This window comes from Bradyrhizobium sp. Kon58 (assembly GCF_055807455.1).
The window spans coordinates 111,509-167,623 of record NZ_JBVVOT010000016.1 but is presented as its reverse complement, the minus strand read 5'-3'; the positions used below and the strand labels follow the sequence as shown (position 1 = coordinate 167,623).

At 64.8% G+C, this 56,115-nt stretch carries 53 protein-coding genes, 1 tRNA gene, 1 other RNA gene and 1 pseudogene (2 of these 56 only partly in view); 36 read left to right on the top strand and 20 right to left on the bottom strand.

Annotated features, from left to right (window positions below):
* Positions 1 to 804, top strand: the 3' portion of a protein-coding gene (locus tag AC0L20_RS24830; RefSeq protein ID WP_473293259.1) for an LLM class flavin-dependent oxidoreductase. 219 nt of this gene lie to the left of the window's left edge; the window shows 804 of its 1,023 coding nt (coding positions 220–1,023); its start codon lies off the left edge, out of view; it ends in the stop codon at positions 802 to 804.
* 30 nt (positions 805 to 834) lie between these two features.
* Here AC0L20_RS24830 and AC0L20_RS24825 read toward each other — a convergent pair whose 3' ends face one another.
* The gene (locus tag AC0L20_RS24825; RefSeq protein WP_473293257.1) at positions 835 to 993 is read right to left on the bottom strand and encodes a hypothetical protein; all 159 of its coding nucleotides are present in this window, start codon (positions 991 to 993) and stop codon (positions 835 to 837) included.
* A 446-nt stretch (positions 994 to 1,439) separates the two neighbouring features.
* On the opposite strand from AC0L20_RS24825, the pseudogene AC0L20_RS24820 reads away from it, so the two are divergent.
* A pseudogene (locus AC0L20_RS24820) lies at positions 1,440 to 3,732 on the top strand (MHYT domain-containing protein).
* A 49-nt stretch (positions 3,733 to 3,781) separates the two neighbouring features.
* On the opposite strand, the gene AC0L20_RS24815 reads toward AC0L20_RS24820, so the two are convergent.
* Positions 3,782 to 4,267, bottom strand: coding sequence for a hypothetical protein (locus AC0L20_RS24815; RefSeq protein ID WP_007597670.1), 486 nt, complete (start codon positions 4,265 to 4,267; stop codon positions 3,782 to 3,784).
* A 21-nt stretch (positions 4,268 to 4,288) separates the two neighbouring features.
* Here AC0L20_RS24815 and AC0L20_RS24810 point away from each other — a divergent pair, with 21 nt between their 5' ends.
* Positions 4,289 to 4,720, top strand: a complete 432-nt coding sequence (locus AC0L20_RS24810; RefSeq protein WP_473293255.1) for a hypothetical protein — start codon at positions 4,289 to 4,291, stop codon at positions 4,718 to 4,720.
* Between the two features lie 134 nt (positions 4,721 to 4,854).
* Here the strand turns inward: AC0L20_RS24810 and AC0L20_RS24805 are convergent.
* Positions 4,855 to 4,931 (bottom strand) — tRNA-Arg (locus tag AC0L20_RS24805).
* A 162-nt stretch (positions 4,932 to 5,093) separates the two neighbouring features.
* On the bottom strand, positions 5,094 to 6,593 hold the full coding sequence (locus AC0L20_RS24800; protein WP_473293251.1) for an ATP-binding protein: 1,500 nt from the start codon (positions 6,591 to 6,593) through the stop codon (positions 5,094 to 5,096).
* A gap of 384 nt (positions 6,594 to 6,977) precedes the next feature.
* Here AC0L20_RS24800 and rpmH point away from each other — a divergent pair, with 384 nt between their 5' ends.
* The 14 genes from rpmH to dapE all read left to right on the top strand — a co-directional run bounded on the left by rpmH (position 6,978) and on the right by dapE (position 18,574).
* Positions 6,978 to 7,112 (top strand): 50S ribosomal protein L34, encoded by a 135-nt coding sequence (rpmH, locus tag AC0L20_RS24795; protein WP_008542748.1) that lies wholly within the window; start codon positions 6,978 to 6,980, stop codon positions 7,110 to 7,112.
* A 27-nt stretch (positions 7,113 to 7,139) separates the two neighbouring features.
* The gene (rnpA, locus tag AC0L20_RS24790) at positions 7,140 to 7,568 is read left to right on the top strand and encodes a ribonuclease P protein component (RefSeq protein ID WP_473293247.1); all 429 of its coding nucleotides are present in this window, start codon (positions 7,140 to 7,142) and stop codon (positions 7,566 to 7,568) included.
* Between the two features lie 13 nt (positions 7,569 to 7,581).
* Positions 7,582 to 9,456 (top strand): membrane protein insertase YidC, encoded by a 1,875-nt coding sequence (yidC, locus tag AC0L20_RS24785; RefSeq protein ID WP_456769789.1) that lies wholly within the window; start codon positions 7,582 to 7,584, stop codon positions 9,454 to 9,456.
* A gap of 113 nt (positions 9,457 to 9,569) precedes the next feature.
* The gene (gene yihA / locus AC0L20_RS24780) at positions 9,570 to 10,223 is read left to right on the top strand and encodes a ribosome biogenesis GTP-binding protein YihA/YsxC (RefSeq protein WP_027514321.1); all 654 of its coding nucleotides are present in this window, start codon (positions 9,570 to 9,572) and stop codon (positions 10,221 to 10,223) included.
* Positions 10,223 to 10,594: a DUF423 domain-containing protein gene (locus AC0L20_RS24775; protein WP_473293237.1), complete on the top strand. Its 372-nt coding sequence runs from the start codon at positions 10,223 to 10,225 to the stop codon at positions 10,592 to 10,594. Before yihA ends, AC0L20_RS24775 begins: the two co-directional genes overlap by 1 nt.
* Positions 10,595 to 10,755: 161 nt before the next feature.
* Entirely contained in the window at positions 10,756 to 11,643 is an 888-nt protein-coding gene (argB, locus tag AC0L20_RS24770) for an acetylglutamate kinase (protein WP_007597683.1), read from the top strand.
* Positions 11,644 to 11,798: 155 nt separating this feature from the next.
* Positions 11,799 to 12,785 carry a DUF1036 domain-containing protein gene (locus AC0L20_RS24765; RefSeq protein WP_027565789.1) on the top strand — a complete coding sequence of 329 codons (987 nt, stop codon included), beginning with the start codon at positions 11,799 to 11,801 and terminating at the stop codon, positions 12,783 to 12,785.
* Positions 12,786 to 12,985: 200 nt separating this feature from the next.
* Positions 12,986 to 13,678: a pyrimidine 5'-nucleotidase gene (locus AC0L20_RS24760; protein ID WP_473293231.1), complete on the top strand. Its 693-nt coding sequence runs from the start codon at positions 12,986 to 12,988 to the stop codon at positions 13,676 to 13,678.
* A gap of 25 nt (positions 13,679 to 13,703) precedes the next feature.
* Entirely contained in the window at positions 13,704 to 14,609 is a 906-nt protein-coding gene (locus AC0L20_RS24755; RefSeq protein WP_473293227.1) for a LysR family transcriptional regulator, read from the top strand.
* A gap of 108 nt (positions 14,610 to 14,717) precedes the next feature.
* On the top strand, positions 14,718 to 15,077 hold the full coding sequence (locus AC0L20_RS24750) for a carboxymuconolactone decarboxylase family protein (RefSeq protein WP_156948528.1): 360 nt from the start codon (positions 14,718 to 14,720) through the stop codon (positions 15,075 to 15,077).
* 4 nt (positions 15,078 to 15,081) lie between these two features.
* Positions 15,082 to 15,537: a DUF302 domain-containing protein gene (locus AC0L20_RS24745; protein ID WP_027514328.1), complete on the top strand. Its 456-nt coding sequence runs from the start codon at positions 15,082 to 15,084 to the stop codon at positions 15,535 to 15,537.
* A 125-nt stretch (positions 15,538 to 15,662) separates the two neighbouring features.
* Positions 15,663 to 16,508, top strand: coding sequence for a 2,3,4,5-tetrahydropyridine-2,6-dicarboxylate N-succinyltransferase (gene dapD / locus AC0L20_RS24740; protein WP_473293219.1), 846 nt, complete (start codon positions 15,663 to 15,665; stop codon positions 16,506 to 16,508).
* A 249-nt stretch (positions 16,509 to 16,757) separates the two neighbouring features.
* Entirely contained in the window at positions 16,758 to 17,411 is a 654-nt protein-coding gene (locus tag AC0L20_RS24735) for a DUF805 domain-containing protein (protein ID WP_473293216.1), read from the top strand.
* Positions 17,408 to 18,574, top strand: coding sequence for a succinyl-diaminopimelate desuccinylase (gene dapE / locus AC0L20_RS24730; RefSeq protein ID WP_473293212.1), 1,167 nt, complete (start codon positions 17,408 to 17,410; stop codon positions 18,572 to 18,574). Before AC0L20_RS24735 ends, dapE begins: the two co-directional genes overlap by 4 nt.
* A gap of 163 nt (positions 18,575 to 18,737) precedes the next feature.
* Here dapE and truA read toward each other — a convergent pair whose 3' ends face one another.
* The 3 genes from truA to def form a co-directional block, all read right to left on the bottom strand.
* The gene (gene truA / locus AC0L20_RS24725) at positions 18,738 to 19,475 is read right to left on the bottom strand and encodes a tRNA pseudouridine(38-40) synthase TruA (RefSeq protein ID WP_473293210.1); all 738 of its coding nucleotides are present in this window, start codon (positions 19,473 to 19,475) and stop codon (positions 18,738 to 18,740) included.
* Positions 19,475 to 20,398, bottom strand: a complete 924-nt coding sequence (fmt, locus tag AC0L20_RS24720) for a methionyl-tRNA formyltransferase (RefSeq protein ID WP_473293207.1) — start codon at positions 20,396 to 20,398, stop codon at positions 19,475 to 19,477. Before fmt ends, truA begins: the two co-directional genes overlap by 1 nt.
* 134 nt (positions 20,399 to 20,532) lie before the next feature.
* Entirely contained in the window at positions 20,533 to 21,057 is a 525-nt protein-coding gene (gene def / locus AC0L20_RS24715; protein WP_456767314.1) for a peptide deformylase, read from the bottom strand.
* Between the two features lie 171 nt (positions 21,058 to 21,228).
* Here def and AC0L20_RS24710 point away from each other — a divergent pair, with 171 nt between their 5' ends.
* Complete coding sequence (locus AC0L20_RS24710) at positions 21,229 to 22,428, top strand: DNA recombination protein RmuC (RefSeq protein WP_473293201.1); 1,200 nt, start codon at positions 21,229 to 21,231, stop codon at positions 22,426 to 22,428.
* 180 nt (positions 22,429 to 22,608) lie between these two features.
* Positions 22,609 to 23,973, top strand: coding sequence for an AmpG family muropeptide MFS transporter (locus tag AC0L20_RS24705; protein WP_473293196.1), 1,365 nt, complete (start codon positions 22,609 to 22,611; stop codon positions 23,971 to 23,973).
* A 120-nt stretch (positions 23,974 to 24,093) separates the two neighbouring features.
* On the opposite strand, the gene AC0L20_RS24700 is transcribed toward AC0L20_RS24705, so the two are convergent.
* From AC0L20_RS24700 to ffs, 5 genes are all read right to left on the bottom strand, one after another.
* Positions 24,094 to 24,531 (bottom strand): hypothetical protein, encoded by a 438-nt coding sequence (locus AC0L20_RS24700; RefSeq protein WP_106941196.1) that lies wholly within the window; start codon positions 24,529 to 24,531, stop codon positions 24,094 to 24,096.
* Positions 24,532 to 24,557: 26 nt separating this feature from the next.
* Positions 24,558 to 25,160, bottom strand: coding sequence for a recombination mediator RecR (recR, locus tag AC0L20_RS24695; RefSeq protein WP_473293192.1), 603 nt, complete (start codon positions 25,158 to 25,160; stop codon positions 24,558 to 24,560).
* Between the two features lies 1 nt (position 25,161).
* Positions 25,162 to 25,491 (bottom strand): YbaB/EbfC family nucleoid-associated protein, encoded by a 330-nt coding sequence (locus tag AC0L20_RS24690; protein WP_007597704.1) that lies wholly within the window; start codon positions 25,489 to 25,491, stop codon positions 25,162 to 25,164.
* 105 nt (positions 25,492 to 25,596) lie between these two features.
* Positions 25,597 to 27,414: a DNA polymerase III subunit gamma/tau gene (locus tag AC0L20_RS24685; RefSeq protein ID WP_473293190.1), complete on the bottom strand. Its 1,818-nt coding sequence runs from the start codon at positions 27,412 to 27,414 to the stop codon at positions 25,597 to 25,599.
* Positions 27,415 to 27,508: 94 nt separating this feature from the next.
* Positions 27,509 to 27,605: signal recognition particle sRNA small type (ffs, locus tag AC0L20_RS24680), an RNA gene on the bottom strand.
* 193 nt (positions 27,606 to 27,798) lie between these two features.
* On the opposite strand from ffs, the gene AC0L20_RS24675 reads away from it, so the two are divergent.
* From AC0L20_RS24675 to AC0L20_RS24635, 9 genes are all read left to right on the top strand, one after another.
* The gene (locus tag AC0L20_RS24675; protein ID WP_473293186.1) at positions 27,799 to 28,644 is read left to right on the top strand and encodes a transporter substrate-binding domain-containing protein; all 846 of its coding nucleotides are present in this window, start codon (positions 27,799 to 27,801) and stop codon (positions 28,642 to 28,644) included.
* Between the two features lie 140 nt (positions 28,645 to 28,784).
* Positions 28,785 to 29,447 (top strand): amino acid ABC transporter permease, encoded by a 663-nt coding sequence (locus AC0L20_RS24670; protein ID WP_018453014.1) that lies wholly within the window; start codon positions 28,785 to 28,787, stop codon positions 29,445 to 29,447.
* A complete protein-coding gene (locus tag AC0L20_RS24665; protein ID WP_473293182.1) occupies positions 29,444 to 30,241 on the top strand; it encodes an amino acid ABC transporter ATP-binding protein in 798 nt (265 codons plus the stop codon). The genes AC0L20_RS24670 and AC0L20_RS24665 overlap by 4 nt, the downstream gene beginning before the upstream one ends.
* A complete protein-coding gene (locus tag AC0L20_RS24660) occupies positions 30,241 to 30,996 on the top strand; it encodes an SDR family NAD(P)-dependent oxidoreductase (protein ID WP_473293179.1) in 756 nt (251 codons plus the stop codon). The genes AC0L20_RS24665 and AC0L20_RS24660 overlap by 1 nt, the downstream gene beginning before the upstream one ends.
* A complete protein-coding gene (locus AC0L20_RS24655; RefSeq protein WP_473293177.1) occupies positions 30,993 to 32,120 on the top strand; it encodes a muconate cycloisomerase family protein in 1,128 nt (375 codons plus the stop codon). Before AC0L20_RS24660 ends, AC0L20_RS24655 begins: the two co-directional genes overlap by 4 nt.
* Before the next feature lie 271 nt (positions 32,121 to 32,391).
* Entirely contained in the window at positions 32,392 to 32,811 is a 420-nt protein-coding gene (locus tag AC0L20_RS24650) for an HIT domain-containing protein (RefSeq protein ID WP_473293174.1), read from the top strand.
* Positions 32,812 to 32,822: 11 nt separating this feature from the next.
* Positions 32,823 to 33,761 carry an NAD(+) diphosphatase gene (nudC, locus tag AC0L20_RS24645; protein WP_473293170.1) on the top strand — a complete coding sequence of 313 codons (939 nt, stop codon included), beginning with the start codon at positions 32,823 to 32,825 and terminating at the stop codon, positions 33,759 to 33,761.
* Positions 33,762 to 33,769: 8 nt separating this feature from the next.
* The gene (locus AC0L20_RS24640) at positions 33,770 to 34,723 is read left to right on the top strand and encodes a sugar kinase (RefSeq protein ID WP_473293167.1); all 954 of its coding nucleotides are present in this window, start codon (positions 33,770 to 33,772) and stop codon (positions 34,721 to 34,723) included.
* Positions 34,724 to 34,790: 67 nt separating this feature from the next.
* Positions 34,791 to 35,300: an Lrp/AsnC family transcriptional regulator gene (locus AC0L20_RS24635; protein ID WP_473293163.1), complete on the top strand. Its 510-nt coding sequence runs from the start codon at positions 34,791 to 34,793 to the stop codon at positions 35,298 to 35,300.
* 133 nt (positions 35,301 to 35,433) lie between these two features.
* Here AC0L20_RS24635 and AC0L20_RS24630 read toward each other — a convergent pair whose 3' ends face one another.
* The 4 genes from AC0L20_RS24630 to AC0L20_RS24615 all read right to left on the bottom strand — a co-directional run bounded on the left by AC0L20_RS24630 (position 35,434) and on the right by AC0L20_RS24615 (position 41,695).
* Positions 35,434 to 36,933 (bottom strand): phosphomannomutase/phosphoglucomutase, encoded by a 1,500-nt coding sequence (locus AC0L20_RS24630; protein WP_473293160.1) that lies wholly within the window; start codon positions 36,931 to 36,933, stop codon positions 35,434 to 35,436.
* A 189-nt stretch (positions 36,934 to 37,122) separates the two neighbouring features.
* On the bottom strand, positions 37,123 to 37,632 hold the full coding sequence (locus tag AC0L20_RS24625; RefSeq protein WP_473293158.1) for a TIGR02281 family clan AA aspartic protease: 510 nt from the start codon (positions 37,630 to 37,632) through the stop codon (positions 37,123 to 37,125).
* A 125-nt stretch (positions 37,633 to 37,757) separates the two neighbouring features.
* Complete coding sequence (hrpB, locus tag AC0L20_RS24620) at positions 37,758 to 40,235, bottom strand: ATP-dependent helicase HrpB (RefSeq protein WP_473293289.1); 2,478 nt, start codon at positions 40,233 to 40,235, stop codon at positions 37,758 to 37,760.
* A gap of 143 nt (positions 40,236 to 40,378) precedes the next feature.
* Positions 40,379 to 41,695, bottom strand: a complete 1,317-nt coding sequence (locus tag AC0L20_RS24615; RefSeq protein ID WP_473293155.1) for a UDP-glucose dehydrogenase family protein — start codon at positions 41,693 to 41,695, stop codon at positions 40,379 to 40,381.
* Between the two features lie 193 nt (positions 41,696 to 41,888).
* Here AC0L20_RS24615 and AC0L20_RS24610 point away from each other — a divergent pair, with 193 nt between their 5' ends.
* From AC0L20_RS24610 to AC0L20_RS24600, 3 genes are all read left to right on the top strand, one after another.
* Positions 41,889 to 42,956, top strand: a complete 1,068-nt coding sequence (locus AC0L20_RS24610) for an acyltransferase family protein (RefSeq protein ID WP_473293153.1) — start codon at positions 41,889 to 41,891, stop codon at positions 42,954 to 42,956.
* 251 nt (positions 42,957 to 43,207) lie between these two features.
* A complete protein-coding gene (gene polA, locus AC0L20_RS24605; RefSeq protein ID WP_473293150.1) occupies positions 43,208 to 46,288 on the top strand; it encodes a DNA polymerase I in 3,081 nt (1,026 codons plus the stop codon).
* 255 nt (positions 46,289 to 46,543) lie between these two features.
* Positions 46,544 to 47,179, top strand: coding sequence for a LysE family translocator (locus AC0L20_RS24600; RefSeq protein ID WP_473293147.1), 636 nt, complete (start codon positions 46,544 to 46,546; stop codon positions 47,177 to 47,179).
* Positions 47,180 to 47,352: 173 nt separating this feature from the next.
* Here the strand turns inward: AC0L20_RS24600 and AC0L20_RS24595 are convergent, their stop codons facing one another.
* Positions 47,353 to 47,979: a glutathione S-transferase family protein gene (locus AC0L20_RS24595; protein WP_473293144.1), complete on the bottom strand. Its 627-nt coding sequence runs from the start codon at positions 47,977 to 47,979 to the stop codon at positions 47,353 to 47,355.
* 174 nt (positions 47,980 to 48,153) lie between these two features.
* On the opposite strand from AC0L20_RS24595, the gene pyrE reads away from it, so the two are divergent.
* Complete coding sequence (gene pyrE / locus AC0L20_RS24590; protein WP_018460046.1) at positions 48,154 to 48,717, top strand: orotate phosphoribosyltransferase; 564 nt, start codon at positions 48,154 to 48,156, stop codon at positions 48,715 to 48,717.
* Between the two features lie 265 nt (positions 48,718 to 48,982).
* The gene (locus tag AC0L20_RS24585) at positions 48,983 to 49,759 is read left to right on the top strand and encodes a DUF2865 domain-containing protein (RefSeq protein WP_473293141.1); all 777 of its coding nucleotides are present in this window, start codon (positions 48,983 to 48,985) and stop codon (positions 49,757 to 49,759) included.
* A 120-nt stretch (positions 49,760 to 49,879) separates the two neighbouring features.
* On the opposite strand, the gene AC0L20_RS24580 is transcribed toward AC0L20_RS24585, so the two are convergent.
* Positions 49,880 to 50,311 (bottom strand): hypothetical protein, encoded by a 432-nt coding sequence (locus AC0L20_RS24580; RefSeq protein ID WP_027514353.1) that lies wholly within the window; start codon positions 50,309 to 50,311, stop codon positions 49,880 to 49,882.
* 189 nt (positions 50,312 to 50,500) lie between these two features.
* Here AC0L20_RS24580 and AC0L20_RS24575 point away from each other — a divergent pair, with 189 nt between their 5' ends.
* On the top strand, positions 50,501 to 50,791 hold the full coding sequence (locus AC0L20_RS24575; protein WP_473293138.1) for a GIY-YIG nuclease family protein: 291 nt from the start codon (positions 50,501 to 50,503) through the stop codon (positions 50,789 to 50,791).
* Positions 50,792 to 50,854: 63 nt separating this feature from the next.
* Here AC0L20_RS24575 and AC0L20_RS24570 read toward each other — a convergent pair whose 3' ends face one another.
* Entirely contained in the window at positions 50,855 to 51,112 is a 258-nt protein-coding gene (locus tag AC0L20_RS24570; protein ID WP_473293287.1) for a hypothetical protein, read from the bottom strand.
* A gap of 217 nt (positions 51,113 to 51,329) precedes the next feature.
* Between AC0L20_RS24570 and AC0L20_RS24565 the strand changes: the two genes are divergently transcribed.
* Positions 51,330 to 53,846: a glycogen/starch/alpha-glucan phosphorylase gene (locus AC0L20_RS24565; protein WP_473293283.1), complete on the top strand. Its 2,517-nt coding sequence runs from the start codon at positions 51,330 to 51,332 to the stop codon at positions 53,844 to 53,846.
* A gap of 94 nt (positions 53,847 to 53,940) precedes the next feature.
* The gene (locus tag AC0L20_RS24560; RefSeq protein ID WP_473293136.1) at positions 53,941 to 54,756 is read left to right on the top strand and encodes an acyl-CoA thioesterase; all 816 of its coding nucleotides are present in this window, start codon (positions 53,941 to 53,943) and stop codon (positions 54,754 to 54,756) included.
* A gap of 165 nt (positions 54,757 to 54,921) precedes the next feature.
* On the opposite strand, the gene AC0L20_RS24555 is transcribed toward AC0L20_RS24560, so the two are convergent.
* On the bottom strand, positions 54,922 to 56,115 hold the 3' portion of the coding sequence (locus AC0L20_RS24555; RefSeq protein WP_473293132.1) for a phosphoenolpyruvate carboxykinase. The gene runs 423 nt beyond the window's last position; only the last 1,194 of its 1,617 coding nucleotides appear in the window; its start codon lies off the right edge, out of view — the gene reads right to left on this strand; its stop codon occupies positions 54,922 to 54,924.

Below are 56,115 nucleotides of genomic sequence, written 5' to 3'. Positions count from 1 at the left end.
GAGATCGGCACGGCCGTGATCGACATGCGCTACGAGAATCCGCTGTACATGGCGGAGGACGCGGGCTCTGCCGATCTCATCGCCGGCGGACGCCTCCAGCTCGGCATCAGCCGCGGCTCGCCCGAGCAGGTAATCGACGGCTGGCGCTATTTCGGTTTCCGGCCGGCCGACGGCGAGAGCGACGCCGACATGGGCCGGCGTCATGCCGAGGTCTTTCTCGACATCTTGCGCGGCGAAGGTTTTGCAAAACCCAACCCGCAGCCGATGTTCCCAAATCCACCGGGTCTTCTGCGGCTCGAGCCCCATGCGGAAGGCCTGCGCGAACGGATCTGGTGGGGCGCCGGCTCGAACGCGACGGCGGTCTGGGCCGCCAAGCACGGCATGAATCTGCAGAGCTCGACGCTCAAGAACGACGAGACCGGCGAAGCCTTCCATGTGCAGCAGGCCGCGCAGATCCGTACCTATCGCGCAGCCTGGAAAGAGGCCGGCCACCCGCGCGAGCCTCGCGTGTCCGTCAGCCGCAGCATCTTCGCGCTGATCGACGATCGCGACCGGGCCTATTTCCGCGGCGAGCGCGGCAGCGAGGACCAGGTCGGCTTCATCGACCCGCGCACCCGCGCGATCTTCGGCCGCTCCTATGCGGCGGAGCCGGATGTGCTGATCGAGCACCTCCGGGCGGACGAGGCGATCGCCGAGGCCGACACGTTGCTGTTGACGATCCCGAACCAGCTCGGTGTCGACTATTGCGCGCACGCCATCGAGGCGATCCTCACGCATGTGGCGCCGGCGCTTGGGTGGCGCTGAGGTGAACCGTCGGCTTGGCGAAGCGCGCTTTCAAAACAAAGCGGCGCTGGCAGCCTGTCCGTAGATCATTGCGGCCACGAGAGAGAGCAGCAAGCCCGCGCCCGAGAAGATCACGAGAACTTTCAGAGTTTCGACATCAACGTTGGTTCTCGTCGCGCGGGATATCGCCCTTGCCAGTGCAGCCATCATCGCCAGCTCCGAACAGGCCGCGCGGAGGCGCGACCTTTTCCATCTAGCGTGATTGAGCGCGTTTGCGTGTGAAGCAGATTACAGGTGATCTCGCGTGCTGCACCTCACACCGCCGGCCGAGCGTGCCTGGATCTTACCATTGATAGGGCACCACGCCCGTGCCGGCGTAGCAGCGCGTGAAATTGCCCTCGCGTATGACGGGCGTCTGATCGTCATGCACTTTGCGCGGGAGCCAGCCGACTTGCTGCCAGCTTTGCGATGCAGGCTCGCGGCGGTACCATTCTCAACTGATTCTCGTCTGACGAGGTACGGATGCCGCGGCCGGTCATCGGCGCGGTCCTGTCAGGCGGAAACGATCTTGGTGCCGAGGATGATTCGGCGTCGTCGGGGGAGGACAATTTGCGGGAACGCGAACGCGAACGTAAGTTCGGCTAGCGTCGGCCGAAATGCATCATCATGCGGCTTTTCACGATCCCGTTCTGGTCGCGTTGTCGATTCTGATCGCGGCACTCGCCTCCTATACGGCATTGGACCTGGCGACCCGAATGCGAGCTGCTTCGGGAAGGGCCCGCCGATCCTAGCTGATAGCCGCTGCAATCGCCATGGGCGGCGGTATCTGGTCCATGCATTTCGTCGGCATGCTGGCCTTCAGCCTGCCCGGAATCGAGATCTCGTACGATCCATTCCTGACTCTCCTCTCGCTTGTCATTCCGATCGTCGTCGCCGCTGCCGCCTTTGCCGTCGTCGGACGACGCCCACGGGCGCTGCTCGCCTCCGGCTTCGCGATGGGACTTGGTATCTCCGGCATGCACTATACCGGCATGGCCGCGATGCGAATGGCGGCCCTCATGGAGTACGATCCCCGATGGGTTGTGCTCTCGATCCTGATCGCGATCAGCGCCTCGGTCGTGGCACTCTGGCTCGCCTTTCGCAACACCAACGCGGTCCAGCGGCTGTTCGCAGGCCTGGTGATGGGCCTTGCGGTCTCCGGCATGCACTACGCCGCGATGGAAGGCGCCATGTTCCTGCCGACGAACACCATGGCCCGGCAGGCAGGACATCTCGGCGTCGGTCAGGCGCCGCTCGCGTTCCTGCTCGCCGGCATCACCATTGTGATCCTGAGCATCGGGGTCGCGGCTGCCGTCGACCGGGCTTCCGCGGAGCGCGCTCAACGCGAGGCCGACGCACTGAGGCGCAGCGAAGAACGCTTTCGGCTCCTTGTCGAAGGTATCGTCGACCACGCGATCTTCATCGCTCGATCCGGACGGGCGCGTGGGCAATTGGAATCTCGGCGCGCACCGGCTGATGGGCTATGGCGATGACATCGTAGGGTCGAGCTACACGATCTTTCATACCGAGGAAGATTGCGCGGCCGGGACCCCCGCGCACGCCCTTGTCGAAGCCGAGCGCGAGGGGAAGTCGGCAATCGAAGGCTGGCGTGTCCGCAAGGACGGCAGCCGCTTCTGGGCGGAAGCAACGATCGTTGCGGTACGGAACGAGAGCGGCGCGATCGCCGGCTTTGCGAAGATCGTGCGCGACGTCAGCGAAAGGCGACGGGCCCAGGATGCGCTGGATCGGGCGCGCGAAGCACTGATGATGTCGCAGAAGATGGAAACCATCGGCCAGCTTACCGGCGGCGTGGCCCACGACTTCAACAACCTGCTCGCAGCCGTTATCGGCAGCCTCGAACTTCTGAAGAGGCGCCTGCCGCCGGGCGATGCGAAGGTCCAGCGCCTGGTGGACAACGCGATGCTGGGCGCGCAGCGGGGCGCGTCCCTGACCCAGCGTATGCTCGCTTTTGCGCGTAAACAGGATCTCAGGCCGGCGGTCGTCGATATCCGCGAATTGGTGCACGGCATGGCCTCATTGCTGAAATTCGAGGCCGGAATTCGTGTCGAGACGCTGTTTCCGATGGACCTGCCGAAGGTGAGGGTCGACGCGAACCAGCTCGAACTGGCTGTCCTCAACCTGGCGGTCAACGCCCGTGATGCGATGCCGGGCGGCGGCCTGATTACCATTGCCGCTCGCGAAGAGCGGGGCGATGGCGGCCTTCGGACGAGCGACTACGTTGCGCTCTCGGTGAGCGACACCGGCTGCGGCATGGATGACGAGACCCTCAGGCACGCCCAGGAGCCGTTCTTTACGACCAAGGGCGTCGGCAAAGGCACCGGGCTCGGCCTGTCAATGGTCCACGGACTTGCCGAGCAGTCCGGCGGCAAGCTCGCCTTGAGGAGCCTTCCCGGAGAGGGCACGACCGCCGAAATCTGGCTGCCGATGGCCGGGGAGACCGCGGTGCCTGACCCGCGCGCGGAAGCTCCGGCGCCCGTACCGCGGGCCAGCCGACAGCTTTCCGTGCTTGTCGTCGACGACGACCTCCTGGTGCTCGAGAACACGGCAGCGATGTTGGACGATCTTGGACACATCGTGGTCGAGGCGCGCTCGGGCGACGAGGCACTGGCTTTGCTCCGCCGCACCCGTACCGTCGACCTGGTCGTGACCGACTATGCCATGCCTGGGATGACTGGACTGCAGCTGGCCAGCGCTGTCGCCGCGGAGCGCCCCGGGACAGTCATCCTCCTGAGCACGGGATACGCAGAGATTCCCAGCGACGAACGATCCAGCCTGCCGCGTTTATCAAAGCCATTCGACCAGGCTGCGTTGGCGAAGGCCGTCGAGGCGGCAATGCGCGAAGACGAGCCAACCGGATCCATCGTCGCCTTTCGGCCGAAGAGCGCATAAATGCCGCGCTCGGTCCGGTCCCGGTTCGGAGGCTCAAGGCAATGGTCCGTCAAATCCCGCCGGGAAGCTCAACGCCCGCTTCCGTCAGGTCACGGAGGAATTTCCGCACCAGGAGCATGTTGGTTCTCTGCAGCTCGTGATTATTGCCGAACTTGAACTGGTTGGCTTCGGTTACGATCAGTCCCTGGTCGGTCTCGCGGAAGATGCCTTGCTTCTTCAAGCGATCGGCGCGCCGCCGCACGGTTTCGATCGGCAGACCGAAAAAGCGGGACAGGGCGGCACGGGAAACGCCCTGCTTGATCTTATCCGGCTCAACCGCCTGGATACTGCCAAATTGCCGGTCCAATTCGGGGTTCTTCATGATCTTGAGAACGTTGGCGTTCAAGACCGCATGAATGATCATCAAGTCCAGCGGATCGAAATCGTAGTGGCGGAACATTTCGCTGGCTGCGCACAGCATGTAGGCCAACGAGTGGCGAGAGACGGTTCGGATCAAATCCGCCGCGATGTCCTCGCCTTCAGTCGTACCAACCATGGCCAGTGCCCGCTTCTACGGATGTCCGGTTCGACGCCCACAAGCCGGTTCTATGTATCCGTGGCGCACCGCGCGCGAGGCAGGACCGGTCTGCTGTTTCCCCCAATATGGGTATGGTCGCGGTTTCATCGGGTCAATAGCTGGCTTGTCGGCAACATCATTTTCACCGATACGGGGTTGAGTTGCCGGGCGCGCAATTGGCGCGTGCCAATTGTGGTCATGGGCCAAATGACATTTATCATCGAAGCTATTAAAGACGACTGCCGTACCGTGGATTTCCGTGACAGTGCGATCGTTGCGGTGATCGTGGCCCGCAAGCACGCGGTGAATGGTTTTGTGGTTTCGATCACGGCTCCGGACGGGCAGCTTTTTTCAGCCGATCAGTTCAACCGTTTGCTGACGAGCAAGGGGCTCGGTTCGGATCCGACGGCGCGTGATGTTGCGCGGCGCTAGATCGGCTTTGTCACGGCACGCGGAATCCCGAACAGCGCAATTGATTGTCATCGCGAGCGCGCCGGAAACGGCGTGCGCCGCCTGCGGACGAAACGACCGGATGGGGAAGATCGGTTTTGATCGCGTATTCGAAATGGCGCGCCCGGAACGATTCGAACGTCCGACCCTCAGATTCGTAGTCTGATGCTCTATCCAGCTGAGCTACGGGCGCGTTTTTCGCTGACAGTGCGGGCGTGGCCCGCAGGCAGCCCCCGGCGACGCCGGAGGGGTGCGAAAGAGCGCTCTGACTAACCGCTCTTGCCCCGATTGGCAAGGTCCGGATTGGGGAGATTTTGCTAGGAAATGAGAGTTTCCGCACTCAACCGCGAGCCGACTATGCCCGCGCCCGCTCGTTGCGGACGGAGAGCAGTTCCACGGGGCGGTCGGGGATGACGATCCGGAAGGTGGCACCGATGGTGCCTTCGACCAGATGGATGTCGCCGCCATGGGCGCGGACCAGCTCGGCGGCGATGGCAAGGCCGAGACCGCTGCCGCCGGGGCGGCCGGAGGTCTGGAACGCCTCGAACAGGTGATCGCGGGTCCTCTGGGGCACGCCGGGGCCGGTGTCGGAGACCTCGAGGATGGCGACCGCGCCCTCGCGTTTTCCCGTGATCCGGATCTGCTGCGCGCCGCCCTCGGCCGACGCATGGCTTTCCAGCGCCTGGGCGGCATTGCGGACGAGGTTGAGCAGCACGCGAAACAGCTGGTCGGGATCGGCATCGACCGCGAGCCCGCGCTCGATTGCGGCGACCCAGGAGATCGAGGCGTCGGAGGCAAGGCCGGCGGTCTCGCGCACCTCCAGCACCACCGGCTCGATCATGATCATGCGCCGGTCGGGCGCGGCTTCCTGGGCGCGGCCGTAGGACAATGTCGACTGGCAGAAGGCGATGGCGCGCTCGAGCGAGCGGACGAGCTTTGGCGCAAAGCGCTGCACCCGCGGATCCGGCACGCTGGCGAGCTGGTCCGACAGGAGTTGCGCCGAGGCCAGCAGATTGCGCAGATCGTGATTGATCTTGGACACCGCGAGGCCGAGGGCGGCGAGCCGGCTCTTCTGATGCAGCATCGACATCAGGTCGCGCTGCATGTCCGACAATTCGCGCTCGGCGACCCCGATCTCGTCGCTGCGCTGGCTCGGCACGATGATCCCCGCCGAACTCTCGGGATTTTCGTGGAAGCCGACCAGGCTCGCGGTCAGCCGCCGCATCGGGCGCACGAACAGATAATGCATGGCGAGATAGACGAGGCCCGCGGTCAGCACCGCGATGATCAGCGCGACCACCACGACGTTGCGCGAGAAGCGGTACATCGACTGCCGCAGCGGCAGCTCGTCGGTGACGATCTCCATGAACTGGGCGGTGCCGACGCCCGGCCCGACGATCCGGATGGCCTGATTGCCGGTCTCCAGCATCATCCGGAACGAGCCGGTGATCGCCTCCCACGCCGTCATGTCGCGCAGGTCGATGTCGTGCTCGATGGCGGCGGGCAGATTGTCGCTGGCGAGCAGACGGCGCTGCTGGCCCATCTTGATGGCGACGGCGCGGGCATTGATGCTCTTCAGGATCTCGCGCGACAGCGAATCGGGGACCATGCCGAGCGGCGCGGCATCGAGCACCAGCGCCGCCGTGTTGGCCGCGGCGACGCGGTCGTTGAGCCGGTTGACCCAGAAATTGGCGATGGCAGGCACGTAGAGCAGGATGGCCGCGATCATCACCAGGGGAACGGTGAGCAGCAGCAGCTTGCCGGACAGCCCAAGCCCGCGCGTCCCCCGCGGCAGCGCCGTCGGCGGGTCCCGCTGATCCCCATCCTGGATCGGCTGGAGGTCTGTCGCTGCCACGAAATTCGCCCTCGCTGCCTTTACCGGATGAAAGATGTCGCCGGGTGAAGGGTCTTGGCGCGTATCAAGATGCGGCCCGCCCCCAGCGCGGTCAAATTACAGATCGTCAATCTGCCAAGGTCGGATGTAAGCGCAGATTTGGCGAGTCGCTACCTCAAGGGTTAAAAACCCCGCACGAACAGCGATATTCGCCGGAATTGAGCGCTTGTGCGGCGTTGACGAAAAGAAGGCGCTCGCTTATAAGCCGGCCAATTGTCCGCGATGACCCGGTGTGACCGCCGGGAGCGGCTCTCTTGGGGCCGAAAAAGGCCCGTTTTGGGCAGCATCTTCCGGACTTTATCATCAATTCTACAGGCAAATTGCCCGGTCAGCGGAGAAAAACCCGTGAAGCGGACTTATCAACCCAGCAAACTGGTGCGCAAGCGCCGTCACGGCTTCCGTGCCCGTCTCGCCACGGCCGGCGGCCGCAAGGTGCTCGCCGCCCGCCGCGCCCGCGGCCGCAAGCGTCTGAGCGCCTGAGCCGGACCCCCTTTTTGGGATTTCATCATGGATCGGCTGAGGCAGCGGGCGGATTTCCTCGCCGTTGCCAATGGCGCGCGGGTGAATAGTCCCGCGTTCGTCCTGCAAAGCCTTGACCGCCGAAGCCTTGACCGTGAGGACAGCGGCCCGATCCGGATCGGCTTCACCGTCACCAAAAAGAACGGCAACGCCCCCCAGCGCAATCGCATCCGGCGCCGGCTTCGCGAACTGGTGAAGCGGCTCGATCCGATGTCGATGCAGCCCCATCATGATTATGTGCTGGTCGGCCGAAGGGACGCGCTCTCGCGCGACTTCGCCACCATGCTCGACGATCTGCGCATAGCGTTCGCGAAGCCCGCGCGGCATACGCACAAGGGACGCGGCCCAAAAACCGACTCAAGAACCGACGGCTCAAAGCCCGGCCCCGCTCCTGCGACCAGCCGCAAACCGGATTGATGACGAGAGAATGATGACCGACAACCGCAATACCATCCTCGCCGTCATCCTGTCGGGCTTCGTGCTGATCGCCTGGCAATATTTCTACAACATGCCGGCGATGGAGAAGCAACGCGCCCTGCAACAGACGCAGGCCGAGCTGCATAAGACCACGCCGCAGCCGACGGCTTCCGGGACGCCGAGCGCCACGCCGCAGCCCGGCAGCGCAGGCGCGCCCTCCGCTCCCCAGATCGCCAATCAACCGGCCCAGCCGACCGTCAGCCGTGAGGCGGCGATTGCCGCCTCTCCGCGCGTCAAGATCGATACGCCCCGCTTGACCGGCAGCATTGCCTTGAAGGGCGCGCGCATCGACGATCTTGCGCTGGTGCAGTTTCGCGAAACGGTCGACCCGAAGTCACCGCCGATCATTCTCTATTCGCCGTCGGGCACCGCAGAGCCCTATTACGCCGAATTTGGCTGGGTGGCCGGAACAGCTGGCGCAAAGGTGCCCGACCGGACCACCGATTGGCAGCAGGAGGGCACCAACAGCCTGACGCCGTCCACGCCGGTCATGCTGAAATACGACAATGGCGAAGGCCTCACCTTCCGCCGCACCGTCACGATCGACGACCACTACCTCTTCAGCATCAAGGACGAGGTGACCAATGTCGGCAACGCGCCGGTCAAACTCTTTCCCTTCGCACTGATCTCGCGCCACGGCACGCCGCAGGTCTCGGGCTACTACATCCTGCATGAAGGCCTGATCGGTTACCTGGGCGAGCAGGGCTTGCAGGAGAAGGCCTATAAGGCTGTCGGCGAAGCGCCCGCGATCGGCAACGGCGGACACGGGTTCGAATTCAACAACGTCACCAATGCCTGGCTCGGTATTACCGACAAATATTGGGCGTCTGCGCTCCTTCCCGACACGTCGGCAACGCTCAAGGCCCGTTTCGTCGCCGAACCCGGCACCCAGATCCGATACCAGACCGACTATCTGCAAAGCGAGCAGACGGTTCCGATCGGTGGCACGACGACAACGAACGCGCGGCTGTTCGCGGGCGCCAAGGAAGCCGGCGTGGTCGGCATCAACTTCCCGCTCGCCGGCCATGGCGGCTACAACAAGGAGCTCGGCCTCAACCATTTCGACCTGTTGATCGATTGGGGCTGGTTCTACTTCATCACCAAGCCGATGTTCCTCGGCCTCGACTTCTTCTACCGCTTCTTCGGCAATTTCGGCATCTCGATCCTGCTCGTGACCGTGATCGTGAAGCTGTTGTTCTTCCCCTTGGCGAACAAGTCCTACGCCTCGATGGCGAAGATGAAGTCGGTCCAGCCGCAGCTTCAGGCTCTGAAGGAGCGTTTCCCCGACGACAAGGTGAAGCAGCAGCAGGAGATGATGGAGATCTACCGCAAGGAGAAGATCAATCCGGTCGCCGGCTGTCTTCCGGTGGTGATCCAGATCCCGGTGTTCTTCTCGCTCTACAAGGTGCTGTTCGTCACCATCGAGATGCGGCACGCGCCGTTCTTCGGCTGGATCAAGGATCTGTCCGCACCGGACCCGACCAATCTGTTCACCTTGTTCGGGCTGATCCCGTTCGATCCGACCACGCTGCCGCTGTTCGGCCATTACCTCGCGCTCGGCATCTGGCCGATCATCATGGGCATCACGATGTGGTTCCAGATGAAGCTGAATCCGACGCCGCCGGATCCGACGCAGCAGATGATCTTCAACTGGATGCCGCTGATCTTCACCTTCATGCTGGCGGGCTTCCCGGCGGGCCTCGTGATCTACTGGGCCTGGAACAACACGCTCTCGGTGCTGCAGCAGAGCTTCATCATGCGCCGCAACGGCGTGAAGGTGGAGCTGTTCGACAATCTCAAGGCGACGTTCGCGAAGAAGGCGACGTAGCGGTCGTCATTGCGAGGAGCGACGCGACGAAGCAATCCAGAGTCCCTCCGCGGATGCATTTCTGGATCGCTTCGCTTCGCTCGCAATGACGCGGACAGACAGAAAGCTTTCGCATGACCGACGACAAAGATGCGAAGCTGATCGAGGTCGGGCGGAAGCTGTTCACGCGCGACTGGCAGTTCATCTGGGCTTCGCCCTCGACTGAAACGCTGCCGCCGATGGCGGGGCTGGAGATCGCCTTTGCCGGCCGCTCCAATGTCGGCAAGTCCAGCCTGATCAACGCGCTGACCGGCCGCAACGCGCTCGCGCGCACCTCGCATACGCCGGGCCGCACCCAGGAGCTGATCTTCTTCGAGGTCCCCGGGAAAGGCGAGCTGCGCCTCGTCGACATGCCCGGCTACGGCTATGCCAAGGCGCCGAAGAGTCAGGTCGCGTCCTGGACCGAGCTGATCCACAAATTCCTGCTCGGACGCGCCAGTCTCGCGCGCGTCTACGTGCTGGTCGACGCGCGGCATGGCCTCAAGGACGTCGATCTCGAAGTCCTGAAGACTCTCGATCGCTCCGCGGTCAGCTACCAGCTCGTGCTGACCAAGGCCGACCAGATCAAGGCCGCCGAGCTCCAATCGCGCATCGTCGAGACCGAGGCCGCGCTCGCCAAGCGTCCGGCCGCGTTCCCGAACGTGCTCGCGACCTCGTCGCGCAGCGCAACCGGCATGGCCGAGCTGCGCGCCGCGATCGCAAAGCTGCTGGAAGAGCGGACCTCGTAATGGCGGCATTCCGCCTGCTGATCGGGCTTGCCGGTGTGATGGGCGCCGCCGGCGTCGCGCTGGCCGCGGCTTCCGCGCATGGCGGTGATGCGAGCCGGCTCGCCGCCGCAAGCGCCATGCTGCTGTTTCATGCAACTGCCATACTTGCGGCCGTCGCCCTGCTCGGCCGCGGCCTTCTGCACGGCGGAATTGGCATCATCGCCGCGTCCGGCTTCGCAGCCGGCGCCGCGCTGTTCGCGGGCGATCTGACCTTGCGGCAATATGCCGGCCATTCGCTGTTTCCCTACGCGGCGCCGACCGGTGGATCGGTGATGATCTTGAGCTGGCTGGCGGTGACGCTCGCGGCGGTGGTGGTGAAGCGCAGTCCGTAGCCCGGATGGAGCGAAGCGCAATCCGGGACCGCGCTCGCCGCACCAACCCGGATTACGCTGCGCTCCATCCGGGCTACGCGGCGGCATGCCAGCCACACTTTGCGCCCCGCCCGCCAATCGGATAGAACGCGGCCGAGTATCCCGCCAGCGAGATCCGCCTCATGACCGAAATCTCCCCGCTCGACCAGGCCCGCATCCTGTCCGAAGCGCTGCCGCACATGCAGCAGTATGACGAGGAAACCATCGTCATCAAGTATGGCGGCCATGCCATGGGCGACGAGGAGACCGCGAAGAATTTTGCCCGCGATATCGTGCTGCTCGAGCAGACCGCGATCAATCCGGTGGTGGTGCATGGCGGTGGCCCGCAGATCGCGACCATGCTCAAGCGCCTCGGCATCGTCTCGGAATTCGCCGCCGGCCTGCGCATCACGGACGCCGCCACCATCGAGATCGTCGAGATGGTGCTCGCCGGCTCCGTCAACAAGCAGATCGTCGGCTACATCAACGAGGCCGGCGGCAAGGCGGTGGGGCTGTCGGGCAAGGACGCCAATATGGTGAAGGCGTCGAAGACGACGCGCACCATCATGGATCCGGACTCGCACATCGAGAAGGCGGTCGATCTCGGCTTCGTCGGCGATCCCGAGAAGGTCGACCTCACGCTGCTCAACCAGCTGATCGGCTACGAGCTGATCCCGGTGCTGGCACCGCTCGCGACCTCGAAAGAGGGCCAGACGCTGAACGTCAACGCCGACACTTTCGCGGGCGCCGTGGCCGGCGCGCTGAAGGCGAAGCGGCTGCTGCTGCTCACCGACGTGCCGGGCGTGCTCGACAAGTCCAAGAAACTGATCCCGCAGCTCTCGGTCAAGGACGCACGAAAGCTGATCGCCGACGGCACCATCTCCGGCGGCATGATCCCGAAGGTCGAGACCTGCATCTACGCGCTCGAACAGGGCGTGGAGGGCGTCGTCATCATCGACGGCAAGATGCAGCACGCGGTGCTGCTCGAGCTCTTCACCAACACCGGCACGGGCACGCTGATCCACAAGTGATGAAGAGCGGGCCAAAGAAAGCCGTCATGGCCGGGCTTGTCCCGGCCATCCACGATCTTTTATCCCGCGCCAAGAACGTGGATGCCCGGGACAAGCCCGGGCATGACGAGTTGAGGACTCGGCGACACCGTCGCTCAGGCTTCACACGTTTCCTGATGACGCTCCCTGCCGCGGCCGTCTCGTTTGTGTTCTCCTCCGCACCGGCCTTCGCCGACCTGAAAATCTGCAACCGCATGTCCTACGTCGTCGAGGCCGCGATCGGCATCGACGACAAGGCGGCGACCGCGACGCGCGGCTGGTTCAGGATCGACCCCGCTACCTGCCGCGTGGTGGTGCAGGGCACGCTCTCCGCCGACCGCATCCTGCTCAACGCCCGCGCGCTCGGCGTCTACGGCGCATCCCCGATCCCGCAGAACGGCAGCGACACGCTGTGCGTGGCGCAGGACAATTTCGTCATCGCGGCCGCGCGACAGTGCCGCAGCGGCCAGACCCAGGCCGCCTTCACCCAGATCACGCCGACGCAAGGCGCGGACGGCAATTTCGTCGCCTATCTCGCCGAGGACTCCGAATATGACGACGAGCAGGCCCGCCTCGCCGGCATCCAGCGGCTCTTGGTGATCGCAGGTTACGACGCCGCGCCGATCGACGGTGTCGACGGGCCGAAGACGCAAGGCGCGCTGGCCGCTTTCCTGAAGAGCCGCGGATTGTCGTCCGACATCCTGTCGTCGCCGAACTTCTTCAAGACCATGGTCGATGCCGTGCAGACGCCGTCCGCGACCGGCCTCACCTGGTGCAACGACACCACGCACAAGGTGATGGCGGCGGTCGCCACCGACGACGGCAAGGCGGTGACGAGCCGCGGCTGGTATCGCATCGACCCCAAGACCTGCCTGCACCCCGATGTGAGCGGCCAGCCGAAGCAGATCTTCAGCTTCGCGGAAGCCATCGACGCCGACAACCGCATCGTCAAGCTGAAGGACAAGCCGCTGAACTGGGGCGGCGACAAGCAGCTTTGCACGCGCGAGACCAAGTTCGAGACCAACGAGCAGACCGACTGCGGCGCGCGCGGGTTCGCGGCGACGGGATTTGGCGCGGTGGACATGTCGAGCGGCGGCAAGACGCTGCGCTTTGCGATGCCGTGACGGGTTTTGTGATCGTACCGGTGCCATGCACTCCGCTGTCGTCCTGGCGAAAGCCAGGACCTATTACCCCAGGATTGGGTTTGGCGAAGAACGAGGACCAGCGTGCCCCAATGGTCGGTCACGGCGTATGGGTCCTGGCCTTCGCCAGGACGACGATTGAGGGTGGGGCTGCCACCGCGGTCAACGGATAGAGAGTGAAAATGACCTCACCCCGCGCCTTTGCCCATATCGACACCTGGGTGTTCGACCTCGACAACACGCTCTATCCGCACCACGTCAATCTGTGGCAGCAGGTCGATGCGCGGATTACCGAGTTCGTTTGCAACTGGCTGAATCTGACACCGGTGGAAGCGCGCAAGATCCAGAAGGATTATTACCAGCGCTTCGGCACCACCATGCGCGGCATGATGACCCTGCATGGCGTCCGCGCCGACGACTATCTCGCCTACGTCCACAAGATCGATCACTCGCCGCTGGAGCCGAACCCGGCGCTGGGCGAGGCCATTGCAAAACTGCCGGGGCGAAAGCTGATCCTGACCAACGGCTCGGTCGATCATGTCGATGCGGTGCTGGCGCGGCTCGGCTTTGCTGGGCATTTCGACGGTGTGTTCGACATCATCGCCGCCGACTTCGAGCCGAAGCCGGCGCCGCAGACCTACCGGAAGTTTCTCGCCGACCATTCGGTCGATCCGACCCGCGCCGCGATGTTCGAGGACCTCGCCCGCAACCTCACCGTTCCGCACGAGCTCGGCATGACCACCGTGCTGGTGATACCGGACGGGACGAAAGAGGTCGTGCGCGAGGACTGGGAGCTGGCGGGCCGTGACGCCGCCCATGTTGACCACGCCACGGATGATCTGGCGGGGTTTTTGCAGTCGCTCGCGATCGGCTGAGCCCCGCAGCAACGCAGGAGCGACCGTGCCCCAGAAGCCGACAGATTTGGCTGCGATCGAATGGGAAGATCTGCGCTACTTCCTGTACCTGGCTCGCGAAAAAAGCCTCTCGGGTGCCGCACGAAAGCTGGGCACCACGCAGCCGACAATGAGCCGGCGCCTCGAGCTGTTCGAAAGCAAGCTCGGTGCAATCCTGTTCGACCGCCTTCCGTCCGGACTTCGACTCTCCGACACCGGACGACAAATCCTTGATTATGCCGAGAGGATGGAGGACGCAGCGCTGGCGGCGCAGCGGATCGCAGTCGGCAGCAGCGCTGGACTGACCGGAACGGTGCGCGTGACCTCGCCCGAATGGCTCGGGGCACGGATCCTCTCGCCTTTGCTGGCGAAGTTCTGCGCGGCGCATCCGACCGTCACCGTCGAGCTGGTTACTGACGCCGAGGCCCTGAGCCTCACGCGGCGGGAGATAGATGTCGCCCTGCGCTTCGGGCGCTTCCAGCAGGACGGACTGATGCAGCGGAAGATCGGCAGCATTCCGTTCGAGCTTTATGCTGCTGCTGCGTATCTCAAGGTGAAGGGACCGCCCGATTTCTCGGGCGGTGGCGCCGACGCTGCGCTCATCACGATGAACGCGGCGCTCGCCGAAAGCGTTGCGGAGACGAAATGGCTGCGTCGCTATCTGCCGCTCGCACATGTTGGATTCTGCAGCAACAGCCGCGATGGTCAGGCCGCGGCAGCCGCCGCCGGCGCGGGGCTGGTTTGCTTGCCAACTCGCCTGGCCTCAGCCTATCCCGCGCTTCGTTCCATCAAGACGCCGGCGCCCGTCCCGAGCCGCGAGCTGTGGCTGGGATTTCATCGCGACACCGGCAAGGTCCGGCGGGTTCGCGCCGTGGTGGACTTCATCGCTGGAGAATTCCATCAATTCGCCTGACGCTTCGGCAAGCTGTATGGCGGCCATACGCCCATAGCTGATGGCTTCGGCGAGACCGCACGTCTACCTCTCGAGCTCGGCAACCCCTGCCGTTCGAGGAGAGAGACAATGATGATGGATTGGAGTGCCTATCGCAGCGACTTGCTGGCGCGGATCGGCGACATTGGCGCCCTAAGCCCGGCGACGCTGAAGGGTTATCGCGAACTAGGGGCGGCTGGCGCCCAGACAGGAAAGCTGGACGACAAGACGCGCGAGTTGATCGCACTGGCGGCGGCCGTGACCGCCCGCTGCGACGGGTGTATTGCGGTTCACGCCGACGCCGCCGCACGTTACGGCGCAAGCCGAGAGGAGCTCGCGGAGGCCCTCGGCGTTGCAATTGCGATCGGTGCGGGTGCTTCGTTGGTCTACTCTGCACGGACGCTCGAAGCGTTCGATGCGAGCAGGGCCCCAAGGCCGGACGAAGGCTGATCCGATGTCGCAAACACTGCAATCCGTGGCGTTCTCCGGATGCGGTTCGGCCGCAAGCTCGTTTCAACGGTCGGTCTCATCTTCGCTGACCGTCGAAGAGGTGGTCGCCCGCTTGAAGCAGGGAATCATTGCGGCAGACCTCTGGATCCTGCACGAGATCGACCCGCAAATGCTGCTCAGTCGTGGCGGCTTCGCCATCGGCCCCGCGCGTCAGGTCCTGTTTTTCCACCCACGGCTGATGTCGCGGCTGCTGGCGGCCGATAGTGCGGCGCTGCTCGAGGCCCCCCTGAAGTTCGCCGTAATCGGCTTTCCCGACGGTCAAGCCGAACTGCGATGGCTTGATCCGGCTATCGCCTTCGCGCGCTACCGCTCGCCGGCCTTGACTGAACTCGGAAATGAGCTCGCCGGCCTCTGCGAGGGTATCGTGAACGGCATCGATCTCGCGGGCACATCAAAATAGCGGCCGGCCATGTCCCGGGCGCATCCGAACGCGCCGGGACATGGCCGACTGCGTTCTTGACTCTCTCGCTCCAAGTCCCGAAAAAGCGATCCAAATTCCCGCAAATACCGCTCAAGGATCGCCAAATGTCCCTGTCCGCCCTCGAATCCACCATCAACGGCGCCTTCGAGGCGCGCGACGGCGTCTCGACCTCGACCAGGGGCGAGGTCCGCGACGCCGTGGATCACGCGCTGGAGATTCTGGACAAGGGCGAGGCCCGCGTTGCCGAGCGCGGGACCGACGGCAAGTGGAAGGTCAATCAATGGCTGAAGAAGGCGGTGCTGCTCTCGTTCCGCCTCAACGACATGGGCGCCATTCCCGGCGGCCCCGGCAAGGCGGCCTGGTGGGACAAGGTGCCCTCGAAGTTCGACGGCTGGGGCGAGAACCGCTTTCGCGACGCCGGTTTCCGCGCCGTCCCCGGCTCCATCGTGCGCCGCTCAGCCTTCATTGCCCGCAACGTCGTGCTGATGCCGTCCTTCGTCAATCTCGGCGCCTATGTCGATGAATCCACCATGATCGACACCTGGTCGACCGTCGGCTCCTGCGCGCAGATCGGCAAGCGTGTGCACATCTCTGGCGGCGTCGGCATCGGCGGCGTGCTGGAGCCGCTGCAGGCCGAGCCTGTCATCGTCGAGGACGATTGCTTCATCGGCGCGCGTTCAGAGGTCGCCGAAGGCGTGATCGTGCGCAAGGGCGCGGTGCTGTCGATGGGCGTGTTCCTGGGTGCGTCGACCAAGATCGTCGACCGCGACACCGGCGAGATCTTCATCGGCGAGGTGCCGGAATATTCGGTCGTCGTTCCCGGCGCGCTGCCCGGCAAGCCCATGAAGAACGGCCAGATCGGCCCGAGCACCGCCTGCGCCGTCATCGTCAAGCGTGTCGACGAGCGCACGCGCTCCAAGACCAGCATCAACGAGCTGCTGCGGGATTGATCCGCGCGTACGTCTACCTCTCCGACGTCGTCCCGGCGAAGGCCGGGACCCATAACCACAGGCCGTGGTTTGACGAAGACTTGCAGTTGGGTACGCCGACCATCCACGACCGATAGATTCCGCGGTATGGGTCCCGGCCCCCGTGCGCAATTGCGCACTAGGCCGGGACGACACCGAGGGTCCATCGAACCCACCCTCCCTCAACCGCGACCAACATCCGGGCGACCTCTCCCGCCCGGAGCCTTTGGCATGGACTGGGCCTGGTATCTGTTCCGCTTCGACGGCCGCATCAACCGCGCCCTGCTGTGGCAGGCGCTGCTGATCGTCATGGTGCTGGCCTGCATCGTCGGGATGATCGACCAGGCCATCAAGGTGCTGAACGGGGCCGCAACTTTCGCCTTCAACTTCAAGCTCGACTTCGATTTCGGTGTCGACGACATCTTCAACGTGGTCGATCCCAGGGCCTACCGGCTGCTGGCAACAACCGATCGCGCGACCCTGATCCTCAAGGTGCTCGGCAGCTCGCTATTCCTGTGGATCTACCTCGCAACCGCGACCAAGCGGCTGCACGATCGCGACCGGAGCGGGTGGTGGCTGGTTCCGTTCTTCCTCGTGCCCGCGTTGTTCGACCAGTTCTCGGACCTGCTACCCACCAATTCAAACTGGGCTGTTGCCCTCGCCTGGGCCGTGCACATTCCGTGGTTTTGGGGCCTCGTGGAAATGTTCATTGTCCCCGGCACCTCGGGGGACAACCGGTTCGGCCCCGATCCGCTGGCCGACGTTGAAGCTGACTCCGCGCCCGCCCCGCCTGCGGCGAAAAGCTGGGACCAGCAAAGCGAGATTGAATTTGTCCCGCCCAGTGCTAGCCCACCCGGCGGCATGCATGTTAAGCGGAGCGCATGACCGATGCTCTCTCGATTGCCCGCGATCTCATCCGCTGCCCCTCGGTAACCCCTGAAGATGCCGGTGCGCTGGGCGTGCTCGAACAAGCCCTCAATGCGGCAGGCTTCACATGCCACCGCGTCACCTTCAGCGAGCCCGGCACCGCCGACGTCGACAATCTCTATGCGCGGATCGGCACTGACGGGCCGCACATCACCTTTGCCGGCCACACCGACGTGGTGCCGCCTGGCGACGAGAGCGCCTGGAGCGTCGGCGCGTTCTCCGGCGAGGTGAAAGACGGCTTTCTGCACGGCCGCGGCGCGGTCGACATGAAGGGCGGCATCGCCTGCTCGGTCGCCGCGGTGCTGGAGCATCTCGCCGCGAACGACGGCAAGCCGCGCGCGGACGGACAGGGCTCGATCTCCTTTCTGATCACCGGTGACGAGGAAGACGTCTCCATCAACGGCACCATCAAGCTGTTGAAATGGGCGGCCGAGCGCGGCGAGAAATTCGACCATTGCGTGCTGGGCGAGCCCTCGAATGTCGAGACGCTCGGCGACACCATCAAGGTCGGCCGCCGCGGCTCGCAATCGGGCACGCTGTATGTCGACGGCGTGCAGGGCCACGTCGCCTATCCGCACCGCGCCGCCAATCCGGTGCCTGATATCTCGCGGCTGATCGTGGCCATCTCCGACGAACCGCTCGACCATGGCAGCGCGGCGTTCCAGGCCTCCAATCTCGAATTCACCTCGGTCGACGTCGGCAACACCGCCAACAACGTCATCCCGGGACAAGCCCGCGCAAAATTCAACATCCGCTACAACGACAACCACACCCAGGCGAGCCTGCGCGAGCTGGTCGAGACGCGGCTGACCAAAGCCTGCGGCAACCGCATCCGCGCCCGCATCGTCTGGGAGCCCTCGAACTCGAACGTGTTCGTGACCAAGCCCGGACCGTTCACCGAACTCGCGGTGTCCGCGATCGAGGAAGTGACGGGCCGCAAGCCGGAGCTGTCGACCTCAGGCGGCACCTCGGATGCGCGCTTCATCTCGAGCTATTGTCCGGTGATCGAGTTCGGCCTGGTCGGCCAGACCATGCACCAGGTCGACGAACGCGTGCCGGTCAGGGACCTGGAGCAGCTGACGCAGGTGTATCGCGGGATTTTGGCGAGGTATTTCGGGTAGGCTCCATTGCCGCCAAACCCTCCGCTGTCATCGCCCGGCTAGACCGGGCGATCCAGTAATCCGAGACAGCAGTCATTGATCCGAGAGGCCGCGGCGTACTGGATTCCCCGCCTTCGCGGGGAATGACAACGGTGGGCGTGGCGAGAGTTTCCAGCCTCGCGCTCTAATAATCCACCTGCATCAGATACAGCCCGTCCGGCGGGGCGACGATGCCGCAGGCGGCGCGGTTGCGCGCGGCGAGCGCTGCGGAGAGATCGTCGGCGGTCCAGCGGCCTTCGCCGACCCACATCAGCGACCCCACCATCGAGCGCACCTGGCTGTGCAGGAACGAGCGCGCCGAGGTGAGAATATTGATCTCGCGCCCGTCGCGCACGACATCGAGCTGATCGAGCGTCTTCTCCGGCGACTTGGCCTGGCACTCGGTATCGCGGAAGGTGGTGAAATCGTGCTTGCCGAGCAGGCGTTGTGCCGCCGCATGCATCGCATCGGCATCGAGCCGGCGCGGCACGCGCCAGGCGTGGCCGACATCGAGCGCGAGATTGGCACGGGTGTTGACGATGCGGTAGCGATAGTGGCGCTTCACGGCCGAGAAGCGCGCCTCGAAACTATCAGGCACGATGTCCGCTTCGAGCACGGCGACAGGATGCGGGCGCAGATGCGCGTTCAACCCATCGCGAAAACGACCCTGCGGAAACTGCTTGTCGATATCGACATGCGCGACCTGGCCACGCGCATGCACGCCGGCATCGGTGCGCCCGGCGCCGTGCACGCGCGCATCGGCGCCGGTCATCGCCTTCACCGCGGCTTCCAATGCACCTTGCACCGAGGGCAGCGTCTCCTGCACCTGCCAGCCGAAAAACGGCGCGCCGTCATATTCGATGATGAGCTTGTAGCGGGGCATCAGGCCAGCCGCATCGGCGGCTTGAGCGGCACGCCGCGCAGGAAGTCCGCGGCCTGCATGCGCGCCTTGCCTTCGCGCTGGAGCTCGATCAGACGGATTGCGCCCTCGCCGCAGGCGATGGTGAGGTGATCGTCGAGCACCTCGCCGGGTGCGCCCGTGCCTTTCGCCAGCTCGCAGCGCAGGATTTTTATCCGCGCATTCTCAAGCTCGGCCCAGGCGCCGGGAAAAGGCGACAGGCCGTTGATATGGCGCAGCACCTCGCGCGCGGGCCGGGTCCAGTCGATCCGCGCTTCGGCCTTGTCGATCTTGGCGGCATAGGTGACGCCGTCCTCGCTCTGCTGCTTGAGTTGAAGCCCACCGCGATCGAGCGCGGCCATGGCGCGCACCATCAGATCGGCACCGAGCCGGGACAGACGATCGTGCAGATCGAGCGCGGTCATATTGTCCGTGATCGCGAGACGCTCGGCCATGGCGACGTCGCCGGTGTCGAGGCCAACATCCATCTTCATCACCATCACGCCGGTCTCGGCATCGCCGGCCATGATCGCGCGGTTGATGGGAGCAGCGCCGCGCCAGCGTGGCAGCAGCGAGGCGTGCAGATTGTAGCAGCCGAGCTTTGGCGCATCGAGGATCGCCTGCGGCAGGATCATGCCATAGGCGACGACGACAGCGGCATCGGCGTCGAAGGCGCGAAATTCTTCCAGCGCCTCCGGCGTTTTCAACGTCTTCGGCGTCAGCACCGGCACGCCAAGCTTTCGCGCGGCCTCTTCCACCGGGGTCGGCTGCAATTGCAGGCCGCGCCGGCCGCCGGGCTTGGGCGCGCGCGTATACACGGCCACGATCTCATGGCCATGCGCGACGAGCTCGAGCAGCGTCGGCACGGAGAAATCGGGCGTGCCCATGAAGATCAGGCGGAGGGGCATGTGGCGGCGCTCGGTAAGGCTTGTTTCTCCGTCATGCCCGGGCTTGTCCCGGGCATCCACGGTCTTGGCGGCAAAGCAATTAAGGCGTGGATGGCCGGGTCAAGCCCGGCCATGACGACGAGAGAGAACCCTACTCACTCCGCGCGCTTGGCGGCTTTCTCGAATTTCTTCAGCACGCGGTCGCGCTTGAGCTTTGACAGATAGTCGACGAACAGCACGCCGTTGAGATGGTCGATCTCGTGCTGGATGCAGGTGGCGTAGAGGCCTTCGGCGTCCTCCTCGTGCACCTTGCCGTCCAGATCCATGTAGCGCACCCGCACCTTGGCGGGGCGCTCGACCTCCTCGTAATATTCGGGAATCGACAAACAGCCCTCCTCGTAGACCGACAGGTCCTGCGAGGAGGCGATGATTTCCGGATTGATGAAGACGCGCGGCTCGGGCTTGGTCTCGCCGTCCTGGTCGGGCTTGGCGAGGTCCATGGTGATCAGCCGCAACGGCTGCGCGATCTGGATCGCCGCGAGCCCGATGCCGGGCGCGTCGTACATGGTCTCGAACATGTCGTCGGCAAGCTTGCGTATCTCCGGCGTGACCTTCTCGATCGGTTTGGAGACCAGACGCAGCTGCTTGTCGGGCAGGATGATGATTTCTCTGAGGGCCATGGCCGCGATTTAAGCCGCGCGTTCGATGCGGTCAATCCGGCCGGGAACCCCGTTAACCCTCCGCTAACCATAAAACTTCGCCTTTCGTTAACCATAAAAATTAACGGGGCATTTACACTAAATGTTCGCTATTCGTTCGTGCCGCCCAGCGAATCGGCTAGAAGCAGGGGCATGAACGAGATCATTTTCATGCTCGGCGACTGGCCGGTGCGCACCGTGGACGCGCTGATCGGCTTCGGCGCCCTGGTCCTCATCCTGATGGTGGTGATCGCCGTCGTGATCGCCGGCTCCTCCCGGCGCGGGGCGGAACTCGCGATGGCCAACGCCATCCGCGCCGACGAACTCGAGGAGCGCATCAGCCAGATGCTGCATGCCCAGAGCGAGGCTTCGGGGCGGGTCGACGCCATGACCCAGACGCTGGCCGGCCGCCAGGCCGACATGGCACGCGCGGTCAACGAGCGGCTGGATTCGGTGACCCACCGCGTCGGCCAGTCCATGGAGCACACCACCCGCAACACCATGGAGAGCCTGCGCGCGCTGCACGAGCGGCTCGGCATCATCGACAGCGCGCACAAGAACCTCACCGACCTCACCACGCAGGTGACGACCCTGCGCGACGTGCTCGCCAACAAGCAGTCGCGCGGCGCCTTCGGTCAGGCGCGGATGGAGGCGATCGTCCAGGACGGTCTGCCGAAGGGCGCCTACGAGTTCCAGTTCACGCTCTCGACCGGCAAGCGTCCGGACTGCGTCGTGTTCCTGCCCGACCAGCGGCCGCTCTGCATTGACGCGAAGTTTCCGCTGGAGGCGATGACCGCGCTGCATGACGCGCGCAGCGACGAGGAAAAGCGGATCGCCACGCAGCGGCTGCGCGCAGACGTGATGAAGCATGTCAGCGACATCGCCGAGAAATATCTCGTCGCCGGCGAGACCCAGGACATGGCGCTGATGTTCGTGCCGTCGGAATCGGTCTACGCCGAAATCCACGACGGTTTCGACGACGTGATCCAGAAGGCGTATCGCGCCCGGGTCGTGCTGGTGTCGCCGTCGCTGCTGATGCTGGCGATCCAGGTGATGCAGCAGATCATGAAGGACGCGCGCATGCGCGACGCCGCCGACCAGATCCGCACCGAGGTGATCAAGCTCGGCGACGACCTCGGCCGCCTGCGCGACCGCGTGCTGAAGCTCCAGAAGCATTTTGCCGACGCCAACGAAGACGTGCGGCAAGTTCTGATCTCCGCCGACAAGATCGAGAAACGCGCCGGGCGCATCGAAGAGCTCGATTTCAGCAAGAGCGATGCGCCGGAAGCGCCGCATCTGGTCGCGACCGGCGCTGCCGAGCTGTTCCCGCGCAAGCTCCAGGCGGGGGAGTGACTTTCCTTACCTCGCCCCGCTTGCGGGGAGAGGTCGGATCGCCCTTGCGATCCGGGTGAGGGGGTACAGGTCTCACAACCATCTCATTGTGGAGAGAGGCCCCTCACCCCGACCCTCTCCCCGTAAGAAACGGGGAGAGGGAGAAGAGGCAGCGCTCCCAGAATCTGCTAACACCCTGCCATGACCGCACCCGACGCGACCTCCCCTACCGGCTCCGGCACGGCCCCCACCTCCTGGCGTGACAGCCTTGCCGTCTACCTGCAACCGCGGGTGCTGATCGTGCTGTTCCTCGGCTTCTCGTCCGGGCTGCCGCTGGCGCTGTCGGGCTCGACGCTGCTGGTGTGGATGCGGGAATCCGGCGTCGATCTCAAGACCATCGGGCTGTTTGCGCTGGTCGGCACGCCTTACACGCTGAAATTCCTGTGGGCGCCGCTGGTGGACGCGATGCATGTGCCGCTGTTCACGCGCGCGTTCGGGCGGCGACGCGGCTGGCTGCTGTTCTCGCAATTGCTGCTGATCGCAGCGATCCTGCTGCTGGCGCTGACCGATCCCGCCCGCTCGCCGTTCTACGTCGCGCTCGGCGCATTGCTGGTGGCGACGGCCTCGTCGACGCAGGACATCGTGGTCGATGCCTTCCGCGTCGAGAGCCTGCCGGAAAGCGAGCAGGCCGCTGGGATGGCGTCCTATGTCGCGGCCTATCGCATCGGCATGCTGGTCTCGACCGCCGGCGCGCTGTTCATCGTGTCGGGCTTCGAGAGCACCGGCATCACCCGCACGTCCGCCTGGATGTGGGGTTATGTGGTGATGGCGGCGATGGTGCTGATCGGGACGATCACGGCGCTGGTCGCGACCGAGCCCGAGCAGTCATTGCGGGCGGAAGCCGCGACGCAGACGCAGACCGCGTTGGCGCGCGTGCTGCACGCCGCGATCGGCGCCTTCTCGGAATTCCTGACGCGCAAGGACGCGCTTGCGGCACTCGCCTTCGTGGTGCTGTTCAAGTTCACCGACGCCTTCTCCGGCACGATGACCGCGCCGTTCGTGATCGACCTTGGCTTCTCCCGCAACGACTATGCGGCGATCGTGAAGGGGGTGGGCCTCGCTGCGACGCTGATCGGCGGCTTTGCCGGCGGCTTCGTCGCCCGGCGCTATTCGCTTGCGACCAGCCTCTGGATCGGCGGCGTGGTGCAGGCGCTTGCGAACCTCTCCTTCTCCTGGCTGGCCTTCGTCGGCACCAGCCAATGGGCGCTCGCCTTCGCCATCATCTGTGAGAACTTCACAAGCGCGATCGGCACGGTGATCTTCGTCGCTTATCTTTCTGCGCTCTGCCAGAACCCGCTGCACACGGCGACGCAATATGCGCTGCTCACAGCACTTGCCGCGGTAGGGCGGACCTATCTCTCGTCAGGCGCTGGCTTCGTGGCTGATACCACCGGCTGGCCGCTGTTCTTCGTGATCTGCATGCTGGTGGCGATCCCGAGCCTGGTGCTGCTGGCCTGGCTGCAGAAGCGCGGGCACTTTGATGCGCTGGGGCCGGTGAGGGTTTGACACTGCCGTAGGGTGGGCAAAGGCGCGACGCGCCGTGCCCACCATCGCGCTAACAGTTAGAGGAGGTGGTGGGCACGCTTCGCTTTGCCCACCCTACGGCATCCCAATCTGCTGCCCCCCCTACTGCTTCTTGATCAAACTCCACTTCGTGATCACGGCCTCGCTCATCTGGCCGGGGTCGCTGGCGCAGGCGATCTCGTCGACCTTGACCGAGATCTCCTTGCCGGCGAACGTCTTCAACTGTGCGGCCTGCGCGTCGCCGCTGGGAACGAGCTGGAAGGTTTCGGGGCCGGTCTCGAGATTGCACAGTCCGTTCGGCGGCGGCAGCCGGCGCGGCTCGGAGGTGATCTGGTAGGTCGCAACCCGCTTGCCGACGTTCTTGACGTCGCGCACTTTCATCGTGTTCAGCTCGCCCGAGAGCACCTCGCCGGCATTGATCGGCTTGCCGGGCTTCGACGGCGGCGGAGCCCCGTCGTCCTGCTGCGCGGAGATGGCCGGCGTCGCCAGCATCGTCAGCGTCGCGACCAAAGCCCATCGTGTGGCGAAAAGTTTCGTCATGTCGTCCGTTCCGTAAGTCTGGATGGCTAGAACAGGGTGCGCTGCCGCATCGCGGCCGATAGCGTACCTTCATCGAGATAATCAAGCTCGCCGCCGACCGGCACACCATGGGCGAGCCGGGTTACTTTTACGTTGGCGTCCTGAAGCAGGTCGGTGATGTAGTGTGCCGTGGTCTGGCCGTCGACGGTGGCATTCAGCGCCAGGATGACCTCATGCACCTGCGTCTCATGCGCGCGCGCGACCAGCGCCTCGATGGTGAGGTCCTGCGGACCGACGCCGTCGAGCGGCGACAATGTCGCGCCCAGCACGTGATAACGCCCTTGAGTGGCATTGGCCCGCTCCAGCGCCCAGAGATCGGCAACGTCGGCGACGACAACGATGATCGAGGGATCGCGCCTCGGATCGGTGCAGACCGTGCAGGGACTTTGCGTGTCGATGTTGCCGCAGGTCTTGCAGACCTGGACCTTCTCAAGCGCGACCTGCATGGCCGAGGACAGCGGCATCATCAGCGCTTCGCGCTTCTTGATCAGATGCAGCGCCGCGCGCCGCGCCGAGCGCGGGCCGAGGCCCGGCAGCCGCGCGAGAAGCTGGACCAGCCGCTCGATCTCAGGACCCGCAACAGCGCCCATATTACTGGCCGAACAGCCCTGACAGCCCCGGCGGCAGGCCGAGCCCGCCGGTGAGCGACTGCATCTTCTCCTGCATGGCGGCTTCCGCCTTGCGGCGGGCCTCGCCGAACGCGGTGACGAGCAGATCCTCGAGCACCTCGCGCTCTTCCGCCTTCATCAGCGAAGGATCGATCTTGACGCCCTTGACGTCCATTTTCGCGGTCATGCGCACGGCGACGAGACCGCCGCCGGAGATGCCCTCGACCTCGACGTTGGCGAGCTGGTCCTGCATCTCCTGCATCTTGGATTGCAGCTGCTGCGCCTGCTTCATCATGCCGAAAATATCGACCATCGGTGCTGTCCTTGGTTGGCGCGATGGCTCATCGTCGCGCCCTTGGCTGATTGTTTTGAGCATGATCCAGTCGGAAAAGCGCTTCACGCCTTTCCGGACCATGCTCTAGAGATCGTCGCCGTCGGAACCGTCGGGCGGATCGTCACTGCCATAGTCGGCGTTAATATCGGATTCCGGCGCCTCGGGGGCAAGCCTGCGGACCTCGACGACCTTCGCACCCGGAAAACGCGACAGCACCTCCCGCACGCGCGGATCGGCCTCGGCGGTACGCGCATGTTCCTGCTTGGCCGCCTGGCTCACCGAGCGCAGCGTCGGCTGGCCCGGCTCGTTGGAGACGATCACGGTCCAGCGGCGCCCGGTCCAGAGCTCGAATTTGCGCGCGAGATCGGAAATCATGGTCTTGGAGGCGTTGGGCTCGAGCGCGACTTCCAGCCGGCCCTCCTCGAAACGAACGAGGCGCATGTCGCCTTCGAGCGCGCCCTTGGTCAGGAGGTCGCGCTTCTGCCCGGCGAGCGCAACGAGCTGTGTGAAGCTCGTGACCCGCAACACGGGCGCGGCAGCTTGCGGATCCGGCGCGGGCGCTGCCATCTGCGGACGGGCACCACCGCCGCCGAAGGAGGACGGTGACGATGTCGGCATGCGAACTGGCGCTGCGGACGCCGCCGGTCCGGCCGGCGCGTTGCGCGCGGCACTGCCACCGCTCACGACCGGCGAACCGCCGCCGTTCTGCTCCAGCATCTTGATCGCTTCGTCCGGCGTCGGCAGGTCGGCGACATAGGCGATGCGCACCAGCACCATCTCGGCGGCCGCGGCGGGCCGCGTCGCGGCCTGCACCTCGGTGATGCCCTTGAGCAGCATCTGCCACATCCGCGACAGCACGCGCATCGAGATCTTCGAGGCGAAATCCCGCGCGCGCACGCGCTCGGTCTCGCCATAGGCGACGTTGTCGGCGGTCGCCGGCACGATCTTCACGCGGGTGACGAAATTGACGAATTCGGCGAGATCGGAGAGCACCACGATCGGATCGGCGCCGACGTCGTACTGGTCACGGAACTCCTTGAATGCGGACGCGATGTCGCCACGCGCCAGAGAATCGAAAAGATCGATGACACGGGTGCGGTCGGCGAGCCCCAGCATCTGCCTGACGGCATCGGCCTTCACGGTGCCCGCCGCATGCGCGATCGCCTGATCGAGCAGCGAGAGCGAATCGCGCACCGAGCCTTCCGCGGCGCGCGCGATGATGCCGAGCGCTTCGGGCTCGATCTCGACGTTTTCCTTGGCCGCGATGTTGGCGAGATGCTTCATCAGCACGTCGGCCTCGACGCGGCGCAGGTCAAAACGCTGGCAGCGCGACAGCACGGTCACCGGAACCTTGCGGATCTCTGTCGTGGCGAACACGAACTTGGCGTGCTCCGGCGGTTCCTCCAGCGTCTTCAGGAAGGCGTTGAACGCCGCCGTCGACAGCATGTGGACTTCGTCGATGATGTAGACCTTGTAGCGGGCACTGGCCGGCGCGTAGCGGACGCTGTCGTTGATCTGGCGAACGTCGTCGACGCCGGTATGCGAGGCCGCGTCCATCTCCAGCACGTCCATGTGCCGGCTTTCCATGATCGCCTGGCAATGCACGCCGAGCGTCGGCATCTGGACCGTCGGGCCCTTCACCGAGCCATCCGGCATCTCATAGTTGAGCGCACGGGCAAGAATGCGCGCGGTGGTGGTCTTGCCGACCCCGCGGACGCCGGTGAGAATCCAGGCCTGCGGAATGCGGCCAGTCTCGAACGCATTGGAGACGGTGCGGACCACGGCCTCCTGGCCGATCAGATCGTCGAAGCTGGAGGGACGGTATTTCCGCGCCAGCACCCGGTAGGGCGTGCTGGCCTGGCCGGCGCTGTCAGGGTTGGGAGGGGCGCCAGCGTCGGTCATCGGTCGATCCGCAATGAAGTGTCTTTCGGCCGGCTTTGCGGAAAGGAGCGCGCTGGCGGCCCGAGCCGCCGGCGCAATTCGCTCGGAAAAACAGGTAGGAGACTGACGAGCGACCCGATCCGGACCTCGTTAGGGCTGCTTCCTTCCGGACCTGACCCGGTTGGCGAGTGGCTCGTCCACCGCCAATCTCCCGGTCCCTATTTGGGGCCAAAAGGACCGGAAAGCAAGCGGGTATCAGCTTGAACGGGCTGAGCTTCATTGTGGGTTGCCCAGCATCCGGGCAATTCCCGGCCTGCCCAGCCGATAGGCTGTGCTTTCACTGCCGGAGGCGCCTTGGTAAGAACGCTGCCGGAACTCCTTCCAACAGAAAAGCGATTGATCCCAATGGTTACACGTCGTGATGTTGCATCGATTGTCGGACTTGGCGCGATTGGCGCGGCGACGCTGGCCTCCCCGGCCGTGGCGCAGACCGCCGATACCAACGAATCGACCTTCGCCCGCATCCGCCGCACCAAGAAGATGCGGATCGGCGCGGTCGGCGGCGGCGCGCCCTATTACATGAAGGATCTTTCGACCGGCCAGTGGAAGGGCTTTTACGTCGACATCGCCAAGGCGCTTGCCGAGGACATGGAGGCCGAGCTCGAGATCACCGAGACCACTTGGGGCAATTCGGTGCTCGACCTGCAATCCAACAAGATCGACATCTTCTTCGGCCTCAACCCGACCCCGAAGCGCGCGCTGGTGGTCGACTTCTCGGTGCCGGTCTTCAACAACGCCTTCGGCATCCTCTGCAAGAAGGACTTCAAGCCGAAGAGCTGGGCCGAGCTGAACTCGGCCGACGTCAAGATCGCGGTCGACCAGGGCTCCTCACACGACCAGGTCGTCAGCCGCCTGACGCCGAAGGCGCAGATCTCGCGGCTGAAGACCGCCGATGACGCCACCGCCGCGCTGCAGACCGGCCGCGTCGACGCACAGTGCCTGATCACCATGCTGTCGCTGACCGTGCTGAAGAAGAATCCCTCGCTCGGCCAGTTCGTGCTGCCGACGCCGATCTTCGCCACCACCTCGAATGCCGGTTTCCGCCGCGAGACCGACAAGACCTGGCGCGATTACGTCAACACCTGGATCGATTTCAACAAAGGCCTCGGCTTTATCCGCAACGCGATCATCACCAACATGGAGCTGGTGGGCGTGACCGAGGCGGACATCCCGCCGGGCGTTTCGTTGTAAGGTGTGATGAGCGCCTGAGTCTCCGCACGTCATGGCCGGGCTTGTCCCGGCCATCCACGTCTGACCCGCGCCACCAAGAACGTGGATGCCCGGGACAAGCCCGGGCATGACGACAAGTTTCGGGTATGAGTTAAGCACGCATGTATCAGTGGGACTTCGGCATCCTCTGGAGCTATCGCTGGCTCTTTCTCAACGGGCTCGGCGTTACCGTTGGCTTTACCGTGGTCATCGTGGTGCTCGGCCTCGTCTTCGGTCTGTTCGGCGCATTCGGCACCCTGTCGCGCTTTCGCGCGGTGCGCCTGCTCGCGCTCACCTTCATCGAGGCGTTCCGCTGCACGCCGATCCTGGTGCAGCTGATCTGGTTCTATTACGCGCTGCCGATCCTGGCGGGTGTCGAGATGACGCCGATCACGGCTTCCGCACTGGCGCTGTCGCTCTATGGCGGCTCGTTCTATTCGGAGATCATCCGCGGCGGCATCATCTCGATCGATCGCGGCCAGTCCGAAGCCGGCGCCGCGCTCGGCATGACGCCGGGCCAGAGCATGCGGCGCATCGTGCTGCCGCAGGCGATCAAGCGCATGATCCCGGCGCTGATGAACCAGTCGATCATCCAGTTCAAGAACACCTCGCTGGTCTCGGTGCTGGCGGTGCCGGACCTCGTCTATCAAAGTCAGGTCGCCGCACATGACAGCTATCGTCCGCTGGAAACCTATACCGCCGTCGCGGTCGCTTATGCGGCAATCCTGATTCCGCTGACCATCATGGTCCGGCGCGGCGAGAAGCGACTGGCGGTCGGCGAATGAGCGAGACCTCTTCCAAGATCGAGATCCGGGCGCTGCGCAAAAGCTTTGGCAGCAACGAGGTTTTGAAGAGTATCAGCCTCGACGTCGCCAAGGGCGGCGTCGTGGCGCTGATCGGCCCATCCGGCTCCGGCAAGTCGACGCTGCTCCGCTGCATCAACCTCCTGGTGACGCCCGACGGCGGCAGCGTCCGCGTTGGCGACACGAGCTTTTCGTTCGGCGAGGGTACGAAGCTTCCCGATGTGAAGACGCTGGCAAGATTCCGCGCCACCACCGGCATGGTGTTCCAGCATTTCAATCTGTTCCCGCACATGACGACGCTCCAGAACGTGATGGAGGGGCCGGTCACCGTGCGGCGCATGGCCAAGGCTGACGCCGAGAAGCTGGCACGCGCCCAACTCGCGAAGGTGGGCCTTGCAGAGAAGGCCGACCAATACCCGGCAACGCTCTCCGGCGGACAGAAGCAGCGCGTCGCGATTGCACGGGCGCTCGCGATGGAGCCAGACGTGATGCTGTTCGACGAGGCTACTTCCGCGCTCGATCCCGAGCTCGTCGGCGAAGTCCTCGCCGTGATCCAGCAGCTGGCATCCGAGGGCATGACCATGGTGATCGTGACCCATGAGATCGCCTTTGCCCGCGAAGTCGCCGACCGCCTGATTTTCATGCGCGACGGCGTCGTGGTCGAGGAAGGCCCGGCGCGGCAGGTGATCGACAATCCGCAAGAAGCCACGACGCGCGCCTTCCTCAGCCATTTCCACCGCACCGGCGCATTGCCGCCGACCAACGCAGTACCGTGATGCCTGAAATCAACCGCGTCTATCTTGTCACCGGTGCCGCCAGCGGCATCGGTCGCGCCACTGCAAAACTGCTCGCGGGGCCCGGCACTGCGCTGCTGCTGCACACGCGCTCCAACGCAGCCGGCCTCGATGCCACCGCGGCGGAAGCCGAAGCGCAAGGCGCGATCGTCGCGAAATGCCTCGGCGATCTCGCCGAGGAGGCCGCGGTCACCGACGCCGTCGCCGCTACGCAAAGCGCCTTCGGCCGACTCCATGGATTGATCCTGGTCGGCGGCCATGCCCGACGCGGCAGCGCGATCGGCACGCCGGCGGATCAGTTCCGCAAGGCGATGGACGAATCGGCGCTGGCGTTCACGCGGTTGGTGGACGCCGCGCTTCCGCTGCTGCGTGCAGGGCGAGATTCGCGGATCGTGGCGGTGTCGTCCTTCGTCGCGCACGCGATCCGGCCCGAGTTCGCGCCCTTCGCAGCGACGGCCGCGAGCCGCTCCGCGCTCGAAGCGCTGGTGCGCCTCACCGCAATCGAGCTCGCCAAGGAGGGCATCACAGTCAACGCCGTCGCGCCAGGCCTCATCGTCAAGGACAAGCCCAGCGAAAGCCGGCTGTCACCCGAGCAGATCGCCGCGACCGAGGCGCTGATCCCGATGGGCCGCCGCGGGCGGCCGGAGGAAGTCGCCGAGATCATCGCCTTCCTGGCATCGCGATCCGCATCCTACGTCACCGGCCAGGTCTGGCACGTCAATGGAGGCCTGACATGACCGAAGCAACCGTCGAACGCATCAGGCTGTTCCTGATCGAGAGCCCGATCAAGATGGCGCGCCTGCAAGGCGTCGGTAACGTCAAGGGCACGGTGAAGCGCGTGCTGATCGAGCTCACTTCCAGCGACGGCGTGATCGGCTGGGGCGAGGCCGCACCGTGGGAAGTGTTCACGGGAACGCCGGAAGCGGCCTTCTCCGCGCTCGACATCTATTTGCGGCCGATCGTGCTCGGCAAGCCGGTGCGCCGCATCCGCGCGCTGATGGCCGAGCTCGATCGCGCGCTGGTCGGACATGCCGAAGCCAAGGTCGGCATCGAAATGGCGCTGCTCGACATCGTCGGCAAATCGTCGGGACTCTCGGTCGCCGACCTGCTCGGCGGCCGCGTGCGCGACACGATCCCGCTGTCGTTCTCGATCGCCGATCCGGATTTCGCCGCCGATCTCGAACGCATGCGGAAAATGGTTCCGGACGGCAATGTCATCTACAAGGTCAAGACCGGCGTGAAGCCGCATCGCGAAGATCTCGATCATCTCGCGGCGATCCGCAACGAGTTCGGCGACAAGGTCGATCTTCGCGTCGATTACAACCAGGCGCTGGCGCCGTTCGGCGCCATCAAGATCCTGCGCGACGTCGAGCAGTTTGCGCCGACCTTCATCGAGCAGCCGGTGCCGCGCAAATTTCTCGACGTGATGGCGCAGCTCACCGCGGCGCTTGAGACGCCCGTGCTCGCCGACGAAAGCTGCTTCGACCGCCGCGACATGATGGAGGTGGTGCGCCGCGAGGCGGCAGATGCCGTCTCGATCAAGCTGATGAAGGCCGGTGGCCTGTTCGAGGCGCAGGCGATCATGGCGATCGCCGACATCGCCGGCCTGCCCGGCTATGGCGGCACGCTGTGGGAGGGTGGCATCGCGCTCGCCGCCGGCACGCAGCTGATCGCGGCGACGCCGGGAATCTCGCTCGGCTGCGAATTCTACATGCCGCATCACGTGCTGACCGAGGACGTGCTGGAAGAGCGCGTCGCCAACCGCGGCGGCCACGTCGTGGTGCCCGACGGCCCCGGTCTCGGCATCCGCGTCAGCGAAGCCTCGGTCCGCGCCAATGCGCGGGTGCTGGCGGAGGCCTAAGCCCCCACCGTCGTCCTGGCGAAAGCCAGGACCCATTACCCCAAGGAGAAGTTTGTGGCACGAAGTCGGTAACCCCGAATCTTCGCCAAACCCAATCCTGTGGTAATGGGTCCTGGATCTGCGCTGCGCTTGTCCAGGACGACGATCGCGTATGCCGCCTCTGCGGAGCGCCATCCTTCCCCAATCAGATTCCGTATCGTATGGTCGGCGCAAATATTCAGGGGTTCCGCCCCGCCATGCCCGATTCCCAATGGGCCATCCGGAAACCTTCATGTCCGAACCCGCCTGGTCGCTGCACTCCCGCCTGAAAGAGGACACCATCGACATCGGCGATTTGCCGCTGTCCAAGGTGCTGGTCATCAAGGACGCGCATTATCCCTGGCTGCTGCTGGTGCCGCGGCGCGCCGATGCGGTCGAGATCATCGATCTCGACGAGGTGCAGCAGGCGCAGTTGATGACGGAGATCTCCCGCGTCTCGCGCGCGCTGAAGGAGATCACCGGATGCGACAAGCTTAACATCGCGGCACTCGGCAACCTCGTGCCGCAGCTTCACGTCCACGTCATCGCGCGCCGCACCAGTGATGCCGCCTGGCCGCGGCCGGTCTGGGGCGTGATGCAGCCCTTGGCGCACGACGCTACCGAGGTGCAGAGTTTCATCAGCGCGCTTCGCCGCAAGATCTGGTTGGGTTGAAAGAACAAGACATGTCAGCATTCGACTCGTTTCCGCTGGGGCAGCCGGCCTTCGTCACCAACATTCTCGACCGTGCCGCGCATCTGCGCCGCGATGACGAAAAGCTGTTTGCGCTGGAGCAGAAGCCGACCTCGCGCGCCTATGTCGTCTATCGCGACTCGCTGCTGGTGAAGCGCGACGGTGACAAGGTGCGCGCGCTGCTCGGAATCGACGAGGCGCTGAAATGTGGCGCCAATCCCGGCACGATCTTCTTAGGCTTGCGCGACGGCGCCGCGATGTTCGGGATGGGCCTGTCGCAGGCCGCGTCCGAGAAGCTGATCGGGCGCGAGGACTACGCCCTCAGTGAGCTGCGCGGCATGGCGATGCAGGGCGCGGTGCCGCCGCAGGAGCTGTCGGCGATCGCGATGGCGAAGTCGATGGTGAGCTGGCATCAGCGCCACGGCTATTGCGCCAATTGCGGCACGCGTACCGGGATGAAGGAAGGCGGCTGGAAGCGGGAGTGCCCCAGTTGCAAGGCCGAGCACTTTCCGCGCACCGATCCCGTCGTGATCATGCACGTCGCCTCCGGCGAAAAGTGTCTGCTCGGCCGCCAGAAGCAGTTTCCGCCGGGCATGTATTCCTGCCTCGCCGGTTTCGTCGAGGCCGCCGAGACCATCGAGGACGCTGTGCGCCGCGAGATCCTCGAAGAATCCGGGATCCGCTGCACCGACGTGCAATATTATATGACCCAGCCCTGGCCCTATCCGTCGTCGCTGATGATCGGGTGCAGCGCGCGGGCCGTGAGCGAGGACATCGTCGTCGATCACTCCGAGCTCGAGGATGCGCGCTGGTTCACGCGCGAGGAGGCCGCCCTGATGCTGATGCGGACGCATCCCGACGGGCTCGCCGGCCCGCATCCATTTGCGATTGCGCATCATTTGCTCGGCCGCTGGGTGCACGACAAGAGCTGAGACCGCCGATGGCGCACTCTGTGATCGCGCCGCGCATCCTTTGCATCGGCATTCCCGTGCGCGACCTGACGTTTCGGGTCGAGGCCGTGCCCGCGCGCGGCAGCAAGGCCAACGCCACGCATCTCGCGGAGATTTGCGGCGGCAATGCGCTCAATGCCGCAATCGCGATCGCGCGGCTTGGCGGCCGCGTCGCGTTCGCAGGTCCGATGGGCGATGCGCAGGAAACGTCGAGCGGCTTCATTCTCGAGCGCATGACATCCGAAAATATCGACACAAGCCATATTGTGCGCATACCTGATGCGACCACGCCCGTGTCTGCCATCATCATTGACGCGACGGGCGAGCGAACGCTCACGATCTATCGCGATCCGGCCCTTTGGACAGTCGAGCTGCCCGACGCCGACAAGCTGCTCGCCGATTGTCGGGCGGTCCTCGTCGAGAGCCGCTGCGCATCGTTCTGCACGGATCTCTGCACTGAGGCACGCCGGCGCGGCATTGCCGTCATCGTCGGCGTCGATCGCGCGATGTCGTTGCAGGACGGCCTGCTCACGGCCGCCTCGCACCTGCTGTTCGCCAGCGAACAGGTGCAGGAGACCGCCGGCATCGCCGATGACGGCGAGGCGTTGCAGCGCCTTGCCGGGCTGACACCAGCCTTCCTCGCCGCCACCCGCGGCCCGCGTGGCACGATCTGGCTGAACGAGAGCGGCGAGCTGGAGCAGACGCCGGCCGTCCCGGTTCAGGTCGTCGATACGCTCGGCGCCGGCGACGTCTTCCATGGCGCCTTCACGCTTCGCCTCGCCGAAGGCGGCGGCGTGCGGGAGGCGCTGCAATTCGCCGCGGCCGCCGCAGCGCTGAAATGCACCCGTCACGGCGGCGGCCTGGCCGCTCCGCAACGCGTTGAAGTTGAAGAGCTTTTGCGGGGCGGGCAGCAGAGGGATTCCACTGATGCGGCGAGAATATAGGCTTGCTGTGGAAAGATTTTCTCTATATCAGTGAAATCAGCCCTTGATATGGAACAAAGTTCTTCAAATGACCGATCTCGCCGTCCCGCTCCCCGAGACCAGCCGCCGCCTCGACGCCATCGACCGCAAGATTCTGATGGTGCTCCAGGATGATGCCTCCCTCTCCGTCGCCGAGATCGGCGACCGCGTCGGCCTGTCCTCGACCCCCTGCTGGAAGCGCATCCAGCGCCTGGAGGCCGATGGCGTGATCACCAAGCGGGTGGCGCTGGTCGACCAGAACAAGATCGGCCTCGGCATCTCCGTGTTCGTGTCGGTCGAGAGCTCCGACCATTCCGACGCCTGGCTCAAGAAGTTCGCCGACGCCGTCAGCGCCATGCCCGAGGTGATGGAGTTCTATCGCATGGCCGGCGACGTCGACTACATGCTGCGCGTCGTCGTCGCGGACATGCAGGCCTATGACGTGTTCTACAAAAAGCTGATCAGCGCCGTGCCGCTGAAGAACGTCACCTCGCGCTTCGCGATGGAGAAGATCAAGTCGGTCACCGCGCTGCCGATCCCGCCGGTGGTGGCGGCTTAAGGTTTACTCGCTGGCGCGGACTTTATCGGTCATCGTCATGGCCGGGCTTGTCCCGGCCACCCACGCGTATCGACACAGCGAGAAGAACGTGGATGCCCGGGACAAGCCCGGGCATGACGGCCGGAGTTGCACCTCAGATCTTCTGATTGTACTCGCCGACTTCGGGATGGGTGCGCAGCACGCTGTTCACCATCTCGAACATGTCGTGCATGCGCTGCTCGGAGACCGGGCTCTCGACCACGACGACGAGCTCGGGCTTGTTGGAGGAGGCGCGCACCAGGCCCCAGCTGCCGTCCTCGACCGTGACGCGGACGCCGTTGACGGTGACGAGATCGCGGATCGACTGGCCGCCGATCTTGGCGCCCTTGGCCTGCAAGGCCTCGAAGTGCTTCACCACCTTGTCGATGACGCCGTATTTGACCTCGTCGGCGCAATGCGGCGACATGGTCGGCGACGACCAGGTCTTCGGCAGCGCATTCTTGAGATCGGCCATCGACTTGCCGGGGGCGCGATCGAGCATGTCGCAGATCGCGAGCGCCGACACCAGACCGTCGTCGTAGCCGCGTCCATAGGGCTTGTTGAAGAAGAAGTGGCCGGACTTCTCGAAGCCGGCGAGCGCACCCGTCTCATGGGTGCGGCGCTTCATGTAGGAATGGCCGGTCTTCCAATAGGTGGTTTTCGCGCCCTGCTTCTGCAGCACCGGATCGGTGATGAACAGGCCGGTCGACTTCACGTCGACGATGAACTGCGCGTCCTTGTGGATCGCCGACATGTCGCGCGCCAGCATCACGCCGACCTTGTCGGCAAAGATCTCCTCGCCGGTGTTGTCGACCACGCCGCAGCGATCGCCGTCACCGTCGAAGCCGAGACCGACATCGGCCTTGTGCTGCAGCACCGCGTCGCGGATCGCGTGCAGCATCTCCATGTCTTCAGGGTTCGGATTGTATTTCGGGAAGGTATGGTCGAGCTCGGTGTCGAGCGGGATCACCTCGCAGCCGATCGCCTCCAGCACCTGCGGCGCGAATGCGCCGGCGGTGCCGTTGCCGCAGGCCGCGACGACCTTGAGCTTGCGCTTGAGCTTCGGACGGCTGGTGAGATCGGCGATGTAGCGCGCCGGATAATTCTCGTGGAATTGATAGGAGCCGCCGGCCTTGTTCTTGAACTCGGCGCCCAGCACAATCTCCTTCAACCGCGTCATCTCGTCGGGGCCGAAGGTCAGCGGGCGGTTGGCGCCCATCTTCACGCCGGTCCAGCCATTGTCGTTGTGCGAGGCCGTGACCATGGCGCAGCAGGGCACGTCGAGGTCGAACTGCGCGAAATAGGCCATCGGCGTCACCGCGAGCCCGATGTCGTGCACCTTGCAGCCTGCTGCCATCAGGCCGGAAATCAGCGCATATTTGATCGAGGCCGAATAGCCGCGGAAATCATGACCGGTGACGATCTCCTGGCTGACGCCGAGCTCCGCGATCAGCGCGCCCAGCCCCATGCCGAGCGCCTGGATTCCCATCAGGTTGATTTCCTTCTGGAACAGCCAGCGCGCGTCGTATTCGCGAAAGCCCGTGGCCTTCACCATCGGCTCGGATTCGAAGGCATAGGTGTTGGGCAGCAACACGGATTTCGGCTTGGGGAACATTGAGGCGGTCTCGTGAAAAAGAGCCAGATTTAATGCAGCCTTAGCGAATGCCGGGCTGCAGCGGAAGGCGGGAATGGCAGCTTATGGATGATAATTGCGGCAGTTTGGTAACGGGGAAATCTGGCCGCGAGAGTGGCCGAAATAGTGATCTTCTTGAAATATGTGATCGCTGGAGCCTTTGGAAGGACCTTACTGCTCCAGCACCATCTGGCCGTTGGCGTATTCGAAGCGCTTGAGACGGGAGAGGAAGGAGAGGCCGAGCAGGTTCTCGGACAGCGCCTCGTCGGGCAGCACCATGGCATCGACGTCGCGCACGACAAGCCCGCCGACATCGAGCATGGCGATGCGGGTGCGCGCGGCCTTGATGGTGCCGTTGGCGGTGGAGACGGTGGCGTTGTAATCGCCGCGCGAGGGCCGCAGGCCGAAACGGGCGGCCGAGGTCTCGTTCAGCGCAACCACGGAGGCGCCGGTGTCGACCATGAAGCCGATGCGCTGGCCTTCGATCCGGCCCTCGGTCTGGAAGTGGCCGCGGCCGTCGCGGGGGATGTTGAGGCTGCGGCCGCCGGCTGGCGCGGTGGACGCGACTGCTACCGTACGCGGCACCGACGTCGCCGAGGCGGAGCTCATCCTGTCTGCCATCTGCGCCATGAAGGTGCCGAGGCCGATCATGATCGCCGCGAAGATCATTATGTTACGCATCACACCACTCGAAGCCGAAGCTCGATTTCACCACGCGGCAGGCCGCTCCGCGAGCGACGCTGCGGCCAGAGCTGTGCTATTTTGACGAAAAGGATGAGCGGACGGTTAATGCGTGTTCGTAACGCTCACGTCCCGCGCGGCTTGACCCGGCGGGTCGGAAGCGCATTCGCCGGATCTTCTGGCCAGGGATGGCGCGGGTAGCGACCGCGCAAATCGGAGCGCACGGCGCTGTAGCTGCCGCGCCAGAAACCGGGCAGATCGCGCGTCACCTGCACCGGGCGCTGCGCCGGTGACAGCAGCTCCAGCACCAGCGGCACCTTGCCGGCGGCGATCGACGGATGGGTGTTGAGGCCGAACAATTCCTGGAGCCGCACCGCGATGGTCGGCCCCTGCTCGGCTTCATAGTCGATCGCGAGCACGCTGCCCGTCGGAGCCTCGAAATGCGTCGGCGCCTCGCGGTCGAGCCGCGCGCGCATCTCCCACGGCAACAACGCCATCAACGCGTCGGAGAGATCGCCGGCGGAGATATCCTTCAGCGCGATCTTGTCGTAGAGCGCCGGCACCAGCCAATCGTCGCGCCGCGCGATCAACCCGTCATCCGACAGGTCGGGCCAGCTGTCGCCCTCGGCCTTGCGCAAGAACATCACACGATCGCGCCATTGTCTTGCGGCCTTCGACCAGGGCAGCCGATCGAGGCCGGTGGCGATCAGCCCGTCTGCGAAGATGCGCGCGGTGTCCTCCGAGGGCGACACGGCAAGTGTCGCCTCGGAGAGCGTGATCGCGTGCAGCGCGCGCTTGCGCCGCGCCCGCAGCGCCATCGCGCCGCGATCGAACGATATCTCCTCGACGGATTCGATATGCTCGGCGAAATGCCGCTCGATCTCGTCCTGCGAGATTTGCGCTGCGAGCAGAATGCGCCCGCTCGCCGCCGTGCCGGTCATCTCGCCGATCGCGATATAGGGCGCGCGCGCGAGCGACGAGGTCTGATCCACGGCAGCACCCCGGCCGTTGGCGAGCACGAAACTGCCATTGCCGCGGTTGCGCGCAACGCGATCCGGGAAGGCGTAGGCCAGCATCAGGCCGGTCGAGAGATCACCTTCACCGGCCGCCGTCTTCTCTGACGCCGCCACCTGCGAGGCCCAGCGCCGCGCGAGGTCGCGCGCGCTTGCGGCCCGCGGGGAACGGTCGCGGCGGAACTGATCGCGCCGGTGCTCGAGATCGACGCTGTCGCCGCCAAGCCCGCGCTCGGTGATGATGGCGGCGATCTCGGCGGCGGCTTCGCCCTCGCCGGCACGATGCGAATCCACGATCATGCGCGCGAGCCGCGGCGGCAGCGCCAGCGCGCGCAGGCTCTTGCCCTCCGCGGTGATGCGGCCATCGTCATCAAGCGCATTGAGCTCGGCGAGCAGGCTTTTTGCTTCCTTCCAGGCCGGCTGCGGCGGCGGGTCGAGAAACGACAGCGCGGCGGGGTCGGCGACGCCCCATTGCGCGAGATCGAGCACCAGCGAGGACAGATCGGCGCTGAGAATCTCGGGCTGGGTGTAGGGCGCAAGCGAGGCTGTCTGAGGTTCGTCCCAGAGCCGGTAGCAGACACCGGGCTCGGTGCGGCCGGCGCGGCCACGGCGCTGGTCCGCCGCCGCGCGCGAGACGCGCACGGTCTCGAGCCGGGTCAGGCCGATGTCGGGCTCGTAGCGCGGCACGCGGGCAAGACCGGAATCGACCACGATGCGCACGCCCTCGATGGTGAGCGAGGTCTCCGCGATCGAGGTCGCCAGCACCACCTTGCGCGTGCCCTTGGCCGCCGGCGAGATGGCACGGTCCTGCACGGCGGCGTCGAGCGCGCCGAACAGCGGCACGATTTCGATGCTGGAATCCTGCACGCGTTCGCCGAGGAAATTCTGGGTGCGGCGGATTTCGGCGGCGCCCGGCAGGAACGCCAGCACCGAGCCGGCATCGGCGCGCAGCGCCGAGGCGATCGCATCCGCCATCTGCCGCTCGATCGGCGCGTCCGCCTTGCGGCCGAGATAGCGCGTCTCGACCGGAAAGGCGCGGCCCTCGCTTTCGACGACGGGCGCTTCGCCGAGCAATCTTGCCACGCGGGCGCCATCGAGCGTTGCCGACATCACGAGGATGCGCAAATCCTCGCGCAGGCCTTGCTGCGCATCGCGCGCGAGCGCGAGGCCCATGTCGGCATCGAGCGAACGCTCGTGGAATTCGTCGAACAGGATTGCGGCGATGCCCGACAGTTCGGGATCGTCGAGGATCTGGCGGGTAAAGATGCCCTCCGTCACCACCTCGATGCGGGTCGCGCGCGAGATTTTCGAGCCGAAGCGGACGCGATAGCCGACGGTCTCGCCGGCGCGTTCGCCGAGTGATTTGGCCATGCGGTCGGCGCTGGCGCGCGCCGCGATGCGCCGCGGCTCCAGCACGATGATCTTCTTCCCTCTGGCCCAGGGCGCATCGAGCAGCGCCAGTGGCACGCGCGTGGTCTTGCCGGCGCCCGGCGGCGCCACCAGCACGGCGGCATGGTGCGCCTCCAGCGTGCGCGAGAGCTCGTCGAGCACGGCATCGATCGGGAGGGGCGTGTCGAAACTGCGGGGCAAATATCTCGCTTCCGTCATCACCCGCCTTGTGCGGACTTGCGCACTGGTGCGGGCGATCCAGTAAACTCGGATCCCGGTTATTACGAAGATCGCGGATTACTGAATACCCCGCCTTCGCGGGGTATGACAATCATATGCCGCTATCAGCCCTGCACCGGCGGTCGTCCAATGCTCTCATACACGAAGCCCGCCGCAGCCATCTCCTCGGGACGGTAGATGTTGCGCAAGTCGACGATGACGGGCTGGGCCATGGTCGCCTTCAGCCGATCGAGATCGAGCGCCCGGAACTGCACCCATTCGGTGACGATCACGATCGCATCGGCGCCTTCCGCGCAGGAATAGGCGTCCTCGCAATAAGTGATGCTGGGCAGCTCACTCTTCGCCTGCTCCATGCCGACGGGATCGAAGGCCTTCACCTTCGCGCCCATGTCGATCAAGCCCGTAACCAGCGGGATCGACGGCGCATCGCGCATGTCGTCGGTGTCGGGCTTGAAGGTGAGGCCGAGCACGGCCACGGTCTTGCCGCGCAGAGAGCCGCCGAGCGCCTGGCTCACTTTTCGCGCCATCGCCCGTTTGCGGTTCTCGTTGACCGCCAGCACGGATTCGACGATGCGCAAGGACACATCGTAGTCCTGCGCGATCTTGATCAGCGCCTTGGTGTCTTTCGGAAAGCACGAGCCGCCGAAGCCCGGACCGGCATGCAGGAATTTGGTGCCGATGCGGTTGTCCAGGCCAATGCCGCGGGCGACCTCCTGCACGTTGGCGCCGACCTTTTCGGAGAGGTCGGCGATCTCGTTGATGAAGGTGATCTTGGTCGCGAGGAACGCGTTGGCGGCGTATTTGATCATCTCGGCGGTGCGGCGTTCCGTGAACATCAGCGGCGCCTGGTTCAGCGACAGCGGCCGATAGATGTCGCTCATCACCTTGCGGCCGCGCTCGTCGGCGGTGCCGACGACGATGCGGTCGGGGAATTTGAAGTCGCGGATCGCCGCGCCCTCGCGCAGGAATTCGGGGTTCGAGGCGACGACGACGTCCGCCTTGGGATTGGTCTCGCGCATGATGCGCTCGACCTCGTCGCCGGTGCCGACCGGTACGGTCGACTTGGTCACGACGACGGTGAAGCCGGACAGCGATTGCGCGATCTCTTTCGCGGCGGCATAGACATAGGACAGATCGGCGTGGCCGTCACCGCGGCGCGACGGCGTGCCGACCGCGATGAAGACGGCATCGGCATCCGCGACCGGCTTGGACAAATCGGTGGTGAACTCCAGCCGCTTGGCCTTGACGTTGGTCGCGACCAGTTCCTCAAGCCCGGGCTCATAGATCGGGATCTCGCCGCGATGAAGAGCCGCGATCTTCTTCTCGTCCTTGTCGACGCAGATGACGTCGTGACCGAAATCCGCAAAGCAGGCCCCGGACACCAGTCCCACATAGCCCGTGCCGATCATAGCAATGCGCATGAAAAACCCTGTTTGGCTTGGTTAACGAAACCGCAATTCCTACGCGGTTTAGCATTTTACCGGGGTGAGGGAACAGCCCGCGTACAAAAAACGGCACAGCACTTGTACCGGTAAAGAAATCGTAAGCAGCAAGGCGGCAAACTGCCCCGCGTTCACGCAGATCCTGGCGGAACACGCCTCAAAAAGAGACACCATGGCACCATCAGGCACAATCGCCGCGAGCGGGGGACTCAAGGCCCCCGCGGCTGCGCGTGTCGATTGGGTCGATTACGCCAAGGGCATCTGCATCGTCATGGTCGTGATGATGCATTCGGTGCTGGGGGTCGAGCTTGCCGCCGGCGAGACCGGCTTCATGCATGTTTTGGTGGCCTTCGCAAAGCCGTTCCGGATGCCGGATTTCTTCCTGATTTCGGGTCTGTTCCTGCCACTGGTGGTCGACCGGGACTGGCGAACCTATCTCGACCGCAAGGTAGTGCATTTCGCCTATTTCTATGTCGTCTGGGTGACAATCCAGTTCGGCTTCAAGGCCCCCGCATTCGCAGCGGAAACGAGCTGGCGCGACGCCGGCTTGCTCTATCTGGAATCCTTCGTCGAGCCGTTCGGCACGCTGTGGTTCATCTATCTCCTGCCGATCTTCTTCGTCGTCACGAAACTGACACGGCGCATGCCGCCGCTGGCGATCTGGCTGGTCGCCGCCGCGCTGGAGACTGCGCGCATCTCGACCGGGTGGACCGCGATCGACGAGTTCTGCGCACGCTTCGTCTATTTCTATTCGGGCTATCTGTTCGCGCCCTACGTGTTCGCGCTGTCGGACCGCGCGCGCAATCATCCCGCATGGGCGCTGACAGCGCTCGCGACATGGGCGCTGGTCAATGCCGGCCTCGTTGCGCTCGGGGCCAGCGAATGGAAAATCGTATCGCTCGTGCTCGGCTTCGCCGGTGCCTGCGCCATCATCACGATGGGCACGCTGCTCGCGCGCGCGCAATGGCTGAATGTCTTCCGCTTCTGCGGCGAGCATTCGATCGTGATCTATCTCGCCTTCTTCCTGCCGATGGCGGCGACACGAACGCTGCTCTTGCGCACGGGCATCATTCCCGACATCGGTGCGGTGTCGCTGATCGTGACCATCGCCGGCGTGATCGGCTCGCTCGTAATCTGGCAGATCGCGCTGCGCCTTGGCGGCAACTTCCTGTTCGAGCGGCCCGATGCGTTCTGGATCGCGCCGAAGAAGGCGGGCGCGCGATTGCAGGCGGCGGAGTAATCCTGCCTCCAAATCGTCGTCCCGGCGAAGGCCGGGACCCATACCGCGTGATTAGTCGATAGATCGCGGTCTTCGTACTGCGGCACGATCGCTTAGCTGCCAGTCTTCGCCAAACTTCGCCCTGTGGTTATGGGTCCCGGCCCCCCGTGCGCAATTGCGCACTAGGCCGGGACGACATTTGAGTGTGGGCTCCGGCCAGATTTCCCACATCCAAGGCTGTCAAAGGCCGCAAAAATTCATACATTGCGGCCATGCCCAAGAGCTCCCCAAAGACCACCGCCCAAGCTGACACCAAGGCTGCCGCGCCCAAGGCCGCCGAAACCAAGCCCGCTGCCGCGACAGCTGCTGCCAAGCCCGTCGCCGCGAAGGCGGCCGGCAAGGGCGACCATGTCTTCCTGGTCGACGGTTCCGGCTACATCTTCCGCGCCTACCATGCGCTGCCGCCGATGAACCGCAAGTCCGACGGCTTGCAGGTCAATGCCGTGCTCGGCTTCTGCAACATGCTGTGGAAGCTTTTGCGCGAGATGCCCGAGGACAACCGGCCGACGCATCTGGCGATCATTTTCGACAAGTCGGAAATCACCTTCCGCAACAAGATCTATCCTGAGTACAAGGCGCACCGGGCGCCGGCGCCGGACGATCTGATCCCGCAATTTTCGCTGATCCGCGAAGCGGTACGCGCCTTCGACCTGCCTTGCCTGGAACAGGTCGGCTTCGAGGCCGACGATCTGATTGCGACCTATGTGCGGCAAGCGTGCGAGCGCGGCGCGAGCGCGACGATCGTGTCCTCCGACAAGGACCTGATGCAGCTCGTCACCGATTGCGTCACCATGTACGACACCATGAAGGACCGCCGCATCGGCATCCCCGAGGTGATCGAGAAGTTTGGCGTGCCGCCGGAGAAGGTGGTGGAAGTGCAGGCGCTGGCCGGCGATTCCACCGACAACGTTCCGGGCGTGCCCGGCATCGGCATCAAGACCGCGGCGCAGCTGATCGTCGAATATGGCGATCTCGAGCAATTGCTGTTCCGCGCCACCGAAATCAAGCAGCCGAAGCGGCGCGAGGCGCTGATCGAGAACGCCGAGAAGGCGCGCATCTCGCGGCAGCTCGTATTGCTGGACGACAAGGTCGACCTCGACGTCCCGTTGGACGATCTCGCCGTCCACGAACCCGATGCACGCAAGCTGATCGCGTTCCTGAAGGCGATGGAATTTTCCACGCTGACGCGCCGCGTCGCCGAGTTCTCGCAGATTGATCCGGCCAACGTCGATGCCGATCCAGGCTATTCCAGCGGCGCCAGCGTCTTCTCGCCGCTGCCGCCTTCGGACGTCGTGCCGGCCCCGGGAACCGGCGCGCCGGCGCAAGCGCCAGTGGGCCAGCGCAATGCATCGGCGAGCAAGGAGGACAAGGCCGCGAGCCCGAAGGGCGCGCCGATCTCTCTCGCCGCCGCGCGCGAAGAGGCTTTGCGCAAGCTCCCGGTCGACCGCAGCAAGTACCAGGTCATTAAGACGCTCGCGGAATTGAACGCGTTCGTCGCGCGCATCCACGATGCCGGCCATGTCGCGGTCGAGATCCGGGCAAACTCGATCAATCCGATGCAGGCCGATCTCTGCGGTATCGCGCTGGCGCTGGCGCCGAACGATGCGTGTTACGTGCCGCTGGCGCACAAGCAGTCCGGCGGCGGTGCTGGCCTGTTCGACGCCGGCCTCGCGCCCGATCAGGTCAGGCATGGCGAGGCGATCGAGGCGCTGCGGCCGGTGCTGGAATCGTCAGGCATTCTCAAGATCGGCTTTGACGTCAAATTCACCGCGGTGATGCTGGCGCAGCACGGCATCACATTGTGCAACACCGACGATGCGCAGCTGATCTCCTACGTGCTCGACGCCGGCCGCGGCTCTCATGCGCTGGAGCAGCTGTCCGAGCGCTGGTTCGGTCACGCCATGCTGAAGGAGAACGAGCTGCTCGGCAGTGGCAAGGGCAAGATCACGTTCGACCAGGTGCCGATCGACAAGGCCGCGGCGCTGTCGGCGGAAGGCGCCGACATCACCTTGCGCGTCTGGCGCGTGCTGAAGCCGCGCCTTGTCGCCGAGCACATGACCACGGTCTACGAGACGCTGGAACGCCCGCTGGTGTCGGTGCTCGCGCGCATGGAACGGCGCGGCATCTCGATCGACCGCCAGGTGCTGTCGCGTCTCTCCGGCGACTTCGCCCAGACCGCGGCGCGCGTCGAGGCCGAGATCCAGCAGATCGCGGGCGAGCCCGTCAATGTCGGCAGCCCGAAGCAGATCGGCGACATCCTGTTCGGCAAGATGGGACTGTCCGGCGGCACCAAGACCAAGACCGGCGCGTGGTCGACCACCGCTCAGGTGCTCGACGAGCTCGCCGAGCAGGGCCACGACCTTCCGAAGAAGATTCTGGAGTGGCGCCAGGTCTCCAAGCTGAAATCGACCTACACCGACGCGCTGCCGACCTACGTCAATCCCCAGACCCACCGCGTCCACACGACCTACGCGCTGGCCGCGACCACGACGGGCCGGCTGTCGTCGAACGAGCCGAATTTGCAGAACATCCCGGTGCGGACCGAGGATGGGCGCAAGATCCGGCGCGCCTTCATCGCAACGCCAGGGCACAAGCTGGTCTCCGCCGACTATTCGCAGATCGAGCTGCGGCTGCTCGCCGAGATCGCCGACATTCCCGTGCTGCAGCAGGCGTTCAAGGACGGCCTCGACATTCACGCCATGACGGCATCCGAAATGTTCGGCGTGCCGATCGAGGGCATGCCGAGCGAAATCCGCCGCCGCGCCAAGGCGATCAATTTCGGCATCATCTACGGCATTTCGGCATTCGGCCTCGCCAACCAGCTCGGCATCGCGCGCGAAGAGGCCTCCGCCTACATCAAGAAATACTTCGAGCGCTTTCCCGGCATCCGCGCCTACATGGACGAGACGCGCGACTTCTGCCGGAACCACGGCTATGTCACGACGCTGTTCGGACGGAAGATGTACTATCCCGACATCAAGGCTTCGAACGCCTCGGTGCGCGCCTTCAACGAGCGCGCCGCGATCAACGCCCGGCTCCAGGGCACCGCCGCCGACATCATCCGCCGCGCTATGACGCGGATGGAGGCTGCACTGGCCGAGAAGAAGCTCTCGGCGCAGATGCTGCTGCAGGTGCATGACGAACTGATCTTCGAGGTGCCGGATGCGGAGGTCGAGGCCACGCTCCCCGTCGTGCAGCACGTGATGCAGGACGCGCCGTTCCCGGCCGTGCTGCTTTCGGTGCCGCTGCATGTCGATGCACGCGCAGCGAACAATTGGGACGAGGCGCACTGATCGGACGGCGTCGTCCCTTCCAAACTTACGATGTCGTCCCGGCGCAGGCCGGGACCCATACTCCCAGGATCGAGTTGGGCGAAGGTTGCCAACTACAATCTCGCGTCAAACTTCTTCTTGAGGGTATGGGTCCCGGCCTTCGCCGGGACGACCTATAGAGAGAGACACGAATCGAATTGTCCTCCGAGCAATTGCGCGATGGCCCCACTGCGCCACGCATATTAGAACTATGCCGTCTCCCGCACCGGTTCAGCCATGCCCCACACCTCCGCCCTGCTCGGCTTCGCTCTCGTCTGCCTCGGCCTCGTGCTCACGCCCGGGCCGAACATGATCTACCTGATCTCGCGTTCGATCACGCAAGGCCCAGTGGCGGGCATCGTCTCGCTCGGCGGCGTGGCGCTCGGCTTCGTGTTCTACATGCTGTGCGCCGCATTCGGCATCACGGCGCTGCTGCTCGCCGTTCCCTTTGCCTATGACGCGCTGCGCTTTGCCGGCGCCGGTTATCTGTTGTGGCTGGCCTGGCAGGCGGTGAAGCCGGGCGGTCGCTCGCCGTTCCAGGTGAAGCAGCTTGCCATCGACAGCCCGCGCAAATTGTTCGCAATGGGGTTCGTCACCAATCTGCTCAACCCGAAGATCGCGATGCTTTATCTCGCGCTGCTGCCGCAGTTCATCGACCCCACCGCCGGCAGCGTGCTGGCCCAGTCCGTGGTGCTCGGCGCGATCCAGATCGCGATCAGCGTCAGCGTCAATGCCATGATCGCGCTCGCGGCCGGATCGATCGCGCTGTTTCTCGCAAGCCGGCCAAGCTGGATGCTGGTCCAGCGCTGGCTCATGGGCACGGTGCTGGCCGGGCTTGCGGTGCGGATGGCGGTCGAGGCGCGGAAGGTGTGAGGGCTTTTTCACCTCTCCCCGCCTGCGGGGAGAGGTCGGATCGCTCTTGCGATCCGGGTGAGGGGGTACAGGTCTCAGGGCCATCTCATCCACGGAGAGAGGCCCCTCACCCCAACCCTCTCAGCGCGAGCAAAGCTCGTCGCGACCCCGTAAGAACGGGGAGAGGGAGAAGATCAATCCAGCTTCGCCTCCATGCCCCGCTTCACCGCCGGGCGGGCCATCAGGGCCTCGTACCAGCGCTTGACGTGGGGGAAGTCGGCCAGGTCAACCTTGTGGCGAGGGTGACGCCAGGCCCAGCCCAGGATGGCAAAATCGGCAACCGAGAGCTCGCCGGCGACGAAATCGTGGGCCTCTAGCCGGCGGTCGAGCACGCCGTAGAGCCGTCGCGTCTCCGCCATGTAGCGCTTGAGGCCGTAGGCGCGGTCCTGCTCGTTCTCGAGCGCGATGAAATGGTGCACCTGGCCCGGCATCGGCCCGAAGCCGCCCATCTGCCACATCAGCCATTCATAGACGGGGATGCGGCCCGAAAGCGATTTCGGCAGGAATTTGCCGGTCTTTTCGCCGAGATACAGCAGGATCGCCCCCGACTCGAAGATGCTGACCGGCTTGCCGTCCGGGCCATCCGGGTCGAGGATCGCGGGAATCTTGTTGTTGGGCGAGAGCTTCAGGAACCCCGGCGCCATCTGTTCGCCCTTGCTGATATTCACCGGGATCACCTTGTAGGGCAGCCCCATTTCCTCCAGCGCAACCGAGATCTTGCGGCCGTTCGGCGTGTTCCAGGTGTGCAGCTCGATGGTCATTTGTCGTGTGTCCTTCCCGGGGATATCCAGCATCCACCTACTCCAGAAGGTTGCACCCCCACAACCGGCGGGCCGGGATGGCCGATCCCTGTTGACGGGGGAAGCCCCCTCTGGAATGTCGGGGCCGTCGCGGATAAATTCCGCCACTTCCAAAAACGCTCCCGAGGGCCCGCCGTGTCTAAATCAGCCTCCCGCGCCCGCCTGTTCGAGATCATCCGCCGGCGCTCTTTCGGCCGCGGCGAGGTGACGCTCGCGTCGGGTCGCAAGAGCGACTTCTACTTCAACCTCAAGCCGACCATGCTCGACCCGGAGGGTGCGACGCTGCTCGCCGAGCTGACTTATGAGGCGCTGAAGGACGACCAGCTCGATTTCATCGGCGGGCTCGAGATGGGCGCGGTGCCGCTGGCCGGCGCGCTGGCGCAGATCTCCTGGATCAAGGGCCATCCCATCGCGGCCTTCTTCGTGCGCAAGAAGCCGAAGGAGCATGGCGCGAAGCTCGCGATCGAGGGGCTGCCCAGGGGCGAGACGCTGGAGGGCAAGCGCGTCGTGATCGTCGAGGATGTCACCACCACCGGCGGCTCGGCGATGAAGGCGGTGGAAGCGGTGCGCGAGACCGGCGCGGAGGTAGTGCTGGTGCTGACCATGGTCGACCGCGAGGAAGGCGCCGACGACACCTTTGGCGCGGCCGGCCTGCCCTTCCGCTCGCTGTACAAGGCGTCGGAGTTCTTGAAGGCTTGAGCGGCTAAACTTTCTCCGCCGTCGTGCCCGGGCCTGACCCGGGCATCCACGCCTTTGCCGCACCAGAGATCGTGGATGGCCGGGACAAGCCCGGCCATGACGACGTCCCCCCATTCGGCGACACCGCTCCCCCTCAACCGCTCATTTACCATCCCGCCTTATGGTGAATCATGTGCTGAGACTTGAGGGTCCCGGCCGGTTGGGTAGCGTCGGGTGGAGTAAGCGTTTGCGTACAGTCATGTCCCATGCGCGCCGGAATCGCGCGATGCTCGTCGCCGCCACACTGGCAGCACCGCTGCTTGCGGCCCCCGCCCCGGTTTCGGCCGAAGGCCTGTTCGATTTCTTCTTCGGTGGAATGCAGCAGCAGCAGCGGCCGCAGCGTGAGGTGCCGCAGCAGGCGAGTTCCTACGCCGATCCCTTCACCGGCCAGCAGAATGCCGCAAGCCCGCAATACGTGCCGCCGACACGTTCGGCCGCGGCCGGCGGCTCGGGACCGGCGTTCTGCGTCCGCAGCTGCGACGGCAAATATTTTCCGCTGATGCGCGGTCTCACCTCGCCCGCGCAGATGTGTCAGGCCTTCTGTCCTGCGAGCGCCACCAAGATCTACTTCGGCTCCTCGATCGACGGCGCCGCGTCGCAGACCGGCGAGCGCTACGCCGATAGCGAGAACGCGTTCGCCTATCGCAAGGCGCTGCGCGCCGACTGCACCTGCAACGGCCGCGAGCCGGTCGGCCTCGCGCCGGTCGATCTGGCGCTGGATTCGTCGCTAAAACCCGGCGACGTGATCGCCACCAGCGACGGTCTGGTTGCCTATACCGGCATCCGCGTCGGCAACGACCAGGCCGCGGACTTCACCCCGGTCGCCTCTTATCCCGGTCTCACCGCGCAGGTCCGCGCGCGGCTCGGCGAGATGAAGGTGGCGCCGGTGCGCGCCGATACGGTGGCGGCGGATGGCCCCGCCGCGGAGATCGTACGCGAGACGCTGCCTGATGTGACGGTGCCGAAGACGCAGAAGCCTGCGAAGCGGGCGGGGCTGGACTAGCGCGGTCGTCTATAGCCAAGCCGTCATTGCGAGCGAAGCGAAGCAATCCAGTCTGCCTCCGTGGAGGTACTCTGGATTGCTTCGTCGCAAGAGCTCCTCGCAATGACGGAGGATGGTGGATCACCGTCCGATGATCACGCCGATCACGTTCGGCGCCGCCAGATATTTCTCCTCAATCGCCGCGCGTGCGGCGGCGCGGTTGTCTGCCGTGAGCAGGCCGCGCTTCTCGGCCAGGATCATCCAGCAAAAACCCCACCAGTCGGTGAGCATGCCCTGATCGTCGACGAGGTCATAACCCTGCTCGGCGGCGAAGATGCGCGCATGCGCTTCGTCCAGCGTGTCGAGGAACAGATGGTCCTCGGCCGAGAACAGATCGTCGCTGACGTCGTCGATGGTGTAGCCCCAGATCGACTGGCACACCGCGTTGAACTCGCGGTCGAACTGGTCGTCGTCGACCGCGTAGCGCCGCGCCGCCTGATGCAGCCGCGACAGCGAGCGCGCGAAATCGGCGATCCTGGTGAGGGCAAACTGGTCGAAGGCAATGGTGGACATGTAGTCCTCGCGAGGTCTGGCGGACGCTAGATATTGTGTCGGCAATGCGCCGAATCACAATGATATATCAAAGACTTGCTAAGGTGTTCTTAATTTGTTCTGATGCTTGTCGCGATTGTTGAAGAGCGTCGTCCTGGCGAAAGCCAGGACCCATTACCCCGGTCAGCGTTGCCCTTGCGAGCTGAGGCCATGAGCGCAAGCAGCTACTACGTCTACATCCTGGCGAGCCGCCATCACGGGACAATTTATATCGGCGTCACCAACGACATCCGCGCACGGCTTGAATTACACCGCTCGGGTCGGGATTCGAAGTTCGTGCAACAGTACAAGATATTCCGCCTCGTTCACGTTGAAGCATTCGCGACTCCCCAGGAGGCTATCGCGCGCGAGAAGCAATTGAAGTTCTGGAAGCGGGACTGGAACATCAAGCTGATCGAGGAGGAGAATCCCGACTGGAATGACCGGTCGGGCCTTCTCTGACAGTCGGGGTAATGGGTCCTGGCTTTCGCCGGGACGACACCTTCTTCGTTGCACCAGTCATGCTCAATTCATCGCCGACATCAACTTGTCCCCACACGCGCTTGCATAAAACTTGCCGCCGCATTGGCGCTTGATGGCGGCGCAGCGGGCGGCGGGGGATGCGTTTTGCGGGAGCGTGACCGCGCAGCTCAGGCCGTCGGCGCTGCGGCCCAGCTTGCCGGCGGCGAAGGCAGCGCTGGACGCGGTGATGCAGACGACGAGGAAGGTGGCCGCGGCGATTTCGATCAGCCGTCGCATCAGAGGTCTCATCAGAGAGTTCATCAGAGCTTTCATGGGCGTCTCCTCCACACTGATGGCTGAATTGGCCGCCATTCTAGCACCAAATCCGCGTTTCCCCGTATGCGTCCGGGTTCCCAAATCGGCCCGTTCCTTGCATAATTTTACGCCAGCGCAGTGCACGGTCGCACCAGCGACGGTTCCGGTGCACGGGCAAGATGCGTAGGGTCAGTAGTGTTCTCGCGACCAGGAAGTGACGACTTTGCAAGATTCATCGTTCCAGCCCAATTTCTCCGCCCCCAACCAGCCCATCGACGAACTCGCGCTGGCTGAGATCAAGGGCGCGATCCTGGCGAAGCTGCGCCTTGCCATCGGCAAGGATGCGGGCATGGCGACCAAGCACGACTGGTATCAGGCCGCGGCGCTGGCGCTGCGCGACCGTATCGTGCATCGCTGGCTCACGGCCGAGAAGCACAGCTACGATGCGGGGCGCAAGCGCGTCTATTATCTCTCGCTCGAATTCCTGATCGGCCGCCTCTTCAGCGACGCGCTGAACAATATGGGGCTGCTGAAGATTTTCGAGGTCGCGCTCGGCGATCTCGGCGTCTCCTTGCCTGAGCTGCGCAAATGCGAGCCGGATGCGGCGCTCGGCAACGGCGGTCTCGGCCGCCTCGCCGCCTGCTTCATGGAAAGCATGGCGACGCTGTCGATCCCCGCGATCGGCTACGGCATCCGTTATGATTACGGCTTGTTCCGTCAGATCATCAATCAGGGCTGGCAGCAGGAATATCCGGACGAATGGCTCGGCTTCGGCAATCCCTGGGAATTGCAGCGGCCCGAAGTGATCTATGACATTCGCTTCGGCGGCGGTGTCGAGCATGTCGAAGACAAGGGCCGCGATCGCGCGATCTGGCATCCGTCCGAGACCGTGCAGGCGATGGCCTATGACACGCCGATCGTCGGCTGGCGCGGCCAGCACGTCAACGCGCTGCGGCTGTGGTCGGCACGCTCGCCCGATCCGTTGAAGCTCGACGCCTTCAACACCGGCGATTATGTCAGCGCCAGCGCCGAGCAGTCGCGCGCGGAAGCGATCTGCAAATTCCTCTACCCGAACGACGAGAGCCCGGCGGGCCGCGAGTTGCGCCTGCGCCAGGAATATTTCTTCGTCTCGGCCTCGCTGCAGGACCTGATCAAGCGGCATCTTGCATCCGACGGCCAGCTCCGCAGCCTGTCGAGCAAGGTCGCGGTGCAGCTCAACGACACCCATCCGAGCCTGGCCGTCACCGAGCTGATGCGGATCCTGATCGACGATCACAATTTCCGCTGGGACGAGGCCTGGAAGATCACGGTCGCCACGCTGTCCTACACCAACCACACCCTGCTGCCCGAGGCGCTGGAGACCTGGCCGGTCGAGCTGTTCGAACGGTTGCTGCCGCGGCATCTCGAGATCATCTACCGCATCAACGTGCAGCACCTCGCGCTCGCGGAGGCGCGCGCCCCCGGCGATATCGACTTCCGCGCCTCGGTCTCGCTGATCGACGAGCGGAGCGGGCGGCGCGTGCGCATGGGCCAGCTCGCCTTCGTCGGCTCGCACCGCATCAACGGCGTCTCCGCGATGCATTCGGACCTGATGCGCGAGACCGTGTTCCACGATCTCAATCATCTCTATCCCGGCCGCATCACCAACAAGACCAACGGCATCACCTTCCGCCGCTGGCTGATGCTGGCGAACCCGAAACTGACCGATCTGTTGCGCGAGACCTGCGGCGATGCCGTGCTCGATGATCCGACGCAGCTCAGCCTGATCGAGGCCCGCGCCAGCGACGTCGAATTCCAGAAGAGGTTCCGCGCCGTCAAGCTTCACAACAAGACGGCGCTGGCGCGCCTGATCGGCGAGCGGCTCGGCATCAAGGTCGATCCGAGCGCGCTGTTCGACGTGCAGATCAAGCGCATCCACGAATACAAGCGCCAGCTTCTCAACGTCATCGAGACCGTCGCGCTGTACCAGGCGATCAAGGACGATCCCAACGGCAATTGGGTGCCGCGGGTGAAGATCTTTGCGGGCAAGGCGGCGGCGAGCTACCGCTACGCCAAGCTGATCATCAAGCTGATCAACGACGTCGCGGAAGTCGTCAACAACGATCCCGCGATCGGCGGCAAGCTCAAGGTCGTCTTCCTGCCCGACTACAATGTCAGCCTCGCCGAGGTGATCATTCCCGCGGCCGACCTCTCCGAGCAGATCTCGACGGCCGGCATGGAAGCCTCCGGCACCGGCAACATGAAGCTGTCGCTGAACGGCGCCCTCACGATCGGCACGCTCGACGGCGCCAACATCGAGATCCGCGACCATGTCGGCGCGGAGAACATCGCGATCTTCGGCATGGAAGCCGGCGACGTGATGATCCGGCGCAAGCAGGGGCTGGACGCTTCCGACGTGATCCGCAATTCGCCGAAGCTCCAGCGCGCCATCAACGCGATCGGCACCGGCGAGTTCTCGCCCGGCGATCCCGGCCGCTTCGAATCCATCGCGCACGCGCTGCGCTATCTCGACCATTATATGGTCAGCGCCGACTTCGATTCCTATTACGAGGCGCAGCGCAGCGTCGATGCGCGCTGGCAGGTGGCGCCGGCCTGGACCCGCGCCTCGATCCTCAACGTCGCGCGCATGGCATGGTTCTCTTCCGACCGCACCATCCGCGAATACGCCGAGGAGATCTGGAACGTGCCGGTCAACCCGACCACGCCGCTGCTGCCGACCTTGCGCGACATCGCTGGCTGAATTTCCGCGACGTGAAATCGGTTACTCACGAGGTAATTGCACAAGCCGGCGGCGGACGTGATATGACGTCCGTCATTGAACGCCGGACCAAACAATGCACGCCAAGCTCCCGCACCCTTTCGACGATGCCACCCGCGTCACCGCCGGCGACTCCAGCTGGCAGGGGCACACCAGCGACGACTATTGGGCCTTTGTCGGCCCGTTCGGCGGCTTCACGGCCGCGACTATCCTGCGTGCGCTGATCGAGCATCCGGAACGTGCCGGCGACCCGCTGGCGCTCACCGTGAATTACTGCGCGCCGATCGCGAAGGGGCCGTTCGATCTGGATTTGCGACTGGTGAAGGCTAACCGCTCCAGCCAGCACTGGAGCGTCGAACTGTCGCAAGGCGGCGGCGAGGTCGCAACGCTCGCCACCGCCGTATTCGCCGAACGCCGGCCGTCCTGGGAGCACAGGGTGGCGCAATATCCGGATGCAAAGCCGTTCGAAGAGACGATGCCGTTCCCGAAGATCGCGGCGTCCTGGGCCAACCAGTACGAATTCCGCTTCGTCGAGGGCGAGATGCGGATCGGGCCGCCCAAGTCGGAGCTCGCCAGCACTTACTCAAAGCTCTGGATCAGCGATCGCGAACCGCGCAAGCTCGACATGCCGTCGCTGATGTCGATGTCGGACGCCTTCTTCGGCCGCATCTTCCATGCGCGGCGCGAGCTGGTGCCGTTCGGCACGGTGTCGCTGACGACGTATTTCCACACCGACAGCGAAGAGCTCGCGGTCGAGGGCATCACGCGCGTGCTGGCGACGGCCGATTCGAAGATCATGCACAAGAGCTACGCCGACCAGAACGCCGAGCTGTGGTCGCCGAACGGAAGGTTGCTCGCGACGACGACGCAGATCGCGTATTTCAAGGCTTAGCTGCTCCCGCAAGTTCGTCATTGCGAGCGCAGCGAAGCAATCCAGACTGTTTCCGCGGAGGGATTCTGGATTGCTTCGCTGCGCTCGCAATGACGGTGGAGAGACATCTCGAAAAGCAAAAGGGCGGCCTCGCGGCCGCCCTTTCGAATTTCAAACGACGCAAGCTTACTCCGCCGCGAGCTTCACGTCCGGTGCAGCGGCGCGGACCTCGGCGTCGACCTGGGCTTCGAACTTGGCAAAGTTCTTCTGGAACATGCCGACCAGCGCGCGGGCGGTCTTGTCGAACTCGTCCTTGTCCTTCCAGGTGTTGACCGGGTTGAGGATCTCGCTCGGCACGCCTGGCAGTGCGGTCGGGACCGCGAAGCCGAAATATTTGTCGGTGCGGAATTCGACGTTGCGAAGCGAGCCGTCGAGCGCAGCGGTCAGCAGCGCGCGCGTCACCTTGATCGGCATGCGCGAGCCGGTACCGTACTTCCCGCCGGTCCAGCCGGTGTTGACCAACCAGCAGTCGACATTGTGCTGGGCGATCAGGTCGCGCAGCATGTTGCCGTAGACGGAGGGATCGAGCGGCAGGAAGGGCGAGCCGAAGCAGGTCGAGAATTCCGGCTGCGGCTCATTGCCGAGACCACGCTCGGTGCCCGCGACCTTGGCGGTGTAGCCCGAGAGGAAGTGATACATCGCCTGCGCCGGCGAGAGCTTGGCAATCGGCGGCAGCACGCCGAAGGCGTCGGCGGCGAGCATCACCACGTTCTTGGGCTGCGGGGCGCGGCCGGTGCGCGAGGCGTTCGGGATGAATTCGAGCGGATAGGCCGAGCGCGTGTTCTCGGTCTTGGAGCCGTCGTCGAAATCGACCACGCGGGTGTCTTCGTCGAGCACGCAATTCTCGAGCACCGCGCCGAAGCGCGTCGAGGCGGCGTAGATCTCGGGCTCGGCTTCCTGCGACAGCTTGATGCACTTGGCGTAGCAGCCGCCTTCGAAGTTAAAGACGCCGTTCGGGCCCCAGCCGTGCTCGTCATCGCCGATCAGCGTGCGGTTCGGATCGGCTGACAGCGTGGTCTTGCCGGTGCCGGACAGGCCGAAGAAGATCGCGGCATCACCCTTGGCGCCGACATTGGCCGAGCAATGCATCGGCATCACGCCGCGCTCGGGCAGATAGTAGTTCAGCGTGGTGAAGACCGACTTCTTCATCTCGCCGGCATAGTAGGAGCCGGCGATCAGCACGATCTTGCGGGCGAAATCGATCGCGACGACGTTCTCCGACTTGCAGCCATGGCGCTTTGGATCGGCGCGGAAGCTCGGCATGTCGATGATCGTGAGCTCCGGCGTGAAGCTCGACAACTCGATCGCCTCGGGACGGAT

Excerpts from the sequence above, each read along its gene's own strand:
- AC0L20_RS24825 (WP_473293257.1), bottom strand. The coding sequence starts at position 993 with ATGATGGCTGCACTGGCAAGGGCGATATCCCGCGCGACGAGAACCAAC.
- AC0L20_RS24815 (WP_007597670.1), bottom strand. The coding sequence starts at position 4,267 with ATGGTTGGTACGACTGAAGGCGAGGACATCGCGGCGGATTTGATCCGA.
- AC0L20_RS24810 (WP_473293255.1), top strand. The coding sequence starts at position 4,289 with ATGTCCGGTTCGACGCCCACAAGCCGGTTCTATGTATCCGTGGCGCAC.
- rnpA (WP_473293247.1), top strand. The coding sequence starts at position 7,140 with ATGGATCGGCTGAGGCAGCGGGCGGATTTCCTCGCCGTTGCCAATGGC.
- yidC (WP_456769789.1), top strand. The coding sequence starts at position 7,582 with ATGACCGACAACCGCAATACCATCCTCGCCGTCATCCTGTCGGGCTTC.
- yihA (WP_027514321.1), top strand. The coding sequence starts at position 9,570 with ATGACCGACGACAAAGATGCGAAGCTGATCGAGGTCGGGCGGAAGCTG.
- AC0L20_RS24775 (WP_473293237.1), top strand. The coding sequence starts at position 10,223 with ATGGCGGCATTCCGCCTGCTGATCGGGCTTGCCGGTGTGATGGGCGCC.
- argB (WP_007597683.1), top strand. The coding sequence starts at position 10,756 with ATGACCGAAATCTCCCCGCTCGACCAGGCCCGCATCCTGTCCGAAGCG.
- AC0L20_RS24765 (WP_027565789.1), top strand. The coding sequence starts at position 11,799 with ATGACGCTCCCTGCCGCGGCCGTCTCGTTTGTGTTCTCCTCCGCACCG.
- AC0L20_RS24760 (WP_473293231.1), top strand. The coding sequence starts at position 12,986 with ATGACCTCACCCCGCGCCTTTGCCCATATCGACACCTGGGTGTTCGAC.
- AC0L20_RS24750 (WP_156948528.1), top strand. The coding sequence starts at position 14,718 with ATGATGATGGATTGGAGTGCCTATCGCAGCGACTTGCTGGCGCGGATC.
- AC0L20_RS24745 (WP_027514328.1), top strand. The coding sequence starts at position 15,082 with ATGTCGCAAACACTGCAATCCGTGGCGTTCTCCGGATGCGGTTCGGCC.
- dapD (WP_473293219.1), top strand. The coding sequence starts at position 15,663 with ATGTCCCTGTCCGCCCTCGAATCCACCATCAACGGCGCCTTCGAGGCG.
- AC0L20_RS24735 (WP_473293216.1), top strand. The coding sequence starts at position 16,758 with ATGGACTGGGCCTGGTATCTGTTCCGCTTCGACGGCCGCATCAACCGC.
- dapE (WP_473293212.1), top strand. The coding sequence starts at position 17,408 with ATGACCGATGCTCTCTCGATTGCCCGCGATCTCATCCGCTGCCCCTCG.
- truA (WP_473293210.1), bottom strand. The coding sequence starts at position 19,475 with ATGCCCCGCTACAAGCTCATCATCGAATATGACGGCGCGCCGTTTTTC.
- fmt (WP_473293207.1), bottom strand. The coding sequence starts at position 20,398 with ATGCCCCTCCGCCTGATCTTCATGGGCACGCCCGATTTCTCCGTGCCG.
- def (WP_456767314.1), bottom strand. The coding sequence starts at position 21,057 with ATGGCCCTCAGAGAAATCATCATCCTGCCCGACAAGCAGCTGCGTCTG.
- AC0L20_RS24710 (WP_473293201.1), top strand. The coding sequence starts at position 21,229 with ATGAACGAGATCATTTTCATGCTCGGCGACTGGCCGGTGCGCACCGTG.
- AC0L20_RS24705 (WP_473293196.1), top strand. The coding sequence starts at position 22,609 with ATGACCGCACCCGACGCGACCTCCCCTACCGGCTCCGGCACGGCCCCC.
- AC0L20_RS24700 (WP_106941196.1), bottom strand. The coding sequence starts at position 24,531 with ATGACGAAACTTTTCGCCACACGATGGGCTTTGGTCGCGACGCTGACG.
- recR (WP_473293192.1), bottom strand. The coding sequence starts at position 25,160 with ATGGGCGCTGTTGCGGGTCCTGAGATCGAGCGGCTGGTCCAGCTTCTC.
- AC0L20_RS24690 (WP_007597704.1), bottom strand. The coding sequence starts at position 25,491 with ATGGTCGATATTTTCGGCATGATGAAGCAGGCGCAGCAGCTGCAATCC.
- AC0L20_RS24685 (WP_473293190.1), bottom strand. The coding sequence starts at position 27,414 with ATGACCGACGCTGGCGCCCCTCCCAACCCTGACAGCGCCGGCCAGGCC.
- AC0L20_RS24675 (WP_473293186.1), top strand. The coding sequence starts at position 27,799 with ATGGTTACACGTCGTGATGTTGCATCGATTGTCGGACTTGGCGCGATT.
- AC0L20_RS24670 (WP_018453014.1), top strand. The coding sequence starts at position 28,785 with ATGTATCAGTGGGACTTCGGCATCCTCTGGAGCTATCGCTGGCTCTTT.
- AC0L20_RS24665 (WP_473293182.1), top strand. The coding sequence starts at position 29,444 with ATGAGCGAGACCTCTTCCAAGATCGAGATCCGGGCGCTGCGCAAAAGC.
- AC0L20_RS24660 (WP_473293179.1), top strand. The coding sequence starts at position 30,241 with ATGCCTGAAATCAACCGCGTCTATCTTGTCACCGGTGCCGCCAGCGGC.
- AC0L20_RS24655 (WP_473293177.1), top strand. The coding sequence starts at position 30,993 with ATGACCGAAGCAACCGTCGAACGCATCAGGCTGTTCCTGATCGAGAGC.
- AC0L20_RS24650 (WP_473293174.1), top strand. The coding sequence starts at position 32,392 with ATGTCCGAACCCGCCTGGTCGCTGCACTCCCGCCTGAAAGAGGACACC.
- nudC (WP_473293170.1), top strand. The coding sequence starts at position 32,823 with ATGTCAGCATTCGACTCGTTTCCGCTGGGGCAGCCGGCCTTCGTCACC.
- AC0L20_RS24640 (WP_473293167.1), top strand. The coding sequence starts at position 33,770 with ATGGCGCACTCTGTGATCGCGCCGCGCATCCTTTGCATCGGCATTCCC.
- AC0L20_RS24635 (WP_473293163.1), top strand. The coding sequence starts at position 34,791 with ATGACCGATCTCGCCGTCCCGCTCCCCGAGACCAGCCGCCGCCTCGAC.
- AC0L20_RS24630 (WP_473293160.1), bottom strand. The coding sequence starts at position 36,933 with ATGTTCCCCAAGCCGAAATCCGTGTTGCTGCCCAACACCTATGCCTTC.
- AC0L20_RS24625 (WP_473293158.1), bottom strand. The coding sequence starts at position 37,632 with ATGCGTAACATAATGATCTTCGCGGCGATCATGATCGGCCTCGGCACC.
- AC0L20_RS24615 (WP_473293155.1), bottom strand. The coding sequence starts at position 41,695 with ATGCGCATTGCTATGATCGGCACGGGCTATGTGGGACTGGTGTCCGGG.
- AC0L20_RS24610 (WP_473293153.1), top strand. The coding sequence starts at position 41,889 with ATGGCACCATCAGGCACAATCGCCGCGAGCGGGGGACTCAAGGCCCCC.
- polA (WP_473293150.1), top strand. The coding sequence starts at position 43,208 with ATGCCCAAGAGCTCCCCAAAGACCACCGCCCAAGCTGACACCAAGGCT.
- AC0L20_RS24600 (WP_473293147.1), top strand. The coding sequence starts at position 46,544 with ATGCCCCACACCTCCGCCCTGCTCGGCTTCGCTCTCGTCTGCCTCGGC.
- AC0L20_RS24595 (WP_473293144.1), bottom strand. The coding sequence starts at position 47,979 with ATGACCATCGAGCTGCACACCTGGAACACGCCGAACGGCCGCAAGATC.
- AC0L20_RS24585 (WP_473293141.1), top strand. The coding sequence starts at position 48,983 with ATGCTCGTCGCCGCCACACTGGCAGCACCGCTGCTTGCGGCCCCCGCC.
- AC0L20_RS24580 (WP_027514353.1), bottom strand. The coding sequence starts at position 50,311 with ATGTCCACCATTGCCTTCGACCAGTTTGCCCTCACCAGGATCGCCGAT.
- AC0L20_RS24575 (WP_473293138.1), top strand. The coding sequence starts at position 50,501 with ATGAGCGCAAGCAGCTACTACGTCTACATCCTGGCGAGCCGCCATCAC.
- AC0L20_RS24570 (WP_473293287.1), bottom strand. The coding sequence starts at position 51,112 with ATGAACTCTCTGATGAGACCTCTGATGCGACGGCTGATCGAAATCGCC.
- AC0L20_RS24560 (WP_473293136.1), top strand. The coding sequence starts at position 53,941 with ATGCACGCCAAGCTCCCGCACCCTTTCGACGATGCCACCCGCGTCACC.